Below are 57671 nucleotides of genomic sequence, written 5' to 3'. Positions count from 1 at the left end.
CAGCGTGAACACCACGGTGCCCAACGCGATCACCAGGCTGGTCACCAGATGCGAGCCCTGGGTGCGGAGGGCCTCGGCATAGCCGCTCCAGGTCGGGTCGAACGGGAACCAGGCGGGCGGTGTCCGCAGCAACGCGTCGCTGCTCTGCAGCGAAACGTTGATCATCCAGTAGACCGGTGCCAGGAACACGAGCACCAGCAGGACTCCGACCACGGTGTTGCCGACGCGTCGCGTGGTAGTCATCCTCGCTCCCCCTGTGAGCTGAACGTGTTCCGGATGGAACGCAGGTACAACAACGCGAACACCAGCGCGATCACGATGAGTAAGTTGCCCACCGCCGCTCCCTGCCCGAAGTCGAACTCCTCGAACGACAGGGCGAACGACCAGGTGGTCAGCGTTTCACTGGCGTTCGCGGGGCCACCGCCGGTGAGAATCATGATCATGTCGAACACCTTGAGGGTGTAGATCAGCCCCAGCATCAGCACGATGGCGATCACGGGGCGCAGCAGCGGAAGGGTGATCATCCGGAACCGTTGCCACGGTCCCGCCCCGTCCAGGGCGGCGGCCTCGTAGAGCGAAGCGGGTACGGCCTGCAGTCCGCTGTGCAGGATGACCAGGTTGAACGGCACCCCGACCCAGATGTTGGCGATGATCGCCGAGGTCAGTGCGTACTGGGTGCTGGAGAGCCAGGGGATCGGATCCGAGATCAGGTGCAGCCCCAGCAGCAGCTGGTTGAGCACCCCGAACCCCTCGTCGTAGATCCAGCGGAACACCGCGCCGGAAACAACCAGCGGCAACAACCACGGCAGCAGCATCAGGCCGCGCAACGTCCCGCTGAGCGGGAAACGCCGCTGGAAGAACACCGCGAGCCCCAGCCCGATCACGAACTGGAACAACAACGATCCCGCGGTGAACAGGGCCGTGTTCAGCACCGCTCTGCCGAAGATCGGATCGGTGACCAGCGCGATGTAGTTGTCCAGCCCCACGAACGGGGAACCGCCCTCGTAGAACGAGGCGACGGTCCACTCCTGGAAGCTCATCGTCAGGTTCCGCAGTACCGGATAGCAGAAGAACAGCAGGAGGAACAGCATCATCGGCAGGACGAAGGTCCACTGGACCAGACGCTCGCCGTGGCCGCCCGGTTTCCGGTTGGCGTGTCGCGGCCGACTGGTTCCGCTCGTCGTTCGCGTATTCGTCGTCATGGCAACCATCCACTCGACACCGTCGACGTCAGTCCGCGTTCGCCGCGATGCGTGCCGCCCGTTCCAATGCTTCTCGCGGACTGGTCGATCCCGCGATCGTGGCCTGGATCGCGTCGGCCAACCCCTGTGAGACCTCGCGGTAGCGCGGTCCCAGCTCGGCGGTGCGGGCCCGGCCGGTTGCCACCTCCTCGACGAACGGTTTCATGACCGGACGGTCCGCGGCGTACTGCTCGGCCACCTTCGTGCGCCCCGGTACGTAGGCGTGGTCGCTCGTCCAATCCAGCATGTTGTCCCGCTCGAGCATGCAGCCCAGCACCCGAGCGGCATCGCGCTGCCGCTCCGGGGTCGTCTCCGGGATCGCGCCGACCTCACCACCCAGCGGCACCTTCGGGGCGATGTCCGTACTCGGCGTCGGGAGCGTGACGATGCCGTAGTCCACCCCGGAATCATCCAATGAGGACAACGACCAGGAACCGTTGATCATCATCGCGGCGTTTCCACCGGCGAAGCGGTCGATGACGTCGTTCTGGTTCCAGTTGACCACCGATCTCGATGCCAGGCCGTCCTCGACCAAACCGGACCAGAACTCCAGCGCCTCGACGGACCGCCGCGAGTCCAGGGAATCGAGCGAGCCTCCGTTGCTCCACAGGAAGGGCTCGAACTGCCAGGATCCCTCTTCGGAGGCGAGCGCCGAGAACGCGATTCCGTGGGTCGAGCCCTCGGTCAACTCCCTGGCCGCGCTTCGCATCTCCTGCCAGGTTTCCGGCGGCTCCAGGCCGGCCCGTTCGAACATGGTGCGGTTGTAGAACAGCGCGAGCCCGTTCACCCCGGGTGCCAGGCCGTAGAGCTTTCCCCGGTAGCTGCCGGCCTCGACGATGCCGGGGTAGAACCCCTCGCCGCTGAGCCCGTACTGGCTCAGCTCGGTGAGCGCTCCCGTTTTGGCCACGGTCTTCAGATCGGGGTTGTCCACGAACAGCAGATCGGGAAGGGAATGGGCCGTGGCGTCCCGGAGGACCTTGGGCATGAGCTGATCGACCGGGACGTTCTGCCTGCGGATGCGCAGCCCGAACCGTTTGGCGCACCGGTCCAGCACCGAACGGAACTGGCGACCTGCCTCGGCGCTGGTGTAGTGGTCGAGCTCGACGACCACGTCAGCGGGCCGGGAGCTCACCCCGCCCGTGCAGCCCGCGGTGACCAACAGCAGCGCCAGGCCGAAGGTGACCATCCTGGCTCTCGAACGGGGCCACCGGGGACCGCGTGCCCCGTGCCCGTCCGAGCCCGCCGTGGCCCTTCCGCTTTCCGCCGAACGGTCGATTCCGCTTCCTCCGAAGCGAGGTTGTCGAAGCGGTTCGATTATGCTTGTCGGTAATCGCACCGTTGCCACCTTCTTCCGGTCCCGTGGCGTTCCTGTCGGTCGCGAGGTGCCGTGGTTCCGTCGCCTCGTTCGCTCGGGTGAGTGCGCGAGGCCCGGAGCCCGCGTTCCCGCTCGCTCGGGCGTCACCGGCACGTTCTTCTCGCCGCTGGGGCGGAAGCTCAACGGCGCTCACGTCGGTGGGAGGTTTCGGTGTCCGCGAAACCTGTCGTGGCGGGTGCGTCCAGCGGTGAACACCCCGACCCGCACGGTCGCCCGTGTCCTCCGGGATGAACCGCTCTCCGCCGGCGTCGGAGGACGTGGTGCTCATCGGTGTACCGGCTTGTCGGGCGAGATCGGCGACCGTTGGCATAAGTTGTTCTCATCCGCACCGAACGAACTTCCGCTTTTCGAAGCGCTTCGACAGCACAGTAGACAGTGATCGGTATCACGTCAATGGAGAGTCGTGTCGAATGGCGCTGGGCGTCGACCGATCGCTCGTCCGGAAACGCGTCACGACTCAGGCAGAGCCGTTGGAGCCACCGGACCACCGTGGAGCGGCCGGTGGCTCCGTGAGCCGGAGGAGGCGCCGTTCGTCGAGCAGCTGAGCGCCGGAGGTGGGAGTGCGGTGCGTCAGCTCGGGAAAGGCCGTCGCCGGGTCACACCCGCCCCGCGTCGAGAGGTGTGATCACACCGCGGTCTCCGAGGAACCCGACTTCGACGTGAGCTGGGTGACCACGGCCAGCGTCCCCATGACCGCCACGGTGGCCAGCCCGATGGCGAGCGAGGGAACCGTGTGACCGAGTACCAGGCCGATGACACCGATCACGACCAGCCCCGTCGCCGCCACGTAACGGGCACGGGCCACCGAACCGGTTCGTGAGCGCAGGAACAGGATGTTGCCGGCCAGATAGACCAGTGGACCCCCCACAGTGGTCAGCACCACCGCCGGGTCGGTCTCGGCATGGCTGATGCGCAGTTCGATCGAGACGGCCACGACGATCGCACCCGCCACCATCAGCGCGTGGGCGTAGGCGAACGCCGAACGCAGCGCACTGGTGCTCGCGTCGCCCCGACTGGCCTGCGTGTCCTGCCCGGCCAGCGCGAAGTAGGCCCACCACAGCACGAACAGGCCGACGAAACCGAGCAACGTGGCCACGACCGCGCGGACGGTGATCGGTTCCAGTTCGGAGAGCGTGAACCCCATGATCAGGATGGACTCACCGAGCGCGATGATGAACACACCACGGTTGCGCTCGGCGAGATGCTCCGGGTCGGTGGGCCAGGTGTGCATCGGCGCCGCTCCCAGCCCGGGGAAGCGGAACTCGAATCGTGGCGCCGCCACGTCCACGACCAGCGCGACCAGCCAGACGACCAGTCGTGCGGTGGGGTCGAGAAACGCGCCGACGAGCCAGAGCACGCCTGCCGAAGCGCTCCAGGCGAGCAGGTTCGTGTAGTTCTTCCCGAGTACGTGCCCACGCAGCGCCACGGCCATGAACGCCGCGCGCCCGACCTGGGCGCCCACGTAGCAGGCGGCGAACAACAGGCCGTCCTCGGCGAAGGCGTGCGGCAACCCGAGCGACATGCCCAGCGCGGCGAGCATCAGCAGTCCGTTGAGGACCCGTACGAGCCCACTGCTCGGATCCAGCCAGTTCATCGCCCAGGCCGAGTAGTTCCAGGCCCACCACACGGCCCCGAAGAGCAGGGCCACTTCCAGCACTCCCAGCCAGCTCAGGTGGGACAGCAGTGTGTGCGACACCTGGACGATCGCGAAGACGTATACCAGGTCGAAGAAGAGCTCGATCGGCGCGACCTCGGAGCGCCGCGCACCCTCCTGACGCATCAGACGTGGTTGTGGTCGTGCTGCTGGCGGGGGAGTGGGCTCCTGCTGGCTCACTGGGTCCTTCCCGAAGTCGGTCCGCTCGTGTCAACTGGCATTCTAAATCGCTCCCGGCATCGGCCCGGACACCTGCGGAGCCCGCCGTGTCTCCGTCGTCCTCGCGGTCTCCGACTCCCACGCATCGCTCACCGCCGTGCCGAGTGGCCCGTGGTGGTGTCACCCTGCTGGCCGAGCTCGGTGATGGTCGTTACCGGCTTGCCGGTCTGCGAGCGCGCCACAAGGCGGTGCATGCCGGGTAGCCGGGACAGACCGAGCACGATCCGGCGCAGTGTCAGTTGCGCGGTCGTGTGTGGCAGGAACCAGCGCACGCCGCCACGCGCGGTCCGCTGCTTCTCCTCGACCACCGGTCGCCACACCCGTTCGTAGTCCCCGAGTCCGTCCTCGATCGATGCGGCACGCCGCAGTCGGTCGGCGAGTACGTACGCACCGGCCAGCCCCAGTGAGGCACCCTGGCCAGCCAGCAGCGACACGGCGTGGCAGGCATCACCGACCAATGCCACGCGACCGCTGTGCCAGCGGGGCGTCTCGATCTGCGCGACCTGGTCGTAGTACACATCCTCGGACGGCGGGCAATGCGCCAGCGCCTCGGGAACGAGCCACTCCAACGAACCGTAGTTGTCGAGCAGCGCGGCGTGGCGGTCGGTGGGCAGCGTGGGATCGCCCGTGCGGTGGACGGCGAACACCGCGACCCTGTCGTCGCGCAGACCGTACAGCCCGATCTGGCGGTCGACGGTGTCGGTGAGGCAGTAACGATTCTCCAGACGGGCGCGGATCTCTGGGGCGTGGAAGGTGAACGCGGCGGTGTGGAAACCGAGATACCGCAGGTGGTTTCGTTCGTCGCCGAACACCAGCGTTCGTACCGTGGAATGAACACCGTCCGCGCCGACCAGCAGGTCCGCGTGCAGCACCCGACCGTCGCTCAGCGTCACGCTCACCCCGTCGGAACGGTTGTCGACGTGAACGGGACCGACCGAGAACCGAAGGTCCACTTCGGTGGGAAGGCTTTCCCGCAACGCCAGTTCCAGATCCGGACGCGGGATGTTCACCATGCGACTGTTCACCGCCCGGGAGAACCGCTCGAAGTCGAGCCGAGCGCGGGTCCGGCCGTTCCGGTCGACGAGACACGCCTCCGAGACCTGGTAGCCGAGTTCGTGCAATCTCGGCAGTAATCCCATCGCCTCGGCGGCGTCGTAGCCGGGACCGAAGAAGTCCATCATGTAGCCCTGTGTGCGCGGACCGGGTGCCCGTTCCAACAGCACCACGTGCCAGCCCAGACTGTTCAGTCGTCGCGCCAGGGTGAGTCCGGCGATGCCCGCTCCGCAGATGATCGCTTTCACGAGCGGTCTCCCTTCTCGGTGCTCGCGTCGCCGTCGGCGGTTTCGTCGTGTCGGTCGCCCTCGCCGTCGTGCTCGGTGGTGAGCAGCCTGCGCAGCACGGCTCGTACGGTCCCGGTGGTAAGCGCGGGGTTCAGGGCGCGGTGCATCACCAGGCCGTCGAGGCTCGCGACCACTACCGCGGCGGTGGCTTCGGCGTCGGTGATGCCGTGTTCGGTGAATCGGTCGGTCAGTGCCGTGCGAAGCTCGGTGAGCACGGCGCTGATCCGCTCCCGCAAGCCGGGATCGCGGGTGGCGGCGAGGTACGCCTCCACGAACAGCACCGATTCCGGATCGCTTCCACCGTAGGAATCCAGCGCGGCGAGCAGAGTCGTCAGTGCTTCGTCCGCGCTACTCACCTGTTCGAGGGCTGTCTTGAGCCACGCGGTTGCCGCACGCATCGTCCCGACGGCCGTTTCCGTCAGCAGCGCGTCCACCGAGTCGAAGTGGTAGTGCACTGTTCCGGCGGTCACTCCGGCCCGTTCGGCCACCACGCGAGTGCTCACCCCGTTCCAACCGCGTTCGGTGATCAGCTCCGCCGCCGCGCGCAGCAACCGTTCGCGCGCCTCGCGTCCTCGCTCCTTAGCCGTCGCGGCCATGTCGTCACCACCTGTTTCGCCCGTTTCGGGCAATCGCCTTGGGCAGTTGCCCAATTTCGACCGTACATCTCGGCGTGCCACCCGGTCGAGGGACGTCCGGCGCCCGATGCGCGGCTCCGTCGAAATGCTTTGCTCGACACGTACCGGCCGGTATACGTTGTCCCGCGTGGGAAAACGCCGGAAAGGTGAACACGGAATGCAGAGCAAGGGGAGTAATTCGGGGATGAAATGCACTTCGACGAAAACGACGTGGTGACTTCGGTCCATTTGGATGTCGATGCCGACACGATCACCGAAGCACTGGACAGATCTTGTTCGATCGCCGAGATGTTGGAGTGCTCGACGCTTCGTGTGGAATCTAGAGGACTCGAGGGTGGCTGGCCGGATTACAGCTCCGTAGTTACTTCGGTGACGTCCCGTGATTCTCGGTCCTCGATCGGCGATTCGTTCCTCGCCGCCGCTTATCCGGCTCTCGAGAAGTTCAGTTTCTCGGAAGACCGGTACAGCATCATCGGGGACGAGGAAGAGGACGAGAGCGAGGTCTTCGCCGATCTCGTGGCACCACCTCGGTTCTTTCCGGAAATGGGTGTGACCGTGTCCTCGGTATCGGGTTTAATCGCGAAGCACGCACGTGCGGATTACCCGGAAGCGGATTACCCGTTCCGGAGCCGTGAGACCTACGATTCGGGGCGGGTGCATTCGGTGTTCGCGGATGCCGCCGACCAGCCGGACGAGGTGGTGGTTCGTACACAGCTGTGGCTCGCGGCCGCGGATCTGACCACGGCCGTAGGATTGCTACGCCAGCCGCTGTACGAATGGGGCGGGCAGGCGGTCGAACTACTACCGGCCGGTGCTCGTGCGGAGGACGGTTATCACGCGGCATTGCTCGGCACCGTCGCGAGCGGCGCGAGTACGACTCGGGAAGAGCTGGTGCTGGCCGCGGGACGGGATACGGCCCGCTTCTTCGGGATTCCGGAGGACAGTGCCATCGTCGAACAGTGGCCCCGGGAATCGATCGGAGTGGTGCGGAACCCACGAGCTCGGGGGAATTCGACGGGTGCCCGGTGGTTCGAGGGGATCTACGTGCGGCTCGGTGCCGATCCGCTCGGAATCGTCGACAACAGCACCTCGCGATTCGAGTCGGATGAGGACCCCGAGGAGGACGACCTGCCGGAGGGCGACCTCACCGATGAGCAGCTATCCGAATTCGTCGAAGTGTCCAGTGGCTTGCGGGATGTCCTGGGGCAGGTCTGGCTCGTTGTCAGCGCCGAGGTGCGTTGCTCCCGGGGCGCTGTTGCCGAGAACGCGCTTCGGAACCTGCTGGACGATATCCGGCCACGTGTCTCGACCGAGAAGACATGGCTGATTCCCGAGGAGACATGTACGAGTGATGCCGGTAAGTACCGAGCACAGGCGTCGATGCATACCTTCGAAAGGGATCACCGTCGGGTGCTGGACGGACTGATGAACACACTCGATGACGGGATGTGGCGCAGCTCGACCCGCCCCTGGGGAACGGATACGAACGAGGAAACAGTGATTCGCTGGAGCCCGTTCGAAGCCACGGGCGAAGGGGACATAACCGAGTTGACCGTGCGTGCGGTGTACGGACCACCGAAGTGGCTGTGGGAACAGTGCTTCGAGGAGCTATGAGCTTCGGGAGGCTGTACAACTGACTGAGTTCGCATCCCCACTGGTCAAGCGGCCCTATGATCTTCGGGCACGCCGCCGTGTCCAGCTGGCTGGCCGCCGGAGTGCCACTCACCCAGGTGGCCGAATGAGCCGGACACAGCGTCAGCGTGCTCCTCCAGATCTACGTCGAGGTACTGACCGGGTAGGAAGAAGCGGCACGAAACCGGATTCAGAAGTTCTTGGAGGAACTGGGCGATACATAAGGCGAAAACTTTGCCGTGTATGTGCCGTGAACATCCGCACAGACCCGCACCGAGCCGGGAACAACCGCAGAATTCGTAATCGGCCGCTCACGCACGAGCGGCCGAGTTCGGGGTCGTCAGGGAGCTGTCAGAACAGGCGCAGGATGGTGATGCGCAGGGTTTCGTCGTGGAGTGCGAACACGATCAGTATGGCGCCGTTGTCAGCGGTGGTGCTCCATCGGTCCGTCTTCTTGTCGTATCTGCTGTCGTCCCGAGGGTTTTCCGCGATCTGCTCCATGCGCTTGTCGACGGCTTTGCGCTGCTTGGTTGGCAGAGCCCGATATGCTTCTCGGGGAACATCGCTCCATTGGATGAAGTGACGAGCCATCAGTTCTCCTCCGGAGTCGTGTTTGCCTCGACCTTTTCCCGTTTGCCGTCGGGGGTCTCCCACCACAGGTTGCCGTTGTCGTCGGTGCGCCACAGGTTGCCGTGTGCGTCCTCGCGCCATTCGAGACCGGTTTCGTCGACTCGGATCAGTCCGGAGAAGTCACCGCGGTCGGCGCGGGCTTTGATCGCTTCTTCTTCCTCGGTGGGTGGGTATTCGGCGAGGATGGCCGTGCCCCACCAGTCGTCGAGCACGGTGTCGATGTGGCCGGTGTTGTAGTCCTCGGCGACTTTTCGCAGCGCTTCCTGGAAGTCGCGGTCAAACTCGGCACGTCGTTGCGGGTCGGTGCGGTCCAGGGCCTCGCGGATGCACCGGGCTTCACGTGGGAAGGGGGGAGCCAAGCCTTTCTCCTTTCATGGGGTTTCAGCGAGGGCAGGGGGACAAGCAGAAGTTGTCGAGTTCAGGTGGTCTGTTCGGCCAGCGGGATCCTGGTGTACTCCTGGCAGGTGGGCGACTGCACCCAGTCGAGTTCACTGGATTGGGGCATGGGGCACGGGACGTCGCACACCGACGTCTCGGTGGTGCGCCCGTCCCACTGTTCGCCCCGGAAAGCGTGGCGGGCCCAGCGATAACCGGTTCTGTCCGGAACCGGCAGCCAGTAGTGATGCGTTTGTGTCGTCGTCACAAGGTCGCTCCGTGGGCTTCCATCTGGGGGTGAGCGTGGGCAAGTGCAGATAGGCGTCGAAGCACTAGGGGCAGAACTGCTGGGTGTGGCGCATCCGGGTGCCGGAGTTCGGGGGAGCTGTGCGGGAGCCGTGACCGCTGAGCGTGTCGATCGGCCCGCCCTCTTCCGGAGGCTGCGTCAACGTCGCGTGTTGAAGCCATTCCCCTCGGGGCGTGAACCGGTAGGCCGTATGCCTGTCCTCCGGCGGGTCCATGTCGAGCATGTCGTGCTCCATCTCCTCCAACACCGACCGGGTCAGTCCCGGTCGATGTGCGCCGTTGCCGCTTTCATCACTTCCAGCATCGGCACGGTGAGGGGGTATCCCAATTCCAACTCGGGGTTCTCATGGTGAGAAGATCACGCTCGTGTGGAACTCGCTCAACGTTCCTGAACCGGTGTGGAAACGCGACGACCTGCGGAAAGCGTGCCGCGATCGTGACGTTGGAGAGCTCTTCCGCGTGTTGCAACGTTCGGCTGGAGCTACGCAGTCTCAGCTTTCCAGTGCCACTGACATCCTTCAAGGGCGTATCAGTGAGATCGTGAATGGTTCACGTCGAATTACCGCCTTCGGCGTCTACGAACGCATCGCCGATGGTCTGAATATGCCTGACGAGGTGCGAGTTCTGTTCGGGTTGGCACCAGTACGTCCTTTGGGAGTGGATCACCTGGGAACAGCTGGCCAAGCGGAACTGCTGGCGACGTTTCCATCACAGTCCAATGCCGTCTCGGATGTTCAGCGGGCAGCTGCCACCGCGAGCATGATAGAGATCGTGGCGGTGCGCGGACTGGGCATTGTCGCGATGAATGACTCCCTGCTTCGGTCAGTCGTCAGTCGTGGTTGCCCGACAGTGAGTGCTATGTTGCTTGACCCGAATGGCGAAGCAGCGCAGCGTCGTGCCAGAGAGGTCGGCGAGAGCTGGGGAGTGTTCAAATCAGGTATAGAGTTCAGCGTCGCGCGTCTCGAAGAGCTGAGCACGCACACTGATGTGCGAGTGTATTTCTACGACATGCTCCCGACTTGGCGAGTGCTGACTCTGGACGATGTTCAGTTCGTGTCCGCCTTCGGTGAGAACCACGAGGGACACACTTCACGCATGTACAAGATTGCGGAAAGTTCGCACGGCGCGTTACACCGAGGCTTTCGCAGGTTCACCCATGAACTGCGCAACCAGGCCGTTCGGATCGTGTAGGGAGTCACCGTGGCAGTAGAGGCCGAACTGAAAGCACATGTCCGTCATCCGGATGCGGTACACGAGCGACTGGCCTCGCGCGCTGAGGAACAGGTGCAGACCTACCGGGATCGGTACTTCGACCAGCCGACCGGAGAACTAACCGCCCAAGACTACGAGGTGCGGCTGCGGACCGTGGAGGATGAATGCTCCGCGAAAACCGTGTTGACCTTCAAGGAACCCGCCGTGCACACCAGCGGCTCCAAACCCGAGTACGAGACCGAGGTTGCCGATGGGGCTTCTGTAGCAGCGCTGTTGAGCGGTCTCGGACTTATCGAACGAATCGCGTTCAGCAAGCACTGCCGCAACTACCGGTTCACCGAAAGCGGCTACGAGCTGCTCGCGACTCTGGTGCACGTTCCCGAGCTGGAGGGAACCTTCCTCGAAGTCGAAACCCAGGTCGGGCGGACCGAGGACGTCCCAGCCGGCTTGGCGGTGGTACGCGCGGTCCTGAACTCGTTGGGCATCGTCGAGGACGATCTCACCACCGAGCAGTACACCGATGCGGTGGCGGCACGACGGACCCGGACAGCCAACGTCGAGTGATCTACATCAAGCCCCGGCCTGCCACGGTCGGGGACTTGACGTGTGTATGAGGACGTGGACTCGTCCCTCCTCGTGTCCGGAGAAGAACACTCACAGGGTCATTTCTTCCCCGGCGGAGCGGGGTTGCCGTATTCCGGCCATTTCGCGGTGGTGCGGACGGTGTAGCCGCAGTACGGGCAGCGCAGTCGCATCATTCGGGTGCCCTGCTTGTTCGGGCCCGAATGCGGCTTGCCGAGGGAGGGTTTGCCGTCGGGGCCGACGGGGTTCTTGCCGTGGGCCTTGACGGTGTCGAGTTCGCCGTGCGAATACTCGCCCAAAGTCACGGCCAGAGTCATCATCTCCGTGGCTGCTGTGGCGTGGTCCCGGGGTCCGGGGGCGAGTACTCCTCAGCGGGCCCCGAGGCGGGCCGCGGCTGCTCCTGCGGCAGTGGACCTCGGAAGTGCGGGTTTCGCACCGGGTGCTGCAACTGCTGGTTCTGCCCCATGTCGAGTCCTGCCGTGATGCGCAGCTGCTTGGCGGTGCAGTCCACCGCGACGAAATGCGTGGAGGTGACGCGATCACCGGGCAGGAACGTTGTTGGCAGCGTGGGCGCGTCGACGTCCATGTGAAGCTCCGCGCTGCCCACGTGGATGCGGGACTCGGACACGCCGAGGGCCGAGCGTTCCTCGCCGCTGTTGTTGGTCACGTCCATGTCGAAGGCCACGAACCGCTGACCTTCGGGCGAAGGCGTGGCGTTACCCAGCGAGTTGGTAGAAGCTTCAGAGCGCACGTTGTGGACCTTGAACGTGACCCCGTCGACCGTGCCGCGTTTCATGGCGACCCCGAGCGGGGCGAGCAGCAGTGAGGTGCGCCACTGTACGACTCGTCAGGCACTGAGTGTAAGAGTTTGACAGATGTCGGTCATGGAGAAGGCCAGCTTGGACCGACATCTGGATCTTTGAAGTGCTGAAAGAGGGCGGAAAAAGGGAGTTGGATCTCCTGCGGGGTCTTCCATAGCCCTGTGAACTGCGATGAAAGGTGCCCCCGGTCCGACTCGAACGGACACTACACGGATTTTGAGTCCGCCGCCTCTGCCTATTGGGCTACGGGGGCCGCTACTGCGTACAGCATACGACAGGGGTGATCATCGCTCTGCGGCGGGGTGGGCGGCCCTCTTCGTGCCCCGAGGTCGGGGCTCCGCCATCCGATGAGGCTCGGCCGGACCCGCCGCTCCGTCCGGCGGGATCCTCCTTCGGCTCGCCCACCTGGCGTGCCCGACGCGAGGTTCCGCTTCCGCGCCCCTGCCGCTGTGGTGGGGGTGCGCAGGACGATAAGCTGCAGGCTCCGATGCGACCGCATCGGCAGACCCGAGACTCATCCAGGAGGACCCGGTGACCACGCCGGCTGCCGAGGAGCCGAACGCGGCGAGTGCGACGAACGCTACTCAGCACCGTGTGCTCGTAGCCGAGGACGAGGCGCTGATCAGGCTCGATCTGGTGGAGATGCTTCGCGAGGAGGGATATCAGGTCGTCGGTGAGGCCGGTGACGGCGAGGAGGCGGTGCGGCTCGCCGAGGAACTGCGTCCCGATCTGGTGATCCTGGATGTCAAGATGCCGAAGATGGACGGCATCGAGGCCGCTTCCTCCATCGCGGGTGAGCGCATCGCCCCCGTGGTGATCCTCACCGCCTTCAGTCAGCGCGACCTCGTGGAGCGGGCCAAGGACGCCGGAGCCATGGCCTACCTGGTCAAGCCCTTCGCCAAGCGGGACCTGGTCCCTGCCATCGAGCTGGCGGTCTCCAGGTTCACCGAGGTGCAGGCACTGGAGGCCGAGGCCGCCAGTCTCTCCGAGCGGCTGGAATCGCGGAAGACGATCGAGCGCGCCAAGGGCCTGCTGATGAGCAACCACGACATGTCCGAGCCCGAGTCGTTCCGCTGGTTGCAGCGAACCGCCATGGACCGGCGCACCACCATGAAGGCGGTCGCCCAGGCCGTGCTCGACAGCATGTCCTCGGAGGAGTGAGCCCGCGCACGACCCCGCAGTGGTCCGAGCGAGCGGATCCCCCGCGGGGACGGGACTGCCCAAGGTTTCGCGGCTAGCGCGACCCCGCCAGGTTCCGGAACGGCCCCGCCGTCGCGGAACGCGGCGTTCCGCGGGCCGCCGCTTCAGTTCGCGGGCGGTTTGTCGCGCAGAACGCAGGTCAACCGTGCCGAGCAGGTGCGTTTGCCGTGCTCGTCGGTGATGACGATCTCGAACGTGGCCGTGGCGCCACCCCGGTGCAACGGCGTCGCCACCCCGGTCACCGTTCCCTCGGTCGCTGCCCGGTGGTGCGTGCAGGACAGTTCCAACCCCACCGCGATCCGGTCCGCTCCCGCGTGCAGTGCCGCCGCGATGGAGCCGAGCTGCTCGGCCAGTACCGCGTTGGCGCCGCCGTGCAGCAGTCCGTAGGGCTGCCGATTTCCCGCCACCGGCATGGTTCCGACCACACGATCAGGGGCATACTCGGTCACCGCTATGCCCATCCGACTGCCCAGTTGTTCCTCGGGCGGAACCGTCGCCGCCGCCTCCAGCGCTTCCGCGCCGTTCAGCGACGTGATATCGGTGTTCTCGGTCACTGTTCACACTCCTGCCCTGCGCGCGACCTCTGTCGGGGGGTAAGCCTAGACTCGCATGCCGTGATGGCATCCGAGCACCGACGCCTGCTGCTGATCGACGGCCATTCCATGGCCTACCGAGCGTTCTACGCACTGCCCAAGGAGAACTTCCAGACGGGCACCGGACAGCACACCAACGCGGTCTACGGCTTCACCTCGATGCTGATCAACCTGCTACGGGACGAGCAGCCCACACACCTCGGGGTGGCCTTCGACGTGTCGCGGCAAACCTTCCGGTCCGAGACCTTTCCGGACTACAAGGCCAACCGCGGTTCGACGCCGGAAGAGTTCCGCGGCCAGGTGAGTCTGATCCAAGAAGTGCTCGGTGCGCTGAACATACCGGTCCTGAGCAGGGAGAACTACGAGGCCGACGACGTTATCGCGACCCTGACCGGACAGGCTGTGGAATCCGGCTTCGGGGTCAGTATCTGTACCGGTGACCGGGACGTGCTGCAGCTGGTCAACCGGGACGTTACCGTGCTCTATCCCAGCAAGGGCGTCTCCGAGATGACCCGTTTCACGCCCGAGGCGGTCGAGGAGAAGTACGGGCTCACCCCGGTGCAGTACCCCGATTTCGCCGCGTTGCGCGGCGATCCGTCCGACAACCTTCCCAAGATCGACGGTGTGGGCGAGAAGACGGTCACCAAGTGGATACAGCAGTTCGGCTCGCTGTCCGACCTCGTCGACAGGGCCGACGAGGTCAAGGGCAAGGCCGGGGAGAAGTTGCGGGACAACATCGCTCAGGTGCTGCTCAACCGGCAGCTGACTCAGCTGGTCGACGATGTCGCGCTCGATTCCGGGCCCGAGGACCTGCGAATGGGGCAGTGGGACCGCGACGCGGTGCACCGGGTGTTCGACGATCTGGAGTTCCGGGTACTGCGTGACCGACTGTTCGCCACGCTGTCGACCGAGGAGCCGGAGGTCGTCGAGGGTTTCGAGGTGGCCGGCGGGATCGTCGAGCCCGGTACGCTGCGCACCTGGCTGGAGCGTCACGCGTGGGACGGTTCGCGCGTGGGCCTGGCCTGTTCCGGGAGTTCGTCCCGCAGCGGCGGTGATCTCGTCGGAATCGCCGTGGCCAGCGCTGCCGGGCAGGGAGCCTACGTCGACGTCACCGCGATGACCTCGGACGACGACGCGGCTTTCGCGGAGTGGTTGGCCGATTCGGCCGTGCCCAAGGCCGCGCACGACGTGAAGGGGGCGCTGCACGCGATCCGCGACCGCGGCTGGTCGCTCGGTGGGCTCAACAGTGACACGGCACTGGCCGCCTACCTGGTCCGTCCGGGACAGCGTTCCTTCGACCTTCCCGACCTCGTGGTCCGCTACCTGCAGCGCGATCTCACCGTCGACCAGGGCGACGGCAGTGGTCAGCTCTCGCTGCTGGAGGACGAACAGCAGGTCAGGGAGAACGCGGCAGCAGCGGAACTGACCCGGGCGAAGGCGGTCCTGGAACTGGCCGACGCGCTGGACCAGCAGCTGCGTGCGATCGAGAACCACGGGCTGCTCACCGATCTGGAACTGCCGCTGCTGCTGGTGCTGGCCGATCTGGAGACAGCCGGGATCGCGGTCGATCAGGATCGGCTCACCGAACTGGGGTCCCGGTTCTCCGCGCGGGTCAAGCAGGCGGCCGAGGACGCGTACGCCGTGATCGGCAAGGAGATCAATCTCGGTTCGCCGAAACAGCTCCAGACCGTGCTGTTCGACGAGCTGGGCATGCCCAAGACCAAGCGCACCAAGACCGGTTACACCACCGACGCGGAGGCGTTGCAGGGGCTCTACGAGAAGACCGAACACCCCTTCCTGCGGTACCTGCTGGAGCACCGGGACGCCACCAAGCTCAAGACCACGGTGGAGGGGTTGGACAAGGCGGTGGCTTCCGACGGTCGGATCCACACCACGCTGAACCAGATGATCGCCTCCACCGGAAGGTTGTCCTCGACTGAGCCCAACCTGCAGAACATCCCGGTCCGTACCGAGGAGGGACGCCGCATCCGCGAGGTGTTCGTGGTGGGGCGCGACTACGAGACCCTGCTGACCGCGGACTACAGCCAGATCGAGATGCGGATCATGGCTCACCTCTCCGGTGACGAAGGGCTGATCGAGGCGTTCCGCACCGGCGAGGACCTGCACAACTACGTCGCGGCGCAGGCTTTCGGGGTTCCCATCGACGAGGTCGACCAGGAACTGCGCCGGCGGGTCAAGGCCATGTCCTACGGCCTGGCCTACGGACTGTCCGCCTACGGGCTCGCCCAGCAGCTGCAGATCTCCAACGAGGAGTCCAAGCAGCAGATGGAGGCCTACTTCGCCCGCTTCGGGCGCGTGCGGGAGTACCTGCACGAGATCGTCGAGCGAGCGCGCAAGGAGGGCTACACCGCCACGATCCTGGGGCGGCGCCGGTATCTTCCGGACCTGACCAGCGACAATCGGCAGCGTCGCGAGATGGCCGAGCGCATGGCCCTCAACGCTCCCATCCAGGGCAGCGCTGCCGACATCATCAAGGTGGCGATGCTCGGAGTGCATCGCGCGTTGGCGGCGGAGGGGCTGGCCTCCCGCATGTTGCTGCAGGTGCACGACGAACTGATCATCGAGGTGGCCGAGGGCGAGACCGAGGCGGTTCGACGTGTGGTGCGGGAACAGATGACCTCGGCCGCCGAACTCGACGTTCCACTGGAGGTCTCGGTCGGTACCGGTGTCTCCTGGGACGCGGCCGCCCACTGATCGAAGTTTTTTCGGGTTGTCGGGGTGCTCGCTGGACGGAACCGCCTTCCGCGTCGCGGAGGGCGGCTTCCCCTACCGCTCCGGAGTGCGGTGGGCACACACTGAACCGTGTCGGCCTGCTGCTTCGGCGATCAACGGCTGCCGTTAGGCTGCCCTGGATTCATTGATGCGTCGGCGGTACCGGTTCCGTCGGGGATTCCGTCTGCTCACTCGATCAGGGGAAACGAATCGCCGGGGACCCGACGTAGTTGGACGACACGAGAAACCGCGGTGCCGACGCGTGGTGTTGGGGGAGTGTGCCTGGCGTCGGCGAAGGAGGATCATGATCAACGTCGACAGACTGGACCACCTGGTACTTACCGTGGCCGATGTCGATCGTGCGTTGGACTTCTACGAGAACATTCTCGGTATGGAGCCCGTGAAGTTCCAGGAGGAACGACGCGCGGTGCGTTTCGGACAGCAGACCATCAAACTGCACGCCGCCAGTGAACTGGTGGAGCCCACGGCCACCCACCCGGTTCCCGGGTCGGCGAATCTGTGCCTGGTGACCGGCGACGCGCTCGGTGACGTCCAGGAGCACCTGCGGGCCAACGACGTGCGGATCGAGGCCGGTCCCGTGGTCCGCACCGGCACCAACGGCCCCATAACCTCGTTGTACCTGCGCGATCCGGACGGCAACCTGATCGAGGTCGCCCGTTACGACGATCCCTCGCAGCGCTCCGAGCGGTGACGCCGTTCGGGCGGTGGTCCACTCGGGAGGCCACCGCCCGAACGGTTCGGTCATCGGTCACGCCCTGGTCCGCACCACGTCACAGGGCGAGCTCCGGACGAAGCCGTTTCGCGGTCCACACCCGTTGGCGTGCCGCTGCCGCCGTGCTCAGCAGCAGCCCCCCGACCAGGTAACTGCCCAGTACCAGTGCCGCGTGTGCCGCGTTGTCCGGCGAGCCGCCGTAGAGCAGCTGCCGCAGGCCGTCCACGACGTAGCTCAGCGGCAGTACGTGGTGCAGCGGATGCAGCAGTGCCGGTGTCGTCTGCCACGGGAAGGTTCCACCGGCGCTGACCAGCTGCAGCACCAGGAACACCAGCGCCAGGAACTTGCCGCGTGGTCCGAAGGCCGCGTTGAGCGAGTGCACCACGGCGGTGAACGCCAGCGAGGTCAGCACCAGCAACGCCAGCGTCGCCACCGGCCTGGCCGGCTCTATCCCGACCCCGAACCGCACGACCCCGTACAGCAGTACGGCCTGCACGGTTCCCACGATCGCCGCGGGTAGCCAGCCGCCGAGCGCGACGCGCCACGGGGCGACCCCTCCGGCCAGTGCCCGGTTGGACAGCGGCCGCAGCAGCAGGAACAGCACGAAACCGCCGATCCACAGCGCCAGCCCCATGAAGTACGGCGCGAGCCCGGCGCCGTAGCTGCCCGCACTGGTCTGCGCCCGTTCGCTCACCTTGACCGGGTCCCCGATGGTTTCGGCCGTGGCCTGCCGTGCTCCGCTGTCCGGGTTCGGGATCTCGTCCACCCCGCTCGACAACCTGTCGGCGAGTTCGTTCGACCCCGTCGCCAGTTCCGTCGAACCGTTGGCCAGCCTGCTCGTTCCCGCCGCCAGGTCGTCGGCGCCCCCGGCCAGCTCCTCCGTTCCGGAGACCGCACGCCGCTGGTTGTCCACGAGCTCGCCCAGCCCTCGGTCGAGTTCGCTCGCCCCGTCGGTGACACGCTGTGAGCCCTCGTCGAGCTTCTCGATGCCGTTGGTCAGTTCCGGGGCGGTGTCGGCCAGTCGGCGAGCCCCGCTCGCCACCCGCTCGGCACCGTCGGCGAGTTCGTTCACCCGGGAAACCCGCTGTTGCACCTGACTGTTGGTCTCGTCGAGCGGTTGGTTCAGTTCGTCCAGCGTGGCGGTGATCCGCTCGATCTCCTGTTCGTCGAGACCCAGCGCCCGCAGGCGGTCCGCGATCTTCTTGTTGGCCCCGTCCAGCTCGTCGACGATGTGTTGCGAGACGCCGCCGAGTCGTTCGGCCGTGGCGGCCAGTTCGGAGTTGCCCTCCGCGACCCGCTCGGCACCGTCGGCGAGCTCCTCGCTCTTGGCGGGAAGATCCGCGGTCTTCTCGCGCAGTTCGCCCGCTCCGTCGGCGAGCCGCTGACTGCCCGCGGAGATCCGGCCCGCGCCCTCCTCCAGCGTCGCGGCGCCGTCGGTCAACTTCCGTTGCGAGGTGAGCAGCTCGTGGGTGCCCGTCGACAGTTTCTCGGCGCCCTGCCTGGCGTTCTCCAATCCGGTGTCGAGATCGCCCGCTCCGTCGGCGAGATCTCCCGCCCCGTTGGCCGCCCGTGCTGTTCGGTCGTGCACCGTGCTCAGCCCGAGCAGCAGTTGGTGTGCCGCGTCACTGCCCGCATCTGCGGCCACCGACTCACGGATCCTGGTGGCCACGCGGTCGGCGATGGTGCCCACCAGATAGTTGTTCGCGTCGTTGGTCACCAGCCGCAGCCGGGCCTGCCTGGGGTCGAAATCGCTCGGCGACCGCAGTGCACGCGAGAAGTCCTCCGGAATCACCAGTGCGAACGTGTAGCGCCCCTCCGAGACACCGGTGGTCGCCCGTCGCTCACCGACCCGGTGCCAGTCGAAGTCCCCGGAATCGACGAGGCGGTCGTAGACCTTCTCGCCGGCGTTGAGTTCGCTGCCGTCCTCCGTTTCGGCCCCTTCGTCGTCGATCACGACGGCGGCGGGAACGGCGGACAGGCGTTCGTAGGGGTCGAGATTGGCGTAGATGTACATCGCGCCGTACAGCAGCGGTACGAGCGTGACCGCTACCAGGGCGAGTTTGGGTAATTTGCCGGAGGTCAGTCGACGGAGCTCGGTCCGAGCCAGCCGGAACGTGGTCATGCTGATTTCCTCAAAACGAGCCGGAGTCGGCGGGCGGGGCTGAATCGGCGGACGGTTCGGTTCGCGGCGGTGACGCCGGCTCGTCGTTGTCCGTGCCGATACGCGCGGGGAGGTGGTTGAGCTCGGTGGCGGTGTGCGGTGAGCACAGCGCGACGACGGCGTATCCCTGGGAGGCGGCCTCCTGCGCGGCGCTGTACCAGCGGACCGCCTCGCCGCCGTGCCGGTCCGGGCAGTCGAGCACGAGTGCCTCGACGCCACGAGCCTCGCGAGCCAGGTCCAGCAGCAGCCGCGTGCGGCAGTGCGGGGTGATCCGTTCGAATCTCAGGCCGGCCTGCTGTCGCAGACCGCGTTCCGCGAGCCAGTCGCGTACCGCCCGTCCGCCGAAACGCCGTCCGGCTATCCCGAGACCTTCGGCGACCACATCGCGCAGCTGGACACTGCCTTCCGGCTCGGTGACACCGGGCGCGTCGACGACGGCCACGGTTTCGCGCAGCTCGGCGGGGGCCCGGCGCCCGTTCCGGAGCACGGTTCCCGAGTCGGGGCGGAGTCTGCCCGCGAGCAGCAGGGCCAGTGCGGTGCGCCCGGATCTCGGCGGTCCTGACACCAGCAGCAGTTCTCCCGACGATGCCCGTAGGGAGGTCGGTTCGAGCAGTGTCCCGTGTGGCCCGGTGACTCCGGCGCCCGCTGCGAGGATTTCCACGACTCGGCGTGCCTTTCGCGTCAGCGACCGGCACCCCTCGCCGCGGCTCTCAGCGAAGCGCGGTTGCCGGTCTGATCTCCCAGAGTGTCCACAGCGGGCGATAGCCCCTGCGGTGCCAGAACACCGGGGACAACGGGTTCGCCGGGTTGTAGTAGAGATAGCTGCCCACCGCACCCGCGGCGGCGAAGTCGTCGTGGACCAACGACATCAGTTCTCGCCCGATGCCGGTGCCCCGCTCCTCCTCGCGTACCGAGAGGCAGTTGACGTAACCCCAGAGCCCGTTGCCGAGCCGGTGTCCACTGTGCTGGTTGTCCGCGTCGACCCAGCCGCACTCGGCCAGTCCGACCGGGTTTCCGTCCCGTTCGGCCAACCAGACCGGGTCGCCGGACGGCGCGCCGTCCGCGCGGCGAATCCCGCGTGGTCCGCTCTTCGCGCGCAGTCGGACCGACACGGCGTCGCGCTTGAGTCCGGCCGCGCCGGAGCGCGGAACGGAGGCACCGACGAGGGCGGCGTATTCGAGTTCGGCCATCGCCAGCTCCACCACACTGTCCACGTCGGCAGGCTCCGCCCGGCGCATTTTTACGGTACCAGACAGTTTCGTATCTACTGTAGCCACGGGCGTTCGTATCGCGAGGCACGACAAGGGGACGAAGCCGTGATCCAGCAGGGCGCGAGTCGCCGCCACGTCCCCGCTGGGCCAGGTGACCAGGCAGGAGGAGTCGTGCTCCGGTGCCCCCAGCTCGCCGAGCTGCCGTCGCAGCGCGTGCAGCAGTGCGTCCATGCCCTCGCCCGGGGCATCTCCCAGCAGTGGGAACAGCTCGTAGGTCTCGGTGGTCGACCACAGGCTCGCCAGCGAGCCCGGTGGTTGGGTGGTGTGTGCTGTCAGTCCCGCCACCGGTTCACCACCGCGCAACCGGGCCATCACCGGTTCACCGCCGCGCGGTAGCGGGTAGGCCTCCGGCAGTGCCGGATCCAACCGGCGAAACCTCGCCTGCTGAATTTCCAGTAGTTCCTGAGCGCTGGTCACGACCCTGCTGCGCTTCCTTCGTGAGGTTCCGGTGGTTGTGTGCCGTGGTCCGGTGGGGAAACACCGGTGCGGCGGGCGACGTCGGCTCGGTCGTTATGCCACGAGCTCGCACCTAAAGATCGCGGTTCCGGGCAGGGTTCTGCCGCGCAGCGGACTCCACTGCCCCCAGGTCTCGGTGAGATCGTCGGGCCATTCCGGTTCGACGAGGCCGCGGAGCCGGAACCCCGCGTCGTCGAGCTGGGTGATGTAGTCGCCCAGGGTTCGATGGTGCTCGACATAGGTGGCCCTGCCGGTGCCGTTTATCTCCACGTAGGGGCTGCGGTCGAAGTAGGAGCCGACGGCGGTGAGCCCGTCCGGACCGGGGTCGTCCGGGAACACCCAGCGAATCGGGTGCGTCACCGCGAACACCCACAGTCCCCCGGGGCGCAGCGTGCGCGCCACCTCACGCATGACGGCTCCCGAATCCGCCACGAACGGCACGCCGCCGAACGCGGAGCAGGCGATGTCGAACGAGTCGGACGCGAAGGGCAGCATGTCGGCACTGGCCTGCACCACCGGGACGTGGATCCCGCTGCGCTCGTTGCCCGCGAGGGCGTGCCCGAGCATGCCGCCGGAGATGTCGAGCCCCACCGGTCGTGCTCCCCGGGCGGCCAACCAGCGGGAGCAGGACGCCGCTCCGCAGCCGACCTCCAGTACGTGCGAACCCTCGACGTCGCCGAGGAGGCGCGCCTCGCGTTCCCTGAGTCGTTCCGGGCACCACACGAACTCCGCGTCGCCCAGGAACGGACCGTGTTCGGCCTGGTAGTCGTCCGCGTCGGCGTCCCACCACATTCTGCTCGCCGAACGGGACTCCGTAGCCCCGGCCGCGCGGTTGGCCACCCCGATCGTCCCGAGAATCCTCTCGGCGTTGCTGTGCTGGGACTCCGCCGCCTGCCCCGTCGGATCGGGTGCGGGATTGGTCACCATCGCCTCCCTGGGAATCGTGTGGTGTGCGGTGCGTGCCGGTGCCGACCGCTTTCGGGAACCGCCGGGCGATTTGCCCCACGATCGCCGAGACGGGTACGCTATCGCTCGCACCAGGGGTCTGTCTCCGTCAGGGCTCGTGTTACCGCACGGCGCCGGAACAGTCCGTTTTCGCGTGGTCCGTCCGCCTTCGGGATTCGTTCCGAAAGCGGTCATTCTCGGAAAAACACCGCGCGGGAAGCCACCGCACGTGCTGCTTCCCGCCGGAAGCTGCGGCTTCCGGACGGAAGTGGAACGTCGGTGTGGTCAACGGCGGTTCCCGTCGTTCCGTGGGGGGTGCCTCGGCGGTAGCGGGGGTGGTCCGTGCGGAGCCGATCCGGGTGCATGAGAACCTAGAGACTCGACAACCGACCTACCCGTACCGGAGCAACCCACCTGATGTCCACCGACACCACCACCGTCCCGACTGCAGCCGCCACCAAGCCGCAGGTCGCAGTGAACGACGTCGGGACGGAGGAGGACTTCCTCGCCGCCGTCGACCAGACCATCAAGTACTTCAACGATGGCGACATCGTCGAAGGCACTATCGTCAAGGTCGACAAGGACGAGGTCCTGCTCGACATCGGCTACAAGACCGAGGGGGTCATCCCTTCCCGGGAGCTCTCCATCAAGCACGATGTCGACCCCGCCGAGGTCGTGGCCGTCGGCGACTTTGTCGAGGCTCTTGTCCTGCAGAAGGAGGACAAGGAAGGCCGTCTGATCCTGTCCAAGAAGCGCGCGCAGTACGAACGTGCCTGGGGCACCATCGAGGACCTCAAAGAGAAGGACGAGCCCGTGCGCGGCTCCGTCATCGAGGTCGTCAAGGGTGGTCTCATCCTCGACATCGGCCTGCGTGGTTTCCTTCCCGCCTCGTTGGTGGAGATGCGGCGCGTCCGCGACCTGCAGCCCTATGTGGGCCGGGAGCTCGAAGCCAAGATCATCGAGCTGGACAAGAACCGCAACAACGTCGTGCTCTCCCGCCGTGCCTGGCTGGAGCAGACCCAGTCGGCCGTGCGCAGTGAGTTCCTCAACCAGCTGCAGAACGGCCAGGTCCGCAAGGGCGTCGTTTCCTCCATCGTCAACTTCGGTGCGTTCGTCGATCTGGGTGGGGTCGACGGACTGGTTCACGTCTCGGAGCTCTCCTGGAAGCACATCGATCACCCGAGCGAGGTGGTCGAGGTCGGCCAGGAGGTCACCGTCGAGGTGCTCGACGTGGACATGGACCGGGAGCGGGTCTCGCTGTCGCTGAAGGCGACGCAGGAGGACCCCTGGCGTCAGTTCGCCCGTACGCACGCGATCGGTCAGATCGTGCCGGGCAAGGTCACCAAGCTCGTGCCGTTCGGTGCTTTCGTCCGCGTCGACGAGGGCATCGAGGGACTGGTCCACATCTCCGAGCTGGCCGAGCGCCACGTGGACATTCCCGAGCAGGTCGCGCAGGTCGGTGACGAGGTCATGGTCAAGGTCATCGACATCGATCTGGAGCGCAGGCGCATCTCGCTGTCGCTGAAGCAGGCCAACGAGGGCTTCACGCCGGACTCGGACTTCGACCCGACGCAGTACGGCATGGCCGCCGAGTACGACAACGACGGCAACTACATCTACCCCGAGGGCTTCGACCCGGAGACCCAGGAGTGGCGCGAAGGCTACGAGACCCAGCGCGAGGAGTGGGAGCGGCAGTACGCCGAGGCCCTCGAGCGCTACGAGGCTCACATGCGCCAGGTCGCCAAGGCCGCCGAGGCCGACGCCGCCGCGGCTGCCGCCGGTGGCGAGGAGGAACAGCAGCAGCAGGAGGGCAACTACACCTCCGCCGCTCCCGCCGAGGAGGAAGAGCAGGAGCCGAGTGCGATGGCCAGTGACGCTCAGCTGGCCGCTCTCCGCGAGAAGCTCTCCGGTGGCGCGTGACCGCTAGTTCGGCGGTGAACGGCTGAAACCGTCGACGGCCCCGTCCCTGCCGCGAGCAGGGGCGGGGCCGTTTTTCGTCGTTCGCCCGGTCGGCTCGCTCCACCGCGCGGCGGACCGCTTCGGCACGGCCTGAACCGCCTGGCAGGATGAAGCCGATGTTGCGCCTTGGTCTCACCGGAGGAATCGGTTCGGGCAAGTCGACGGTCGCCGACCGGTTGGCCGAACACGGCGCTCGCGTCATCGACGCGGACCGGATCTCCCGGGAAGTGGTCGCCGTCGGAACCGACGGGTTGGCCGAGATATCCGCCCGTTTCGGCCCCGAGGTACTGGATGCCGACGGCGCGCTGGATCGCGCCGCCATGGCACGCCTCGTCTTCGCCGACGAGTCGGCCAGGAGCGACCTCAACGGCATCGTCCACCCCAGAGTCGCCGCACGAACCGCCGAGCTGATGACCGAAGCCGGTTCCGATGCCATCGTGGTCCACGACGTCCCGCTGCTCGTGGAGAACGGTTACCAGGCCGATTACCACCTCGTGATCGTCGTCGACGCTCCGGTGGAGCAGCGAGTGCGGCGGCTCGTCGACCGCGGACTGCCCGAGGAGGACGCCAGGGCACGTATCGGGGCGCAGGCGAGCGAAGCGCAGCGCAGGGACGCTGCCGACATCTGGCTGGACAACGGTGCCGAGTTGGACCGGATCCGGTCGAGCGTGGACGAGCTCTGGCGGGAGCGGCTCGTGCCCTTCGAGGCCAACATCCGCTCCCGTAACCCCCTACCGCTCAACGGGCCCCGAATCGTCGAGCCGGACCCGGAATGGCCGCGCCGGGCGAGCAGGCTGCTGGCAAGAATCTCCAAGGCCGCCGGTGATTCCGCGCTCCGCGTGGATCACATCGGTTCGACCTCGGTGCCCGGCCTGCCCGCCAATGACGTGATCGATCTACAGCTCACCGTGCGGAGTCTCGCCGAGGCGGAAGCGCTCGTCGAGCCGTTGGCAGAAGCGGGGATGCCCCTACTGCCCGGAGCGGACACGGACGAGGCGCACCACCCTCAGCCGGATCCGGAACAGTGGCCCGATCGCACGCACGTCTCCGCCGACCCGGGACTGCGAGCGAAGCTGTACCTGCGGGTCGCGGGGGCGGCCAACTGGCGGCTCGCGCTGCTGCTTCCCGCCTGGCTCCGCGCCGATGACGGGGCTCGGCGGGAGTACGCCTCGATCAAACGCGACCTCGCGGCCCGGTTCGGTTCCGATCCCGATACGCGTCGCTACATCGAGGCAAAGCGGCCCTGGTTCGAGCGGGCGCTGCCCCGCGCGGAGCGGTGGGCATCCGAGACCGGATGGCAGCCGCCGCCGTGGTGAGTCGTCCGGCCCCTTCCGGGAGCGTGTCGACGGGCAGCCGAGCTCCGCACGGGGTTTTCAACTGGCTCGATCGGTTCCGGGGCGCCCGCCCGAGCGCTGTTCCGGCTACCAAGCGGTGAACACGCCGCGGTAGGCCAACCACTGTTCGACATCCCGGTGTAGCCGGATCTCCTCGTAGATCCGGTGCACCGTGCACACCGCCAGATCGGCTTCCTCCAGGGTGAGCATCCCGTCGCTGACCGCGGCGGCGAATTCCTCGGACTTGACGATTCGTGCGGCCCCGTGCTCGGGCACTTCCAGCCCCAGCAGCAGATCCGTCGTGATCCAGGAACGCGCGTCCCGGTCGATCCGGGCCGCTGTCAGCAGGCTGCCGTCCGGACGGGCGTGTCTGCTGCGGGGGCGATAGCGCGTCAGCCGCAGCCCGAGGTCGGGCAGTAACCAGGTCACCTCTCTGCCGTGCACGGGGTCGTCGGGTGTGCTGCGTTCCAGGCACAACCCCCACCGCTCGAGATGGCAGTCGTCAAGCTGCTGGGTGATCCCGGAGCCCAGGTGCCGCTGCCCACTGGCGACATCGACGACTTCAACGTGTTGAGGAGTGATCACCGAACCCACGAACTCGACCCTAGCCGCGCGGAAACTGTGAAATGATCAACAATATGAATCCGTTACGTAACTTTTGAGTGTTGTAGACGTCACGTTCGGATCTCGTTCGACGGATCGCGAGATTCGGCGGTTGTTCCGAGGGCTGGATACGTGTTGCCGCCCCCGAGCTCGGTCAACCGGTGCGCCGCCAGCTCAGCTCGACACCGAGGGTGTGCAACCACGCGGGCAGGTCGTACTCGTGCCGGGCCAGCCCGTCCACCACCCGGTGGGTGGTGTCCATCGCGCGCCGCGCGGTCTCGTCGTCCAACAGCTCCGCCCGCAGCGCGGTGACGAACTCGTCGCTGTCCAGCACCCGCGCGTCCTGCCGTTGCCTGACGGCGACGTCCAGGTACAGGTCGACGGTGCGCCAGCGGTGCTCGCCCGGCTCGATCCGCGCTATGTCGACGTAGAAGTCCTGTTCCCTGTCGTGCCCCGGCCTCCGCCGGTAGTCACTGATCCGCAGATCCAGGTCGGGCAGCAGCCAGGACTCGAGGTAGTCCAGCTCGGGGTGGTCGATCATGGGACGTGCCATGTAGAGCCCGAACGGTTCCGCCCGGTACTCGTCCACCCGGCGCACCCGCTGTTTGGCGTCGGTGTTCGTCCGATCGGTCAGATCGAAAATCTCCACCTTCGGGGGATGAATCGGCAACCCGAGGTCCGCGGCGATCTCCCGTTGCGTCGTCACGGTGCCACTCTACGAGTTGAGAGGGCTCGCTGTCCGCATCCGAGCGCGATCCGCAGTCGGCGGCGTGATGTCGTACCGGCCCCGTAAGCTGGGAGAGTGGCATTCGCGACTGAGTACCCCGTGCTGGCGCACTCCGAGTTCCGCCCGGTCGGTGAGATCCCGCGCAAGGACGGACGGTTCCGTGTCGTCAGTGATTACGAACCCGCCGGTGACCAACCGGAGGCGATCGATCAGCTCGAACGTCGGATCAACTCGGGCGAGACCGACGTGGTGCTGCTGGGAGCCACCGGTACCGGCAAGTCCGCCACCACCGCGTGGCTGATCGAACGGATCCAGCGCCCCACCCTGGTGATGGAGCCGAACAAGACGCTGGCCGCCCAGATGGCCAACGAACTGCGCGGGTTCTTTCCGGAGAACGCCGTGGAGTACTTCGTCAGCTACTACGACTACTACCAGCCGGAAGCCTACGTACCGCAGACCGACACCTACATCGAGAAGGACTCCTCGGTCAACGAGGACGTCGAACGGTTGCGGCACTCTGCCACCTCCAACCTGCTCAGCAGGAGGGACTGCGTGGTGGTCTCCTCCGTGTCGTGCATCTACGGTCTCGGTACGCCGCAGTCGTACCTGGATCGTTCGATCGCCCTGGAGGTCGGCGGGGAGATCGACCGCGACGTGCTGCTGCGCGCTCTGGTGGACGTGCAGTACCAGCGCAACGACCTGGCTTTTCAGCGCGGCACCTTCCGCGTGCGCGGGGATACCGTCGAGGTCATCCCGGCCTACGAGGAACTCGCGGTACGAGTGGAGTTCTTCGGCGACGAGATCGACAGGCTCTACTACCTGCACCCGCTGACGGGTGACGTGGTGCACGAGGTTCGTGACCTGCGGATATTTCCGGCGACACACTACGTGGCCGGGCCGGAGCGGATGGAACAGGCCATCCGCGGCATCGAGGAGGAGCTGACCGAACAGCTCGGCAAGCTGGAGCGCCAGAACAAGTTGCTTGAGGCGCAGCGACTGCGGATGCGCACCCAGTACGACATCGAGATGATGCGTCAGGTCGGGTTCTGCTCCGGTATCGAGAACTACTCGCGGCACATCGACGGCCGGGAGGCAGGTTCGGCCCCGGCCACGTTGCTCGACTACTTCCCCGAGGACTTTCTGCTGGTCATCGATGAGTCCCACGTGACGGTGCCGCAGATCGGCGGGATGTTCGAGGGCGACGCCTCGCGTAAACGCACCCTGGTCGACCACGGATTCCGGCTGCCCAGCGCATTGGACAACAGGCCGCTCAAGTGGGAGGAGTTCGCCGATCGCATCGGTCAGTCGATGTACCTGTCGGCGACCCCGGGCAGCTACGAGATGCAGCGCGCCGGTGGGGAGTTCACCGAACAGGTCATCCGACCCACCGGGCTGGTCGATCCCGAAGTGGTCGTCAAACCGACCGAGGGGCAGATCGACGATCTGGTCGCCGAGGTGCGGCAACGTGCCGACCGGGACGAACGGGTACTGGTCACCACGCTGACCAAGAAGATGGCCGAGGACCTCACGGACTATCTACTCGAACTCGGGATCCGGGTGAGGTACCTGCACTCGGAGGTGGACACCTTGCGACGCGTGGAGCTGTTGCGCCAACTCCGGCTCGGTGAGTACGACGTGCTGGTCGGTATCAACCTGCTGCGTGAGGGGCTCGACCTGCCCGAGGTCTCACTGGTCTCGATCCTGGACGCGGACAAGGAGGGGTTCCTGCGATCCGAGACCAGCCTGGTGCAGACCATCGGCCGTGCCGCCCGCAACGTCTCCGGACAGGTGCACATGTACGCGGACGAGGTGACCGACTCGATGCGCCGGGCCATCGACGAGACCAACCGCAGGCGGGCCAAGCAGATCGCCTACAACACCGAGCACGGCATCGATCCGCAGCCGTTGCGCAAGCAGGTAGCCGACATTCTCGACCGGGTGTACTCGGAGTCGGAGGACACCGAGGAGACCGTTCCGGAGGGTGGCTCCGGGCGCAACGCCTCGCGTGGCAAGAAACCCGGCGGGGAGACTTCGGCCACCACCAGTTCCGGTGTGCTCAAGGATCGCGACACCAAGTCGATGCCACGTGCGGAGCTGGCCGACCTGGTGCAGCAGCTCAACGACCAGATGATGAACGCGGCCAGGGAGTTGCAGTTCGAGCTCGCCGCGCGGCTGCGGGACGAGATCAATGATCTCAAGAAGGAGCTTCGGGCCATGGACGAAGCCGGCGTGAGCTGAACCTCGCGGGGGCGGGTGGGACGTTCACTCGTCCCCGCCGCGGGACATCGGACTCCGTGGCTCAGGTGAAGGCGCTCTGCCCGGTGATCGACTTGCCCACGATCAGCGTGTTCATCTCCCGGCTGCCCTCGAAGGAGTAGACGGCTTCCGCGTCGGCGAAGAACTTGGCCACCTCGTAGTCCAGCACGATGCCGTTACCGCCGAACAGTTCGCGTGCCCACGCCACGCACTCGCGCATCCTGGTGGTGGTGAAGCTCTTCGCCAGCGCGGCGTGGTCGGGCCCCGCCGTGCCGTCCGCCATCTTCTGGGCGAGTCGGGTGACCATCCCGAACATGGCCGTGATGTTGCCCAGCATCTTGACCAGTAGGTCCTGGATGAGCTGGAACCCTCCGATAGGGGTGCCGAACTGTTCGCGGGTGACCGCGTAGTCCCGCGCCAGTTCGTAGGCGCGTGTTGCCACACCGAGTGCCTGCCAGGCCACGTTTCCCCGCGTCTTGGCCAGGACCTTCGCGGTGTCGCGGAAGTTGTCGATGTTTTGCAGCCGGTTGTCCTCCGGTACGCGCACGTCCTCCAGTGACAGGTCCGCGTTCTGCACCGAGCGCAGCGCGATCTTGCCCTCGATCTTGCTCGCGTGAAAGCCCGGCATGTCCTTCTCGACCACGAAGCCCTTGACACTGTCGTCGGCCTCGTCGCGGGCCCAGATGACGACCAGATCGGCGAACGTGCCGTTGCCGATCCAGCGCTTGGCGCCGTTGAGTACCCACTCGTCGCCCTCGCGGCGGGCGGTGGTGCGCATTCCCCCGGCCACGTCGGAGCCTCCTTCGGGCTCGGTCAGCCCGAAAGCTCCGATCTTGTTCCAGGCGACCATGTCCGGCATCCAGCGGTCCCGCTGGCGCTGGTCACCACCGCCGTAAATGCTGCCCATCGCCAGCCCGGTGTGCACACCGGAGGCAACGGCCAGCGAGGGGTCCACCTTGTTCATCTCGAGGCTGAGGAACCCGTTGAACAGCGGTCGGCGAGCGACCCCGTCGCCGTACTCCGGGAACTGAAAGCCTGCGATGCCGAGTTTCGCGAAGGTCTCGACAGCCTCGAACGGGAACTCCGCACGGTCCCAGGCATCGTTGGCCAGTGGCTTGATCTCCCGACGCAGGACTTCGCGGATCCGGGCCAGCTCGCTTCGCTCCTCGTCGGTCAGCAGTTCCTCGAATCCGAAGAAGTCGGAATCGGTGTTGGCGGTTTTCGCCATGATGATCACCTGCCTCTTGCCGGGATCGTTTCGCGTGGTTGGTGTCGCGAGTTGTTCCGCCCGCCGTAGGTGTCGCGCGGCCGGGGGAGGGGAGCGGGAAGGCGGCATTCGGAGTCGGCGTTCGACCCGAGAAACGGAGACTCGCCACGACAGCGAGGAGACAACTCGGGTGGAATACCTCCATCGCGGCCGAGGCTACTCCGGAAGGATGAGTGTGGCGCTCGGAGAGCACCCCGACGGATGTGCGTGTGTCGGTGCTCCGCGGGAATGCCACGATTGGTTCGAGCGGCGGGCCGACCCAGCATCCGGTCCGGAACGAACCGGTAACCGAGACACAGCGACCGGCTCGACGTGAAATGACCGGACCGGCGCGGAACGGTCGGGCCACAGTACGAGCGTCGTTCGAACAGCGAGGTGTTTGTCCGTGCCGAAGCCACCACTGCCCGAGCGGGTCACCGAGTTGCTGTCCGCGCCGAATCCCTCGGTGATAACCACGGTGCGCGCCGACGGCCAGCCGGTCTCGGTGGCCACCTGGTATCTACTGCGGCACGGCCGGATCCTGGTCAACATGGACGAAGGGCGGAAACGGCTGGAGTACATGCGTGCCGAACCGCGGGTGTCGCTGACCGTGCTCGCCACCGACGACTGGTACACCCACGTGAGTCTGCAGGGACGTGTCACCGAACTGCTGGACGATCCGAGCCTTTCCGACATAGACCGGCTCGCGCGGCACTACACCGGCTCCCCTTACCACGTGCGCGACCGCGACCGTGTCAGTGCCTGGATCGATGTGGACCGCTGGCACGGCTGGGGCGCGGCCGAGAACCGGGACGTGCCGCACCACTGAGTGGTGCCACACGAGTGGTTCGCCCAAGTGGTTCGTTCGGGTGGTCGAACACTGCGGGGCCGATCCGCTCCGGGGAACTCCTCGATCAGTTGGTGATGTCGGCCCGGTGGAACCGCACCAGCGTGGCGGTGATGAACACCGCCGCGTAAGCGGTGGCCGACAGTGTTCCGTTCGCCATATCGGTCCAGTCGATGCCGGTGTCCAGCAGATCGGTCCAGGCTGTCGCATGGTGACTCGGAAGCAGGATACGGAACTGCTCCAGCCGGGGAATCTCGTCCAGAATCTGCGAGATCACCGAGACACCCACCGTCGCGCCCACCGCCGCGAGCGGGTTGTCGGCCATCACGCTGAACAGCAGTGCCAGGCTGGCCACCCAGGTCAGGTGGATCGCCAGATAGCCGCAGATCGCGAGCGGAACCAGCACGTTCCACGGGGAGTGGAACACTCCCTCGTGCGGGGTGCGCAGTACGCCCGCGCCGTACCAGAAGGTGCCCGTGGCCAAGGCCGCGCCGGTCAGCACGAGCAGACTCAGGCAGGACAGCAGTCCCGCCACCAGTGCTTTCTGCCGTAACAGTCGATGCCTGGGGACGGGGATCGCGACCAGGTAACGCAGACTCGCCCAGGACGACTCACCCGCGATGGCGTCCCCGAAGAACAGTGCCACGAGCAGTACCAGCAACAGATGGGTACACAGCAACAGCGTGAAGACGGTGAAGTTCGCCCCGCTGCTCGTGGCCAGATCACCGAAGTCGGCCGGGGGCCGCGGAGTCGTCTCGTCGTTGCCGAGAGCGAAGGTGCCCACCAACAACAGCGGCAGCACCGCCAGACAGCACAGCACCAGCTTGGTCCTGCCACGCGCCAGCTGCCTGCGCAGCTCCACACGCAGTGGCAGAGTGCGATTGGCGCGGTATCCCGGTGCGCTGCCGTCGGATCCTCCCGGAAGGCGAGTGGCCGGTTCCACGGCACGCTCGGCCGAGCGGTCCCGCTCGTGCTGCATCAGTGGTCCTCTCCGACCAGTTCCAGAAACGCGTCCTCGAGTTTGCGGTGGGGCCCCACGCGCGTTATGGAGACATCGGAGGCGACCAACACGTTCACGGCTGTCGCCGTGGAGTGTCCGGCCAGTTCGGCGTATACCACATCGGCGCCGACCCGCACGCTGCCGATTCCCTCCAGACAGCGGAGTGTACGCGCGGCGAGTTCGGGTTGATCGACGTGGAAGGCGATCATCGAGTCCCCAGCGGTGATCTCGTCGACCGTTCCGCCCGCCACTCGGTGCCCGTCGTGCATCACGATGACGTGTGTGCAGGTTTGTTCGACCTCGCTGAGCAGATGACTCGACATCAGGACGGTGCGTCCGGTCCTGGCGTACTCCCGGATGACCTCGCGCATCCGTTGTGTGTGCGCGGGGTCCAGCGCGTTCATCGGTTCGTCGAGCACGAGCAGGTCGGGCAGTCCCAGCATGGCTTGTGCCAGGGCCACTCGTTGCCGCATCCCCGGGCCGTAGGTACGCACCTTGTGATCAGCAGCGGCGCCCAGTCCGGCGATCCGCACGACTTCGTCCAGCCCGGCCTGTTCCGCCGGTCTGCCCGTTGCCTGCCAGTAGCTGCGCAGGTTCTCCAGCCCGGTCAGGTGCGGCAGCAGTCCCGGGGACTCCACGAGCCCACCCACTCGCGACAGTACCGGTGCGCTCGGTGTCACCGAGTGACCGAACAGGTGGATCCGGCCGCCGTCGGTTCGTGTCATACCGAGCACCATGCGGAGCAGGGTCGTCTTGCCCGCACCGTTCGGCCCGAGCAGTCCGACGACCTGTCCTGCCTCGACTCGCAGCGACAGGTCGTTCACCGCGTCGGGATGTCGGGGATAGGACTTGCTCACCCCCTCGATCGAGATCGGCACGCCGGTCAACTCCGGTTTCGGCGGTTTCCGACGCGCACGTTCGAACCTGATCGCCAGTACCCCCGCCACGATCAGCAGCACCACGAACGCCGCGATACCGAGCAGAGCACCCACTGGGATCGAGGTTTCATCGACCCGGGAGGCGGGTACGGCGGGAAGCGAGATATTTCCCGCACCCGCCGGGGAGATCAGGTGCACCGCTGTTTCCCGGGGGCCGCTGTAGGCGGCATCGTTGGTGCTCATTCGCAGCTCCAGCCGGTGACCGGGCTGCAGGGTGTGCATCGTGGCGGGCAGGGTCACATCGACCCGAACCGCCCTCCCGTTGTCGGGTAGCCCCGTTATTCGCAGGGGGGAACTGCCGTCGCCGATCGGCGTCCGAGAGCCGTTCGGTCCGATGTCGAACAGCTTGCCGAACAGCACCGCCTCGCCGTTGCCGGGCTGCTCCGGAACCGAAGCCACCGAGAGTCGCGTCCGTGGTATCCCGGTGATCAGGGTGGATCGGTCCACCCGTGCGGTCTTGAAAACCGCCACCCTGCCCGGTGTGGCGTCGCCGCGGGTGGACGAGTCGCCGTCGTTTCCGGCTGTCGTTCCTGCCCGGCTCCCGGAAGTAGGAGTGGTCGAGAATCCGCTCGTGCCCGCACCGTTACCGGGTGGATCGATCACTCGGGAGGGCTCGCCCTCCAGCGAGAGCTCGGTGCGAGCCACCTCGTTCGAGCCCAGACCGGGGTACTCCGCCGTCCGCCAGGTCGTCGCGGGTTGACGTTCCGAGGCGATGCGGTCGACCAACTGGTACCGGAATCCCGTTTCCGGTTGGGGAGGTCGCGGTTCGTCGGAATCGTGTAGGTAGTACGAGAACCAGTCGCCGACCTTCTCCCAGACGTGCGTGGGCAGCGAAGCGTTGCCGTCGCCGTGCAACCACATCATGCTGACGGTGCCCCCCGCGGCGCTGATCTGACGCGCGTTCGCGTCGGCTTGTGACAACCCGAAGAGTTCGCCGCGCTGACGCTGCACCAGCAGGGTGGGAATGTCGATATCGCCGGTCACGCTGCTCGGCGAGGCCGCGGCCAGCAGTTCGAGCGTGCTCGATCCGGCTCGTCCGGTACGGGCCATCTCGGTGTAGGCACGGCATATCCTCGCGGTGAGGTTGCCGCACGTCAGTGGTGTTCTCGTGTTGTCCGCCTCGCCGTTCTCCTCGGGCGGCGGCGGCGTGGTCGACGAGGATTCCTCGCTCCGCGAGGCCCGTTGCTCCGACTGCGGGCGTGTTGCCATCCCGAACAGTGAGTCCGCCCATGCCCGTCGGAACACACCCGGCCTCGAGTCGCTGCCTTGCGCGGCGGTGGCGGTCGGTATCGACTCGGTCGAGGCGGCATTGGGCAGCATCGCGGTACGCAGGTCGTTGTAGGTGTTCAGCGGTGCGATCGCGTCGACACGGGGATCGTTACCCGCCAGCAGCATGCTCAGCGCTCCACCGTAGGAGACTCCTCCTACCCCGACGAGGGGGTCCTCCTCGTCCTGGGTCGCCACCTCGGGTTGCCGGGCCAGCCAGTCCAGGATCCGACTTGCGTCGGTCACCTCGTAATCCGGTGAGTTCAGCGCGATCCTGCCGGTGCTCCGTCCGAAACCGCGGGCCGAGTAGGTCAGCACGGTGAATCCACGTGCGGCCAGTCGCCGTGCGGGGCCTGCCAGTTCGGTCTTGTCACCGTCGAAGCCGTGTGCCAGTACCACCGATGGTGCCGGGGTGCGTTCGGGGACGAACAGCCTGAGATCGAGCTGTATCCGCTGCTGCTGTTCGGGACCGTCCAGCACGTCGATACTCGCGTCCCGCGTGTCGACGCTGGGAACACGGTCGGCCGAATCCTGTTCGGCCGACCACATCGCTGTTGCTGCCACGATCAGAGCCACCAGCACGATCGGCAGCAACGCGAAGTTCGGGACATACCGGCGGGACTGGAACACGCGGGTGACTCTAGGGCAACGAGTCGTATCACGGGGTCCCATGGATCCGATACGACCGAAGAAGCTATGAATCGGATATCGGGACGAAATCGCATCGCGATGGGAATATTCCACAGCTGCCGCACGGGAGTGGCGTGAACCGTGTGTGTGGCTCGATCACCCTTCGACGAACCGGCCCCGCTGCTCCGGTTCGGACGGACTCCCCGTGATGTCAACCGCGATCCGACGGGCCTTCCACCGGCCGGAACCGGACCTCAGGCGAAGACATCATCGCCGGTGGAGTCCTCATTTAACCACGCGAGAGTGACCTTGGCTACAGTTCGCGCCGCGTGTCCCCGTGTTTTCCGGGGTCATGGCGTTTTCGGTGAACGGCTGTCGGTGCGTACCCCCGATAGCGGTCGACGTCGAACGTGGGTGACAATTCACGAGGTTTGGAGGGGAGTATTCCTGTCGCGGCGGTGTCGTCATCACGGATCGAACTCCGGCATGTCCGGTGGCTCTTTCCCGGTACCGTCGACCGGCTCAGCCGGTGGGAGAGACCTCCGGTCCCCGGCATAAGCCCTGTACCGGAGGTGATTGATGTACGTCGGGACTCATGTGCTCGCGGAGGCGACGCAGCGGAGTCAACAGGAGACGCTGGGTGTTTCCTGGTGGGTCTGGCTGGCCACCTTGGCCGGTCTGGTCGTGCTGCTGCTGTTGGATCTCGTGATCGTGGACCGCAAACCGCACGAGGTCAAGGCGGGTGAGGCCGCTCGTTGGGTGGTTTTCTACGTCGCCTGCGCTCTCCTGTTCGGTCTCGGAGTGTGGTGGTTCGGCGGCCACGACTTCGCGATCCAGTACTTCACGGGTTACGTGGTGGAGTACTCGCTGAGCGTGGACAACCTGTTCATCTTCATGGTGATCATGTCCAGCTTCGCGGTTCCCTCGATCCACCAGCACCGGGTGCTGCTGATCGGTATCGTGCTCGCGCTGGTCTTCCGCGGGTTGTTCATCGCCATCGGCGCCCAGCTGATCTCCCGCTTCGTGTGGGTGTTCTTCGTCTTCGGCGCTTTCTTGCTCTGGACCGCGATCAGCATGCTCCGCAACAACGAGGAGAACGATGATCCGGAGAACGCGGTCGTGCGATGGGTTCGCAAGGCCTATCCCGTAACAGAGCAGTTCCACGGCACCAAGATGTCGGTCAGGATCGACGGTAAGCGGTGGTTGACACCGATGTTCATCGTGATCGTGGCCATCGGCAGCGCCGACGTCATGTTCGCGGTGGATTCGATCCCGGCGATCTTCGGGATCACACAGGAGGCGTTCCTGGTGTTCACCGCCAACGCCTTCGCGTTGATGGGGTTGCGCCAGCTGTACTTCCTGCTCGGGGACCTCGTCGACAGGTTGATCTATCTCTCCACCGGGCTGTCCGTGATTCTGGCCTTCATCGGATTCAAGCTGATCGTGCACGCTCTGCACGATTACGGGCTGGTGCCCGAGTGGTTCGAGATCGGGAACTTCCTGTCGCTCGGTGTGATCGTTCTCGTGCTGTTGGTCACCACGGTGGCCAGTCTGCGCAGGTCACGTCGCCAGCAGTGTGAAGCCGAGAACGCGGAGACAGGCTGAAACAGCGGACAGACTGAAACAGGGACAGGCCGAAACAGCGGCATCCGCGGGGCCGGCTCGGTGGGCCGGACAGGTCGCTCGCGAGCACGCTTCGCGTGCGGGGTGTCCGGCCCGCTGTTGGGCAGGCCGTCGGCCGATGCTTCCGCTCGCCCGCGGCGAGAGTTCGCGGGTGGTTCCGCCGGTCCGCAAGGGGGTGAGTGCCGCGTCGAAACCGGTGGACGAGGTCCCACTAGTTCAGCAGGGTGTAACCGAGCTCCTTGCAGACCCTTCCCAGCGGCAGGTCCAGGCCGGGGTGTTCGAGCGGCAGCAGTAGGTCGGGGTTTTCCGGCAGTACCGTCGCCGCCGGTGGATCCCACAGGCAGACCGAGGGCTCACCGGCGTCCATCGACGATCGGTACCAGAGACCGTCCAGTTCCGGGTAGGCCGCGCGGATGCAACGTGCCCAGGACTGGGTGCGCTCCTTCGTGCCGTTGCTGATCGCCTGGGAGGCGCCGGCTCTGGTCGGCCAGAGCCCGGACAGGTCGAGCAGTCGGACCGTCCGACGTGGTCGGAATATCACCAGTTGTGGCGCACGCGTTTTGCGATCCACTGTGGATGTCGCCTGGAACACCTCGGCGATGCAGGTCTGTACCGCCAGCGAGAAGTACAGCACGCCGTGCTCCCTGGTGACGGTGGGACCGCCTTGCGGCTTCGGGGGGTGCGGGTCGAAGCGGGCGTGCGGCAGCGGTCCCGCGTAGCGGAAACTGTTCCAGTGCTGCGGGTGATTACCGCCCGAGGCGAAGATCCGTACGAGCCGGGTCCCGGCGGGGACCGCGACGACGTCCTCGGTTCGGCGAAGGAGCGCCTGCAACACGGCTGGAGCGGGCGGCTGTGGGAGCCGAGCCATTGGTGGTCCTGTGTCCGTCGTCGACTACGCGGGCGTTCCGATGACCGAAGCGAGTTCGGCGACTCGCTGCGGGTTACCGTATGCCATCAGCCAGTCACGCGGACTCACAGGGCGATCTCCCAGATCCAGGTCCTGCTGTGGAGTGGTCATGAAGTTCGCCAGTACCAGCGCCGGTTGGTCACCGGGCATGGCAGCCAGCACCGTTTCCAGGCCGGGAAGTACGTCGTCCTCGGTGAACTGCCAGGCCGGCAGTCGCCAGCCACCGCGGTCCTTCCAGCCGATCAGCCGGCGGGAGGCCACCCGGTGTCTGATGCGGCTGCTGTCCACTCCCACGATCTCGGCGGCTTGGCCCACCGACAGTGCGGTGTCGCGCAGTACGGTCTGTTCCGCCACCGCGCGCGCACGGGGGTCGGTTTCCTGCTCGGCGAGCGGTGACAGGTCCAGCCCCGTCTCGGTCAGCGCCGCGCGTTCCGATTCGTCGAAGTGCGCGCTGGGATCCGCCTGTGGCGGCGTGAGTCTTTTGGCCGCGTCCTCGACCAGTACGAGGAATTCGTGCGCGGTGACCTTCAGACCGGCTCTGGCGAGCACGGTCTCCAGCGCGACTGTCATGGTTCCAGCTTACCTCCTGGTGAAGAGTTTGTGTGCGCCAACGTGCGGGTTGTCAGCAGAATCACATTAAGTGACAAGAATATTGCTTTGTGTAATCAAACTTCGGGAAAGGGCGCGAAAAGTGGACGACTTTCCACCGCCGGCGGCTTCGAGTCGTCCACTTTCGGCGAAGCGTCACGTCCGGGAATGTGTTAGGGGAGCTTCCGTCCCCTCGGCCGGTCCGGAAAAGCGGGCTCCGGGATGTAGCTCGCCGGATCCGCCGTGACGGCTTCGCGGCCCGCGGGTCACGGGATTTACGGCAGGGTCTCCAAGTGGTTGCCGACGGTCGTGGAGAAGGTGGTGCCGTTGCTGACGTCCCAGTTGATCGACCAGGTCATTACTCCGCTGATCGAGGGGTGCGGTTGACCCGGGACGAACTGTCCGCAGTCGGTCGTCGACGCCAGGCAGTCCAGTGCGTCGGTGACGACGGAGGGCTGCACGTAACCACTGCCCGCGGCGGACGGTGCGGCAGGCAGTCCCAGCGCGATCTGGTCGGCGCTGAGTTTGTCCAGCAGAATGCAGGCCTGGGCGGTGATGAAGTCCACTGAGCCCTGGCTGTACACCTGCTGGTCGCATCCCAGCATCGAGCCCGAGTTGTAGTACTGGGTGTGCACCGTGGTGATGATGTCGCTCAGGTTGTCGATCAGTTGCATGTACGAGCCGCCAGGCTGTACGTACAGTGTCTGCGGCGCCATGGTCAGAATGAAGTCCGAACCGAAGTGGTTTCGGAGCTGGCGCGCGGCACTGGTCATTCCCGCGGTGTCGAAACTGTGTTCCAGATCGATGTCGAGACCGTCCAGGTCGTAGTTCTCGATAATCGTGGTCATCGAGTCGACGAAGTTGGTCACGCGCTGTTCTGTGCTCAGGTCCACCGACCCCTTGGCGCCGCCGATGGACATCACGAAATCCGTGCCCTGGCTCTGCTTTTCGGCGATGTCCGCCTTGAGCTGCGCGTCGGAGTAGCCACCCAGCGCGTCCGAGAGTCGTGAATCGACGCTGAATTTCACGGCGCCGGGGCTGGCGGCGTCCGACTGGGCGAATGCGAGTGCCACCAGATCGTAGTTGTCCGGAATGTCGCTTACGCGTAATGGTTCGGCGTCGTTGACGAAATTCTGCCAATAGCCGGTGAGCTGGTGTTCGGGCAACGCGGCGCTCTCGGCCGCGGCGCTCGGCTGGTTGGCCTTTCCTCCGTTGTCGGGCGCTGCCACGGCCGGGGCCGCCGTCATCGTCAACGGGATGGCCGCGGCGGCGATGGCGGCGGTGATGCGGCGAATATGCATCGGAACCTCCGGGGTCACGGGTTGAATCACCGAAGCTGGACTAGACCAATGGATCTCGTCAAGACGTGGTCGGTTTTTCGCCGTGTTCCGGAGGTGGGTTGACGTGGACCGTCGTAATCAGTCTACTGGACGTACCGACTGGTCGGTCTTGCGGAGGTGTTCATGTCCGGTGTCTATGATCAACGTCCCTGGCTGGAGCGCTATGCCGCGGACGAGCCTGCGGACATCGCCCCACCGTACGAGGACATGCTGTCCGTGCTGACGGACACCCGTTCGCGGTTTCCCGACCGCGTCGCCCTTACGTACTTCGGTACCGAGATCACTTATCGTGAGCTGGACGAGTTCGCCAACGGGGTGGCCGAGTACCTCGCCGAGCAGGGAGTCGGCGGGGGTGACCGCGTCGCGGTGTACCTGCAGAACGTTCCGCAGTTCGCGATCGCCGTGCTCGCCGGGTGGAAGTTGGGCGGCATCGTCGTCCCGCTCAATCCCATGTACCGCTCCCACGAACTGACCACCGTCCTGGCGGACGCCCAACCCGCCGCCGTGATCTCCTCCGAGAACGGTTGGCACGACGTGCTGTGCGAAGTGGCCGCCTCCACCGGAGCGACGGTGACACTGACCACCAGCGAGCTGGATCTGGCCGCCGAGCACGAGGGGACTCCGTTGCGGGGGTTGGAGCGTCGTCGGCCCGCGGATACCGCGGATCTCGTGGCAACGGCGACCGCACGCCGGACGGCCACGCCTCCGAGCGTTCGACTCTATCCGGACGACATCGCACTGCTGACTTACACGTCAGGAACGAGCGGTGCTCCCAAAGGTGCGACCAACACCCATCGCAACCTCAGTTTCAACGCCCAGGCGTTCACGCAGCGCACGGGTAGCCACGACGGCAGCGGCATGATCGCGTTGGCTCCGCTGTTCCACATCACCGGTCTCGTGTGCCAGTTCGGCGCCACGCTGGCCCTGGGAGGACGGCTCGACCTCGTGTACCGGTTCGAACCGTCGGCGGTACTGGCGGCGCTGCGCCGGTGGCGACCGCGGTACATGATCGGTCCTGCCACGGCCTACATCGCTTTGATGAATCATCCCGAAGCCACCGCCGACGATTTTCGCTCGTTCGAACAGGTGTACGCGGGTGGGGCGCCGCTGCCGGCCGCGATGGTCGAACGGTTCCGGTCCGATTTCGGGCTCTACATCCGCAACGGCTACGGGCTAACCGAGACCACGGCCACGGCGACCTCCGTGCCGCCGCACCTGGAGGCTCCGGTCGACGAGGAGACCGGCACGATCAGCGTCGGTATCCCCACGTTCAACTGCGTGCTGCGCGTGGTGGACGACGACGGGGTGGACCTGCCCGTGAGGTCGGTCGGCGAGATCGTCGTGGAGGGGCCGATGGTCGTGCCCTCCTACTGGAACCAGCCGGAACAGACCGAGGAGTCGATCCCGGAGGGCAGGCTGCACACCGGTGACGTCGGCTTCATGGACGAACAGGGCTGGTTCTACGTTGTCGACCGGAAGAAGGACATGATCAACGCTTCCGGTTTCAAGGTCTGGCCCCGCGAGGTGGAGGACGTCCTCTACTCGCACTCCGCCGTTCGGGAAGCGGCGGTGGTGGGAGTTCCGGACGAGTACCGGGGCGAGACGGTCAAGGCCTACGTCAGCCTGGTGCCCGGTACGAGCACCACCGGGGAGGAGCTCGCCGATCACTGCCGACAGCGGTTGGCGGCGTACAAGTATCCACGAGAGGTGGAGCTGGTCGAGGAGTTGCCGAAGACGACCACCGGCAAGATCCTTCGACGGCGGCTTCGGGACGAAGCGCGCGGTTGATCGACAACTACTAGGAGAGGAAACGTATGAGCAAGCGGTTCGACGGTCGGGTGGCGATCGTCACCGGTGCGAGCAGGGGAATAGGTTTCGGCATCGCACAGCGCCTGGTGTCCGAGGGCGCCCGGGTGTGCATCACGGCGCGTAAACCCGATGCTCTGCAGGAGGCCGTCGAGGAACTTGGCGGTGCGGAACACGCGATCGCGGTGGCGGGCAAGGCCGACGACAGCGAGCACCAGTCCGAGGCGGTCGACCGCACCCTGCGCACTTTCGGCCGTGTCGACATGCTGGTCAACAACACCGGTATCAACCCCGCTTACGGCCCGCTGATCGAACTCGATCACGAAGTCGCACGCAAGACCTTCGAGGTCAACGTACTGGCTTCGTTGGCCTGGACCCAGTTGGTCCACCGGGAGTGGATGTCCGCCAACGGCGGTGCGGTACTCAACGTCACCTCGCTGGCCGGATCGAATCCGGCTCCCGGCATCGGCTACTACGGCGCGACCAAGGCGATGCTGAGCCACATCACTCGTGAGCTGGCCGTGGAGCTCGGTCCGGACGTGCGTGTCAACGCGGTCGCCCCCGCCGTGGTCAAGACGCAGTTCGCCACCGCGCTGTATCAGGACAACGAGGCAGAGGTCGCCGAGCAGTACCCGATGCGCAGGCTGGGGGTGCCCTCCGATATCTCCGGGGCCGCCGCCTACCTGCTTTCCGACGAGGCGTCCTGGGTGACGGGCCAGATCCTGACCCTGGACGGCGGGGTATCGCTCACCGGAGGGATGTGAGCACCTTCGGCCGGTAGGAGCGGGTGGGGCTCGCGGTACCCGCGCGGAGCGGTTCGTCACCGCGTCGCGAGCCTCGCCCGGAGCGGGTTCGTCGGATCGACAGTCAGTTTCGCAACGACGGGGACAGGAGGTCGGCATGCGGTTGGCCGGTTCCGTGGCCGTGATCACCGGCGCGGGCAACGGTATAGGTGCCTCGATGAGTCGTGAGTTCGCTTCGCGGGGTGCGAGTGTGGTCGTCAACGACATCGATGGTGCGGCGGCACGGGAAGTAGCCGAGGAGGTCGGCGGTACGGCCGTGGTCGGTGACGCGGCCAGTGAGTCCGGGGCGCGCGAACTCGTCGACACCGCGTTGGAGCGTCACGGCGGCATCGATCTGTTCTGCGCCAACGCCGGTGTCGCCACCGCGGGGGGTCCGGAAACCCCCGAGGAGGACTGGGACAGGGCGTGGCAGATCAATGTCATGTCGCACGTGCGCGCGGCGCGGGCGGTGCTGCCGCACTGGCTGGAGGCGGGCGGCGGTCACTTCCTGGCGACGGTCTCGGCCGCCGGGCTGCTCACCATGCTCGGAGCCGCGCCGTACTCGGTGACCAAGCACGCTTCACTGGGATTCGCCGAATGGCTGTCGGTGACCTACGCCGATCGAGGTATCACGGTGCAGGCACTGTGCCCGCAGGGCGTGCGGACCGGAATGCTCGCCGAGAGCGGTGAGACGGGACGGCGGCTGCTCGACGCCGATGCCGTGGAGCCCACGAAGGTCGCCGAGGTCGTCGCGGATTCGCTGGGTGGCGAGTTCCTGATCCTGCCGCATCCCGAGGTGGCCGGACATTACGTCCAGCGCGCGACGGACCCGGATCGTTGGTTGTCCGGGATGCGCTCGCTGCGCAGGCAGATCGAACGGGCCGACTGAGATCGGCCGCTCCGTTTCGGGAACTACCGGCAGGTTTCGGGAACGGGACCGCCGACCTGGTGGTGGCGCACGGCCGGCCGACGACCAGGGTCGAGTTACGGGAGTCGGCTCGGCGCGCGCCCTCGACGACGGGCCCGTCGACGGACGCGTACGGGGACCGACCGGTCGGTACCCTGTTGTGTACCCAGCGGCAGTAGTCAGGGAGGAAGCGATGGCACCGAGCTCGTTCACCGAGGGAGGCGGAGAGACCGTCGAGCGGACGCGACACAGCGGGCAGGAGCCGGTGCCGCAGCGGCTGCTGAGCGCGGCCACACGACTGTTCGCCGAGCAGGGATTCGAGACGACCTCGGTGCAACAGATCGTGGACGCGGCCGGAGTGACCAAGGGAGCCATGTACCACTACTTCGGCTCCAAGGACGACCTGCTCTACGAGATCTACGCGCGAGTGCTGCGTGTGCAGATGTCGCGGATGGAACAGGCGGCGGACAGTTCGGAGTCCGTCGAGCGGCGACTCCGGGCAGTGGCCGCGGACGTCGTGGTGACCACGGTCGCCTATCTGGAGGACACCGTAATCTTCTTCCGCTCCATGCACCTGCTGCATTCCGACAAACAGGCCGAGGTGCGTGCCCAGCGTCGGCGCTATCACGAACGAGTGAAGCAGTTGATCGAGGAGGGACAACGAGCCGGAGTGTTCCGCGCGGACCGTTCCCCCGAGCTCGTGGTCGACTTCTTCTTCGGCGCCGTCCATCACCTCGGCAGCTGGTACCGCAGGGACGGGCCGATGAGCGGGGAGCAGGTGGGTGATCAGTTCGCGGACCTGCTGTTGGACGCGTTGCGTGCCTGAGAACCGCGAGGAACGCCGTGTCGGTCGCTCCGCAGCGTGAGGTGCTGAGTCGGTGGCGTACCGACCGGTCGGTGCGATGCTTGTCGGTTCGGCACCGTCGTCCACCGGTTCGTTGTTCGGTTACAGAGCGGGTGGGGACAGCGGTGATTCGGCACGGAGAGGCGGCCGGGACGGAACCCGAGCGGCCGAACGAGTCCCGAGCCGGCGAGCAGGTTCTGTCATGAACTCCCGGAGTTCGGATCACTCCCGCGGCCGCGGCGGTCGTGGGAAGAATGTTGGAGGTGACCAGTGCAGACACTCAGAGTTTCGGAACTGGGCGAGCCGAGGGATGTGCTCGAACTCGTCGAGTCCCCGTTACCGCGACCCGGCCCTGATCAGGTTCTGGTTCGAGTGGCGGCCTCTCCGGTCAATTTCCCCGACGCGTTGATGTGTCGGGGTCAGTACCAGGTCAAACCGGAAACGCCCTTCACTCCCGGAGTGGAGCTCTGCGGTGAGATCGTCGAGCTCGGATCCGGAGTCGGCGGTTTCACCACCGGCGAACGGGTCATCGGGGGCGGTGCCGTACCCGTCGGGGGATTCGCGGAGTACGCTCTCATGGACGCCGCCCGTACCTTCCCCGCTCCGGCCGCGCTGTCCGATGCCGAGGCCGCTTCGCTGTTCATCGGGTATCAGACCGGCTGGTTCGGGTTGCACCGGCGGGGCGCCCTGCGGGAGGGCGAGACGCTACTCGTCCACGCGGCCTCCGGTGGAGTGGGCAGTGCGGCGGTGCAGCTCGGCAAGGCGGCCGGTGCCACCGTGATCGGTGTCGTGGGCGGACCGGAAAAGGCCGAGGTGGCCCGCGAACTCGGTGCCGATGTGGTGATCGATCGACACAGCGAGGACTTCGTGGGGGTGGTCAAGGAGAAGACCGGCGGTCGGGGGGCCGACGTGATCTACGACCCGGTCGGCGGGGAAACCTACGAGCGGTCCACCAAGTGCGTCGCCTTCGAAGGACGGATTCTGATCATCGGTTTCGCGAGTGGGAAGATCCCGAGTCCCGGGCTGAACCACGCGTTGATCAAGAACTATTCGATCGTCGGATTGCACTGGGGACTCTACAACGAGCGCGACCCGGCGGCCGTCCGCGAGGCCCACGAGGACCTCTGCCGAATGGCCGACGAGGGCAGGCTGTCCCCACTGGTCAGTCAGCGGGTCGGGCTGTCGGAGCTGGCCGAGGCCACGCAACGCGTCGCCGACGGTCACACCGTCGGGCGGGTGGTTTACGTGAACTCGTAACCGCACCGTCCGGAAGTACGCCGGTTGATCAGGGTCGGAACGGTGCTGCCGAGCCCCGCCGCTCGGTACCGAACCTTTCGGCCGTGATCGGCCTGTCGTGAGCCGTCCACCGCGGCCCGATCACTCGTCCTCATCGGTCGAGTGGTCGGGCCGCGGTGGTATCGGAACCGACGTCAGAACATCACTCGCGAGAGGACCTCGGCGACACAGGCCGGCTTGTCCGTACCGTCGATCTCCACCGTGGTGTGCAGCGTCAGCTGCGATGCCTCGCCCGCCTCGGACACGTCGGCGAGCCGTGAGCTCGCGCGCACGCGGCTGTTCACCGTCACCGGACTCGGGAAGCGGACCTTGTTCAGCCCGTAGTTGATGACCATGCTCGCGCCTCGCACGCCGTAGATCTCGGCGTTGAGTGCGCTGACCATGCTCAGCGTGAGAAATCCGTGCGCGATCGTGGTGCCGAACGGCCCGGCGGCGGCCCGCTCGGGATCGACGTGGATCCACTGGTGATCGCCGGTGGCCTCCGCGAACCGGTCGATCATGTCCTGGGTGACCGTCCACCAACTGCTGCTGCCCAGATCGGTGCCGCTGGCTGCGTGCAGTTCATCGGCGCTACTGAACACGGTCATGGTGCTGCCTCCTGATCGTTCTGCGTTGTCGTTCTCGTCGTGGGGCGCGGTGTGTCTCGGCTTCCAGCGGTCGAACCCCGTAGTGCCGAATCCCGTGGGGCCGAGCCCGCTCCCAGCCGAACCCGTCTGGTTTTGGGCGGGGTTCGAGGGTTTTCCGGCGTCACCGGTACTGCTTGAGTTCCCGGCGCGCCAGCGAACGGCGGTGTACCTCGTCGGGTCCGTCGACCAGGTGCAGCGTTCTGGCGTGCGCGTACAGATTGGCCAGTGGGGTGTCCTGGCTGACTCCCGCACCGCCGTGCGCCTGAATGGCACGATCGATCACGGTGGTGGCCATCTCCGGTACCGCCACCTTTATCGCCTGGATCTCGGTGTGCGCGCCGCGGTTGCCGACCGTGTCCATCAGCCAGGCCGTTTTCAGCACCAGCAGGCGAACCGATTCGATCCGTACCCGTGCCTCGGCGATCCAGTGCTGCACCACGCCCTGATCACCCAGCGGGCGTCCGAACGCCTCCCGGTGCGTGACCCGACGGCACATCAGTTCCAGCGCGCGTTCGGCCATACCGATGGCACGCATGCAGTGGTGGATACGGCCGGGACCCAACCGGGCCTGCGCGATGGCGAATCCCTCGCCCTCGCCGGAGATGATGTTCGTGGCGGGAACCCGGACCTCGTCGAAGTCGATCTCGGCGTGTCCCCCGTGATCACCGTCGGTGTAACCGAACACGTGCATACCCCGCCGGATCGTGACACCGGGTGTGTCCACCGGAACCAGGATCATGCTCTGCTGCCGGTGCCGTTCGGCGGTCGGGTCGGTCTTGCCCATGACGATCAGCACCCGACAGTTCGGGTTCATCGCTCCGGACGACCACCACTTGCGTCCCGTGATGACGTACTCGTCGCCTTCCCGACGAATCCGGGTGGCGATGTTGTTCGCGTCCGAGGAGGCGACGTCCGGCTCGGTCATGCAGAACGCCGAGCGGATCTCGCCACGCAGCAACGGCCCCAACCACCGCTCTTGCTGTCGCTGGTCACCGAACATGTCAAGTACTTCCATGTTGCCCGTGTCGGGGGCCGCGCAGTTCATCGCGGGCGGTGCCAGGTGCGGACTGCGTCCGGTGATCTCGGCGAGCGGCGCGTACTGCAGATTCGTCAGTCCCGCGCCGTGATCGCCGGGCAGGAACAGGTTCCACAGTCCACGCCGACGTGCCTCCTGCTTGAGATCCTCGACCACCTGGGGGACCGACCAGGGATCGGCCGCGTCGCTCACCTGCCGCTCGAATTCCTCCTCCGCGGGATGGACGTGGGTTTCCATGAAGGAATTGATCTCCGAGCGCAGGTTCTCGGTGCGCTCATCAAAAGTGAAATCCATTCATTTCTCCGAAATGTTGGTCAATCCTTGCTCGATCAACGGTTCGACCAGCGCGCCGACGTGCTCGAATCCCTCGCCGACGGTCTGACGCTGCGTGAAGCGGTAGTGGATTCCCTCCAGGATCACCGCGATCTTGAAAAAGCCGAAAGCCACGTACCAGTCCAGTTCGGAAGTATCGACGCTGCTGAGTTCGGCGTAGTGCCGCAGCATCTCGCGCGCGGAGGGAAAACCGAACTCCGGACCCACGCCCTTGGCGATGGGGTTGTCCGCGATGCCGTTGAAACCCTCCCAGTACACGACCAGCAGCCCGAGGTCGGTGAGTGGATCACCGAGCGTGGCCATCTCCCAGTCGAGCACCGCCCGAATGGCGCAGTCCTCGTCGATCAGCACGTTGTCCAGCCGGTAGTCACCGTGCACGATCGCCGTTGGCCCACCCGTGGGTACGCGTGCGGCCAGCCGGTCCCGAAGCTCGGTGACCCCGCGCAGCTCCCGCTGTTGCGAGGCATCCAGCTGTTTGCTCCAGCGGCGAACCTGACGCCGCAGGAACCCCTCGGGTTTGCCGAAGTCGCCGAGTCCGACCGACTCCGGGGCCACGGCGTGTAGCCGCGCCAGTACCTCGACCAGGTGCATCGCCAGGTCACGGCGCTGCCCGGAACTCAGTGCCCGGGTCTGCTCCTCGCTGCGACACGCCTGGCCCGACACCAGGTCCATGATGAAGAACGGCGCACCGATGACCTGTTCGTCCTCGCAGAGCAGATACGTGCCGGGGACCGGCACGTCGGTTCCGGCCAGTGCGCTCATCACCCGGTATTCGCGGCTCATGTCGTGCGCGGTGGCCAGTACGTGACCGAGCGGGGGGCGCCGTAGTACCCAGCTGTTCTTCCCGTCGCCGATCGCGTAGGTGAGGTTGGATCTTCCGCCCTGGATCAACTCGCCGTGCAGCTCGCCGTCGATCAAGCCGGGGTGATCGCGCTCCAGGTAGGAACGGAGCGCGCCGAGGTCCAGTCCCGGAGGCTGGGACGTCGCGGTCTCGTCGGACATGGTTACTCCTGCGGGTCGGGTGCGTCGAGGTCTGGGATGAGTTCGGTGAGACGGGTCCGGGTGCGCTTCGCGTCCTGGTGCAGGATCGTGTGCATGCCGATTTCCTCGGCGGCGGCGATGTTGGCTCGCACGTCGTCGACGAACAGCGTGCGTTCCGGTGGCGTGTCCAGTCGCCGTAGCGCCAGGTGATAGATCCGGGGGTCCGGTTTGCGCAGGCCGACCTCGCCGGAGACGATCGCTTGGTCGAACAGCGGTCCCAACCGTTGCCACGGATAGCTGTTGCCCCAGCTGTTGGACAGCAACCCCGTCCGGGTTCCCGAATCACGAAGTGCCGTGACCAGTCGCATCATCTCCTCGTCCGGTTCCATGAACGAGAACAGCCTGGCGAGCAGTCCTTCGGCCACGACCCGTCGCCCGTCCACGCGAAGCAGTCGTTCGGCGAGCATCCCGTCGAACTCCGCGAGGGAGAGCTCGCCGGTCTCGAGGAGATGGATCGGGGTGTCGTCCGGTGCGTTACGGCCGACCCATTCCCGAAGGACTGCGGAGAAACTCTCGGATCGGATACCCTCGGCACGTGCCCAGGACTCGACGGCCGTTCGGCCCGGTGTGGTGAGTACGCCCCCGTAGTCGAACACCACGGTGGTTATGGCGGGTTCGGTCCGCATGGTGCGGAGCATACCGACTAGCCGGTATGCTGACCAGGGTCCGAGTTCCGCTCGTTTCGCGCGGTGGCCTGGCGCTGACTGCGGAGCGTTACATTGCCAGTCTTTTCAGTAACCTGGCTCACACGCGAACGGGCGAAAAACGAAGATCCCTCGTTTGGCGGATCACGTGAACTGCGCGTAGCGATACTGCGCCAAAGGTGTGACTCCGCTCGGCCGGTTACTGCTGTGTTTCAGTGAAATTATCCAGTCAATTGAATTACGACTCGTATCTATTTTTTCGTCTCGTTTTCCCGGGGGTTGTTCGCCGTTATTGACGGAAAGCCCTACTGGTCGGTAGATATTTTGGTTGCCGCGCGGCATTCCATGTGGAATCCACGTTTCGGACAATCGTTTCAGAGGTGAGACCAATGGCATCTTCCATTCGTTCGGGCGGGACGCGCTTATTGGCGGCGGCCGCTTTCGCCGTCGCCCCCGTGATCGCTCTTGCCCAGCCCGCAGCCGCGGAGAGTTTCTCGCACAACTTCGAGTGCTCGGGGGATTCTCCGCTCGGGGAGCAGCAGTTCAGCTACCAGCAGGACTCGGAGGTGACCGCCCCGGCGAGCGTCGCACCCGGTGAGCAGTTCGACATCGTCATCGACCCGGCCGTCAACACCGTGCCCTCCGAGGTGAACGGTTTCGGCGTGGAGCAGATCGACGGCTTGGATCTCAAGCTGCCGGTGCCCGAGAACACCACCCACGTCTCGACCTCGCAGACCGGTGGCTCCAACCTCGGCACTCCGGCGCCCACGATCGACGTGAGCAACGGAATCGCCACGCTGCACGTGTCCGGTCCGATCGCCGGCGGGGCCGAGTTCGAGCTGCCCACCGTGACCGCCACGCTGCAGGCGGGTAGCTCCGGTCCGATCGAGACCCACCTCTACGGCACCGCCTACGACGATCCGGGTCTGACGTTCAACGCGCAGGTTTCCTCAATTCTCGGAAGTATCGATGTTCCGACGAGTTGCTATCCCTCGCCCAATCCCGTGCTGACCACCACCAGCGTCAGCTGAACCAAAAAAACTGGAGGGCTTTCCGCGGAAAGCCCTCCAGTTTTTGTTCCGTCGGTGTCACGCCGATGTCAGGCGGCGTCCTCCTTCAGCATGTCGGAACATTTTTCACCGATCGCCATCGTGGTGATATTCGGATTCACCGCCACGAGGAACGGCATCGCCGAGGCGTCGGCCACCCGTAAACCGTGCACTCCCTTCACACGCAGCCTGGCGTCCAGCGGCGCGTTCTCGCCGTTGCCCATCGGAACCGAGGCAGCCGGGTGGTACACCGTGTTGTGCGTGGCACGCAGATAATCGGCGATCTCGTCGTCGGAGACCACATCCGGTCCGGGATGCAGTTCGGCTCCGGCCCACTCGCGCATCGCGGGCCGGCTCACGATCTCACGTGCCAGTTTGATGCCGTGGGTCATCACCCTGATGTCGTGCGGGTCGGTGAAGTAGCGCGGATCCACGGCGGGTTTGTCCCGGAAATCCCTGCTGCGCAGGCGCACCGTTCCCACCGAACGGCTCCGCGTGACGTTCGGGGTCAGGCAGAACCCGTTCTCCGTGCTCGGGTACCCCTGCCGCACGGTGTGCATGTCGAACGGCACCGAACCGAAGTGGAACATCAGATCGGGGCGATCGAGACCGGCCTCGGTGGTCGTGAAGATGCCGATCTCCCACCACTGGGTGGAGTCCTGCACCATCGGTTTGGCCGCGTCCCAGCCGATCACCCCTTCCGGGTGGTCCTGCAGGTTCGACCCCACGCCGGGGGAATCGACCAGCACGTCCACCCCGACCGAACGGAGGTGCTCGGCGGGACCGATACCGGACAGCATCAGCAGCTTCGGGGTGTCGATGGCGCCCGAGCTGAGCACCACCTCCCGCCGCGCCGTCACCCGTTCGGTCCGGATGCCGTCGGCCGCCAGGCACTCCACTCCCGTGGCCCGGTTCCCGTCGAAGACCACCCGCTTGACCCTGGCGTCGGTGCGTACGTGCAGGTTCGGACGGTTGCCCATGATCGGGTGCAGGTACGACACCGAGGAGGAAGCCCTGGTGCCGTCCTCGTGGGCGTTGATCTGGAACCAGTTGGCACCGTGGGTGACCGTCCGGCCGGAATTGAACTCCGTGATCGGGATACCGGTCTCTTCACAGGCACGCAGCAGCGCACTGCCGCAGGGGTCGTTCGGTGGAACGTTGCGCAAGCGGACCGGGCCCTGGTGACCGTGGTGTTCCGAGGGCGACTCGTTGTTCTCCAGCCTGCGGTAGAGCGGGAAGACGTCCGAGGCGCCCCAGCCCGTGGCTCCCATCGACTCCCACTCGTCGAGGTCCTCCGCCGGAGCCCAGAAGGCGATGCAGGAATTGTGCGAGGAGCAGCCGCCGAGCACCTTCGCACGCGCGTGCCGCATGAAGGAGTTTCCGCTTTCCTGCGGCTCGATCGGGTAGTCCCAGTCGAAGCCCGACTCCAACAGCGACATCCACTGCTTCAGTTCCAGGACCTCGCGTTTGTCCTGGTCGGTGGGGCCGGCCTCCAGCAGGCACACCGTGATGTCCGGGTCCTCCGACAGTCGTGCGGCGAGCGCGGCTCCTCCGCTGCCGCCACCCACGACGACGTAGTCGAAAGCGGTCGCCTCATCACTCATCGTTGCTCTCCTGTTCTGTGCGCGACACCGCGATACGTCCTGGGCCCGTCGAAGCCGGGGACGATCGGGAGCTCACCGGTTCGCCCCGCGGCCGTCGAACGGGTCGCCGCGGGCGGAGTCCGGCGTGGTTGGTTCCGGGACGTCGGTGGTTCGGGGGGATTCGGAGTCCACTCGGCGGAACGGATCGATCACCTCGGTGGTCGCGTCGACCACCGACGCCCCGAGGTCGGGGAAGCTCACGCGTTCGGCTGCTGTCCCGCGAACCAGTACTGCGGTCCTGGACGGAGGTTCTGGTAGACGTGCTTGACCTCCTGGTATTCCCGGAGGCCGCCGCCGCCCAGCTCACGTCCGATACCGGACTGCTTGAAGCCGCCCCACTCGGCCTGGGGCAGGTAGGGGTGGAAGTCGTTGATCCACACGGTGCCGTGCCGCAGCCGCCCGGCCACCCGCTGCGCCTTGCTCACATCGGAGGTGAACACCGCACCGGCCAGGCCGTAGTGCGTGTCGTTGGCGATGCGCACGGCCTCGTCCTCGTCGTGGAAGCGTTCCACGGTCAACACCGGTCCGAAGGACTCCTCGGACACGGCGACAGAGCCCTGCCGTACCTCGTCGAGCACGGTGGGCAGGTAGAAGTAGCCAGCCCGCAGCTCGGCGTCCTCCGGGCGGCTCCCGCCGGTACGCAGCACCGCTCCCTCCTCGACCGAGCGAGCCACGTAATCCTCGACCTTGGCACGGTGTTCGGCCGAGATCAGCGGTCCGGACTCGGCGGTCTCGTCGAAGGGGCCGCCGAGTCCGATGCGCTCGGCACGCCGCACGATCTCGTCGACCAGTGCGTCGTGGATCTCGTCCTGCACGATCAGACGGGCGCCCGCCGAGCAGACCTGGCCGGAGTGCAGGAAGATCGCGGTCAACGCGTAGTCCACGGCGGTTTCGAAGTCCGCGTCGGCGAACACGACGTTCGGGTTCTTCCCGCCCAGCTCGAGGGCGACCCGTTTCACGGTCGCGGCGGCCGAGGCGGCGATGTTCCGACCGGTGTGCAGTCCACCCGTGAACGAGACCAGGTCGACGTCGGGGTGTTCCGCGAGCGGGGCTCCGGTCTCGGCGCCGTTGCCGAGAACCAGGTTTCCCACGCCCGCGGGCATGCCCGCCTCACGGAGTGCGCGCATCAGCAGCATCGCGGTGCTCGGAGTCAGCTCACTCGGCTTGAGCACGAAGGTGTTGCCCGCGGCGAGAGCGGGAGCGACCTTCCAGGCCACCTGCAGCAGCGGGAAGTTCCACGGTGTGATCAGGCCGCACACGCCGACCGGTTCGTAGTCGACCCTGCTGATGGCATCGGTGGAACCGGTGTTGACGACGTGGCCCGCGTCGGTTCCGGCGATCTTGCCGTAGTAGCGGAAGCACGCGGCGATGTCGTCCATGTCGTAGCCGCTCTCGACCAGCCGCTTACCGGTGTCCAGCGACTCCGCGCGTGCGAATTCCGCACGGTCGCGGACCAGGATCTCACTCACCCGTAGCAGCAGGTCGCCGCGTTCCCAGGGCGAGGTGGCCGGCCACGTTCCCTCGTCGAACGCGGCCCGGGCCGCCGCTATGGCGTTTTCGGCGTCCGTGCGGTCGCCCTCGGAGACCGTGATCACCGGAGAACCGTCGGCGGGGCAGCGGATCTCCCGGGTTTTCCCGGCCGAGGCCGCCTGCCACACACCATCGATGAACAGGGTGCCGGAAGCGGTCGGATCCCCGGTTCGCGTGGCGATCGACTCGTTCGGCGGGGCGTGGGTCTGCGACATAGTGAGTTTCCCGTCGAGGCTGCTTGCTTGCTTTCCGAGTGGCACGCCACCCGGCCGTTCGGCCGTGCCCGGCAACACTCGGTGGATCACCGCGGCGCGGGTGAGCGCTCCCCGGGGGCGTCCGGTCCGGGCGGCGAGGTCCCGTCACCGGGTGGTTGTCCGGCGCGGCCACTGGTTCCGTCGTCGTGTACCGGGACGGTGTGTACCTGGGGCGAGCCCGTATGACACGCACCAGCGACTGCCGGGGGCGAACTCTAGCAGTTTTTATGTACAGATGTACACATAGTTGCTCGTGAGGGGTTCGGTTCGATCATTGTCGAGGCTTTGACCGGCCAAGAAGCGGTTGTCGTGAGGTGGGTCGCATCGCCGTCCGGTGGTTTCGTGGCAGGGTGTTGTTCGTTCTGCGGGTCGGAATCACCGAAGGTGTTCCGGCGAGTACGAGGTGTAGGTGAACCGGCGGAGGGCGCACGACAGACGATGACCACGACGGACTCCGAGTCGCTGCACGCGACGGTCGATGAGCGACGAGGTCGGAACGGCGGTTCGCGCAAGGATCCCGGGCGGCGGGAACGAATCGCTCGGGCCGCGATCAGCGTCGTCGCCGAGCGTGGCATCGAGAAGATCACCCACCGTGCGGTGGCCGCGGCGGCCGGTGTTCCGCTCGGTTCCACGACCTATCACTTCGCCACGCTGGACGACCTGCTCGCCGTCGCGCTGCGACAGGCGGCCCAGGACAACGTCGCCGAACTGCGGGAGTGGGCGGACGGAATGGACTCCGGTGTCGATCTGCCCGCCGTGTTGACCGATCTGGTGCTGCGCTACCTCGGCCCCGAGCGGGAACGTACCGTGGTGGAGCACGAACTCTACGTGGCCGCGCTGCACCGTCCCGCCCTGCGGGCCGCCAGCACCGAGTGGGACGGGGCGTTGCGGGACCTTTTCACCGCTTACACCGACGAGGTCTCGGGCAAAATGCTCGCGGCGGTGTTCTGCGGCCTGCTGTGGCAGGGGATCGTTCGTGAACCGTTGCCCGACCGCGACGAGATCGAGACGATCTTTCGGCGTGCGGTCGGCGATACCGCCCACGGCTGAGCCGGTTTTCTCGTATTGTCCGGTCCGACACCGGACGGTTACCCGCTTTTTCGTCCCTGCCGTTGATCGCCGCACCGGTTGGTGTGGACAATGTGTGGCAGCGATCCGTTTCCAGCCCGTGTGCACAGTGCGATGTGAACCGTACGTAGTTCAGTCGAGTGGCGGACATCGCCGGACGCATTTCGGGTGTAAAACGGAAATTGCCGCGTCGGGGGCGTGGCTCGCTCCAACCACATGCAACCACTGAGTGATCAGGGATGGGGTGAGACCGTGGGGCACAATGACAGCCGTGAGCTAGTGCCGCTCGAGTCGGATTTCGACGTCGTGTGGCGCGGATTCCGGCGTTCGCAGGTGCAGTTCTACATTCAGCAGACCGAGGCCGAGGTCCGGATGCTGACCGAGGATCGTGATTCCGCTCTAAGCCAGGTATCCGACCTCAATACCCAGCTCGAACAGGCACGTGCCGAGATCGATTCGTTACGCAGGCAACTGGACGATGTCTGCCGCACTCCCGTCGAGGAGAAGGCGCTGTCGGATCGGTTGCGTCGTATGGTCCAGCTGGCCAACGACGAGGCCGCCGAGATCATTTCCTCGGCCCGGGCGACGGCCGAGCACGAGTGGTCGCGTTCGGAGCAGGCCGCCTCCGAACTGCGTGCCAGGTACGAGCGGTTGGTCGCCGAGGCGGACGAATGGCGGCAGCAGGCGCAGGATCAGCGGCAGCAGGCGCTGGAGCAGACCAGTCGTGAGATCGAGCGAATGGCCGAGGAGGCCGAGCAACACCGCCGCAGGTTGGACCGCGACGCCGAGCAGCGGCGCAACGAGATCGAGCGTGACTTCGAGATATCGATGGCGGCACGCCGTCAGGAGGCCATGCGCGAACTGGCCGAACGCGACCTCGCCAGCAGGCAGGAGGCCGAGCGGCGGATCAGCGAGGCGGCGGCCGAGGCGGAACGACGCACCAAGCGCGCCGACGAGCAGGTCGAGGCGATGCGGGCACTGCGTCGCAACATGGCCGAGCAGGTCAGGGCGGGCCAGCATCTGCTCAGCGAGGCGGAGCCGTTCCTGGCCGCCTCGGTGACCGGGACCGAGTCCGAGCAGGCCGATGACTACGTGCGGGAAACGACCCGTGGTGAGGACTCGGACGAGATGCGGGACGAACCGGTCGAACTGCCCAGGCAACGGGCGGTCGAGCAGGCAGACGCGTCCGAGGACGAGGACACGACCGTGTTGTCGGGTGCCTCCGGCGGGCAGGCCGAGAAGAGCTGAGCGTTCCGCTCGCCACGGGCGAAGAGGCCTCTGGGCGTGGAGCAGCGTCCGCGAGAGCCGTACCGTGGTGGCTCGGAGCGCACGGTGCGCGGTGTCCGCTTTCGGTGTTCGCCGGGAACGGGCACCGGGCACGCGTAACCCGCCGAGGTATCCGCACGGCGCTTCCGCTGGTCCCGGGAGTCCCTCCGGAAGTCCGGTCGAATGCCACCAACCGGTGGTCGGGTCGGCGTCTCGGCAGTGTGGCGGGAAACATCCGGCAGCGTCCTGCGCCACGTGTCCCGTCGCCCCGCCGTGCGTCCGACTCGGCTCGCGAGAAGCGGCTGAGCCCGTCCCGTCCCGTCCCCTCACCCGACTCAGCGACAGGGGGCCGGAAGGTCTGCTCCGAGCAGGGCTTGTCGGCTCGTTTCCCCGGCGGTCCGCTCGGCGGAATCTCGCGCGGGTCCTCGCCGCGGCCGGGCCCGACATCGGGCGGGTGCCGCGCCACGCCTCCGAGAGGACACGTGGGAGCTCCGGCGGGCCACCGATCCGCGGGAGCGGTCGTTTCGGCGCGGGCAGCGCCGAAAAATGCCGGCGTGGCAACACGTCCGGCGGAAACGTCCGAACCGGCTAAGTACTACGTACTACGAGGATCCGTTCTCCGGAGGAGACGATGGTGTCGACGCTCCGCGGCGCCGTTTCACCCGCCGAGCTGGGCACGGTCCTGATGCACGAACACGTGTTCGTGCTCGGTACCGAGTTCCTCGCGAACGCGCCGCACTACTGGGACGAAGGTGCACGAGTCGAGGACGCCGTCAACAAGTTGCGCGGACTGCGCTCCGCCGGGATCGACACCATCGTTGATCCGACCGTTCTCGGCCTCGGCCGGGACCTGCCCCGCCTGCTCCGCGTCAACGAGCACGTCGACATCAACATCGTTCCCGCGACGGGTGTCTACACCTACAACGAGGTGCCTCCGCAGTTCTGGTTCCGCGGCCCCGGACTCATGTTCGACGGGCCCGACCCGATGACCGAGCTCTTCGTTCGCGAGCTGACCGAGGGAATAGCCGACACGGGAGTCAGGGCGGCGTTTCTCAAGTGCGCCATCGACAGTCCGGGCCTCACGCCGGGAGTGGAACGCGTGATGCGCGCGGTGGGGGCGGCACATCGTCGCACCGGGGCACCGATAACCGTGCACACCAACCCGCACAACGGTTCGGGCCGAACCGCCCTGCGGGTGCTGTCCGAGGAGCGGGTCGACCTGGGCAAGGTCGTGATCGGGCACAGCGGCGACACCACAGACCTGGACTACCTGACCGAGATCGCCGACGCGGGCTGCCTGCTCGGGATGGACCGCTTCGGGCTGGACGCCCTGCTGGACTTTGGGAGCCGTGTCGCCACGGTGGCGGAGCTGGTGCGGCGCGGTTACGCGGAAAGCGTCGTGCTCTCGCACGACGCCTCCTGCTTCATCGACTGGTTCGACGAAGACGAGCTGGCCCGTGCCGCGCCCAACTGGCACTACCGGCACATCGATCAGGAGGTGCTGCCCGCGCTGCGGGAGAGAGGCGTTACGCGGGAACAGCTCGACACCATGCTGGTGGACAATCCGCGTCGCTACTTCTCGTAGCGCCTCGTTCGGGAACCCGCCGCGGGGATTCGGGGCCACCGCGCTCCACGAGCGGCACGAGCCCTCCGTCTAAGGCGTGTCTCCGAATTTTGGGCTGGTAGCGGGTGATGATCCGCCGGTGGCCGGCTACCGGCGTTCGACGCCGAGATCTACAAACGGCGCAACACCATGGAGCGCGCATTCGGCCGTGCGAAGCAGTGGCGCGGGTTAGCCACCCGCTACGACAAGTACGCCCCGACTTTCCTCGACGGTGTCCTCCTGGCAGCAGCGATCATGATCTCCCGCACCGCCGTACGGAATCAGGAGACGCACCCTGGAAGCACCAAGAACAGATCCACCGTTCATCTGACAGTCCCCCGATCGGGCAGGGGCGTAGATGACGATTCCGGAGGTCAGCGCTCCCTGTCAGCAGACGGTCGGTGCCACGGCGCGGCGATTCCGAGCCGGGAGCGGCTTTGAGCCGACAGACCCTGACAAGGTGGGAGAGTTGCTGCTGAAGCTCGCCTCGTTGGACGAGCCGCCAGTGCGGCTGCTGCTCGGGTCCGACGCGGTTCGGTACTCCGCCGTCGAAGACGCCCGCTGA

General features: G+C 66.3%; 52 protein-coding genes, 1 tRNA gene and 1 pseudogene (1 of these 54 only partly in view). 21 read left to right on the top strand and 33 right to left on the bottom strand.

Features of this window, described 5'->3' with window-relative positions:
• From BM394_RS10940 to BM394_RS10915, 6 genes are all read right to left on the bottom strand, one after another.
• Positions 1-243 carry the 5' portion of a carbohydrate ABC transporter permease gene (locus BM394_RS10940; RefSeq protein WP_092977413.1) on the bottom strand. It extends 576 nt beyond the left edge of the window, so 243 of the gene's 819 nt are visible here — the first part of the coding sequence; it begins with the start codon at positions 241-243; its stop codon lies beyond the left edge, outside the window.
• Positions 240-1202 (bottom strand): carbohydrate ABC transporter permease, encoded by a 963-nt coding sequence (locus BM394_RS10935; RefSeq protein ID WP_092977411.1) that lies wholly within the window; start codon positions 1200-1202, stop codon positions 240-242. The genes BM394_RS10940 and BM394_RS10935 overlap by 4 nt, the downstream gene beginning before the upstream one ends.
• A gap of 28 nt (positions 1203-1230) precedes the next feature.
• Positions 1231-2427 (bottom strand): sugar ABC transporter substrate-binding protein, encoded by a 1197-nt coding sequence (locus tag BM394_RS10930; RefSeq protein ID WP_092977409.1) that lies wholly within the window; start codon positions 2425-2427, stop codon positions 1231-1233.
• An 814-nt stretch (positions 2428-3241) separates the two neighbouring features.
• Positions 3242-4396, bottom strand: a complete 1155-nt coding sequence (locus BM394_RS10925; RefSeq protein ID WP_092977407.1) for a low temperature requirement protein A — start codon at positions 4394-4396, stop codon at positions 3242-3244.
• A gap of 182 nt (positions 4397-4578) precedes the next feature.
• Entirely contained in the window at positions 4579-5790 is a 1212-nt protein-coding gene (locus tag BM394_RS10920) for an FAD-dependent oxidoreductase (protein WP_092977405.1), read from the bottom strand.
• A complete protein-coding gene (locus BM394_RS10915) occupies positions 5787-6425 on the bottom strand; it encodes a TetR/AcrR family transcriptional regulator (protein WP_092977403.1) in 639 nt (212 codons plus the stop codon). Before BM394_RS10915 ends, BM394_RS10920 begins: the two co-directional genes overlap by 4 nt.
• 228 nt (positions 6426-6653) lie before the next feature.
• Between BM394_RS10915 and BM394_RS10910 the strand changes: the two genes are divergently transcribed.
• On the top strand, positions 6654-8078 hold the full coding sequence (locus BM394_RS10910; RefSeq protein WP_092977401.1) for a hypothetical protein: 1425 nt from the start codon (positions 6654-6656) through the stop codon (positions 8076-8078).
• 369 nt (positions 8079-8447) lie between these two features.
• On the opposite strand, the gene BM394_RS22400 is transcribed toward BM394_RS10910, so the two are convergent.
• From BM394_RS22400 to BM394_RS10895, 4 genes are all read right to left on the bottom strand, one after another.
• The gene (locus BM394_RS22400; protein ID WP_130466958.1) at positions 8448-8687 is read right to left on the bottom strand and encodes a hypothetical protein; all 240 of its coding nucleotides are present in this window, start codon (positions 8685-8687) and stop codon (positions 8448-8450) included.
• Positions 8687-9085 carry a DUF6247 family protein gene (locus tag BM394_RS10905; protein WP_092977399.1) on the bottom strand — a complete coding sequence of 133 codons (399 nt, stop codon included), beginning with the start codon at positions 9083-9085 and terminating at the stop codon, positions 8687-8689. Before BM394_RS10905 ends, BM394_RS22400 begins: the two co-directional genes overlap by 1 nt.
• A 59-nt stretch (positions 9086-9144) precedes the next feature.
• Positions 9145-9369, bottom strand: a complete 225-nt coding sequence (locus tag BM394_RS10900; protein ID WP_092977397.1) for a hypothetical protein — start codon at positions 9367-9369, stop codon at positions 9145-9147.
• A 64-nt stretch (positions 9370-9433) separates the two neighbouring features.
• Positions 9434-9655: a hypothetical protein gene (locus tag BM394_RS10895; RefSeq protein ID WP_245780107.1), complete on the bottom strand. Its 222-nt coding sequence runs from the start codon at positions 9653-9655 to the stop codon at positions 9434-9436.
• Between the two features lie 118 nt (positions 9656-9773).
• Here BM394_RS10895 and BM394_RS10890 point away from each other — a divergent pair, with 118 nt between their 5' ends.
• Positions 9774-10598 (top strand): helix-turn-helix domain-containing protein, encoded by an 825-nt coding sequence (locus BM394_RS10890; protein WP_245780106.1) that lies wholly within the window; start codon positions 9774-9776, stop codon positions 10596-10598.
• A 9-nt stretch (positions 10599-10607) separates the two neighbouring features.
• On the top strand, positions 10608-11183 hold the full coding sequence (locus BM394_RS10885) for a class IV adenylate cyclase (RefSeq protein ID WP_092977395.1): 576 nt from the start codon (positions 10608-10610) through the stop codon (positions 11181-11183).
• A gap of 98 nt (positions 11184-11281) precedes the next feature.
• Here BM394_RS10885 and BM394_RS10880 read toward each other — a convergent pair whose 3' ends face one another.
• The 3 genes from BM394_RS10880 to BM394_RS10870 all read right to left on the bottom strand — a co-directional run bounded on the left by BM394_RS10880 (position 11282) and on the right by BM394_RS10870 (position 12275).
• Entirely contained in the window at positions 11282-11518 is a 237-nt protein-coding gene (locus BM394_RS10880; RefSeq protein ID WP_092977394.1) for a hypothetical protein, read from the bottom strand.
• Positions 11518-11952 carry a hypothetical protein gene (locus BM394_RS10875; protein WP_139235198.1) on the bottom strand — a complete coding sequence of 145 codons (435 nt, stop codon included), beginning with the start codon at positions 11950-11952 and terminating at the stop codon, positions 11518-11520. The genes BM394_RS10880 and BM394_RS10875 overlap by 1 nt, the downstream gene beginning before the upstream one ends.
• A 249-nt stretch (positions 11953-12201) precedes the next feature.
• Positions 12202-12275: transfer RNA gene (locus BM394_RS10870), tRNA-Leu, on the bottom strand.
• Between the two features lie 278 nt (positions 12276-12553).
• Between BM394_RS10870 and BM394_RS10865 the strand changes: the two genes are divergently transcribed.
• Positions 12554-13183, top strand: a complete 630-nt coding sequence (locus BM394_RS10865) for an ANTAR domain-containing response regulator (protein WP_092977390.1) — start codon at positions 12554-12556, stop codon at positions 13181-13183.
• 143 nt (positions 13184-13326) lie between these two features.
• Here BM394_RS10865 and BM394_RS10860 read toward each other — a convergent pair whose 3' ends face one another.
• A complete protein-coding gene (locus tag BM394_RS10860) occupies positions 13327-13695 on the bottom strand; it encodes a PaaI family thioesterase (RefSeq protein ID WP_425427656.1) in 369 nt (122 codons plus the stop codon).
• 144 nt (positions 13696-13839) lie between these two features.
• On the opposite strand from BM394_RS10860, the gene polA reads away from it, so the two are divergent.
• Positions 13840-16530 (top strand): DNA polymerase I, encoded by a 2691-nt coding sequence (gene polA / locus BM394_RS10855; protein WP_092977386.1) that lies wholly within the window; start codon positions 13840-13842, stop codon positions 16528-16530.
• Positions 16531-16852: 322 nt separating this feature from the next.
• Complete coding sequence (locus BM394_RS10850; RefSeq protein ID WP_092977384.1) at positions 16853-17260, top strand: VOC family protein; 408 nt, start codon at positions 16853-16855, stop codon at positions 17258-17260.
• Positions 17261-17339: 79 nt separating this feature from the next.
• Here BM394_RS10850 and BM394_RS10845 read toward each other — a convergent pair whose 3' ends face one another.
• The 4 genes from BM394_RS10845 to BM394_RS10830 form a co-directional block, all read right to left on the bottom strand.
• On the bottom strand, positions 17340-19403 hold the full coding sequence (locus tag BM394_RS10845; protein WP_092977382.1) for a YhgE/Pip domain-containing protein: 2064 nt from the start codon (positions 19401-19403) through the stop codon (positions 17340-17342).
• A gap of 10 nt (positions 19404-19413) precedes the next feature.
• Positions 19414-20007: a hypothetical protein gene (locus BM394_RS10840; RefSeq protein WP_217643450.1), complete on the bottom strand. Its 594-nt coding sequence runs from the start codon at positions 20005-20007 to the stop codon at positions 19414-19416.
• A 145-nt stretch (positions 20008-20152) separates the two neighbouring features.
• Entirely contained in the window at positions 20153-21130 is a 978-nt protein-coding gene (locus BM394_RS10835) for a GNAT family N-acetyltransferase (protein ID WP_092977380.1), read from the bottom strand.
• Between the two features lie 93 nt (positions 21131-21223).
• Positions 21224-22093 carry a class I SAM-dependent methyltransferase gene (locus tag BM394_RS10830; protein ID WP_245780105.1) on the bottom strand — a complete coding sequence of 290 codons (870 nt, stop codon included), beginning with the start codon at positions 22091-22093 and terminating at the stop codon, positions 21224-21226.
• 438 nt (positions 22094-22531) lie between these two features.
• Between BM394_RS10830 and rpsA the strand changes: the two genes are divergently transcribed.
• Both rpsA and coaE read left to right on the top strand, forming a co-directional pair.
• Positions 22532-24034 carry a 30S ribosomal protein S1 gene (gene rpsA / locus BM394_RS10825; protein WP_092924855.1) on the top strand — a complete coding sequence of 501 codons (1503 nt, stop codon included), beginning with the start codon at positions 22532-22534 and terminating at the stop codon, positions 24032-24034.
• 155 nt (positions 24035-24189) lie between these two features.
• The gene (coaE, locus tag BM394_RS10820; RefSeq protein ID WP_092977376.1) at positions 24190-25389 is read left to right on the top strand and encodes a dephospho-CoA kinase; all 1200 of its coding nucleotides are present in this window, start codon (positions 24190-24192) and stop codon (positions 25387-25389) included.
• Positions 25390-25494: 105 nt separating this feature from the next.
• On the opposite strand, the gene BM394_RS10815 is transcribed toward coaE, so the two are convergent.
• Both BM394_RS10815 and BM394_RS10810 read right to left on the bottom strand, forming a co-directional pair.
• The gene (locus BM394_RS10815; RefSeq protein ID WP_092977374.1) at positions 25495-26001 is read right to left on the bottom strand and encodes a ribonuclease FAU-1 family protein; all 507 of its coding nucleotides are present in this window, start codon (positions 25999-26001) and stop codon (positions 25495-25497) included.
• A 163-nt stretch (positions 26002-26164) separates the two neighbouring features.
• Positions 26165-26716, bottom strand: a complete 552-nt coding sequence (locus BM394_RS10810) for a ribonuclease FAU-1 family protein (protein WP_092977372.1) — start codon at positions 26714-26716, stop codon at positions 26165-26167.
• A 96-nt stretch (positions 26717-26812) separates the two neighbouring features.
• Here BM394_RS10810 and uvrB point away from each other — a divergent pair, with 96 nt between their 5' ends.
• Positions 26813-28975, top strand: coding sequence for an excinuclease ABC subunit UvrB (gene uvrB / locus BM394_RS10805; protein ID WP_092977370.1), 2163 nt, complete (start codon positions 26813-26815; stop codon positions 28973-28975).
• Positions 28976-29036: 61 nt separating this feature from the next.
• On the opposite strand, the gene BM394_RS10800 is transcribed toward uvrB, so the two are convergent.
• On the bottom strand, positions 29037-30221 hold the full coding sequence (locus BM394_RS10800; RefSeq protein WP_092977793.1) for an acyl-CoA dehydrogenase family protein: 1185 nt from the start codon (positions 30219-30221) through the stop codon (positions 29037-29039).
• 424 nt (positions 30222-30645) lie between these two features.
• Here BM394_RS10800 and BM394_RS10795 point away from each other — a divergent pair, with 424 nt between their 5' ends.
• Positions 30646-31068 carry a PPOX class F420-dependent oxidoreductase gene (locus tag BM394_RS10795; RefSeq protein ID WP_092977791.1) on the top strand — a complete coding sequence of 141 codons (423 nt, stop codon included), beginning with the start codon at positions 30646-30648 and terminating at the stop codon, positions 31066-31068.
• A gap of 85 nt (positions 31069-31153) precedes the next feature.
• On the opposite strand, the gene BM394_RS10790 is transcribed toward BM394_RS10795, so the two are convergent.
• Together BM394_RS10790 and BM394_RS10785 are read right to left on the bottom strand one after the other, a co-directional pair.
• Complete coding sequence (locus tag BM394_RS10790) at positions 31154-32065, bottom strand: ABC transporter permease (protein ID WP_092977368.1); 912 nt, start codon at positions 32063-32065, stop codon at positions 31154-31156.
• Positions 32065-34920 (bottom strand): alpha/beta fold hydrolase, encoded by a 2856-nt coding sequence (locus BM394_RS10785; RefSeq protein WP_245780104.1) that lies wholly within the window; start codon positions 34918-34920, stop codon positions 32065-32067. Before BM394_RS10785 ends, BM394_RS10790 begins: the two co-directional genes overlap by 1 nt.
• A 579-nt stretch (positions 34921-35499) precedes the next feature.
• Here BM394_RS10785 and BM394_RS10780 point away from each other — a divergent pair.
• Complete coding sequence (locus tag BM394_RS10780; RefSeq protein WP_092977366.1) at positions 35500-36525, top strand: TerC family protein; 1026 nt, start codon at positions 35500-35502, stop codon at positions 36523-36525.
• A 229-nt stretch (positions 36526-36754) separates the two neighbouring features.
• On the opposite strand, the gene BM394_RS10775 is transcribed toward BM394_RS10780, so the two are convergent.
• The 3 genes from BM394_RS10775 to BM394_RS10765 form a co-directional block, all read right to left on the bottom strand.
• The gene (locus BM394_RS10775; RefSeq protein WP_092977364.1) at positions 36755-37411 is read right to left on the bottom strand and encodes an RES family NAD+ phosphorylase; all 657 of its coding nucleotides are present in this window, start codon (positions 37409-37411) and stop codon (positions 36755-36757) included.
• 24 nt (positions 37412-37435) lie between these two features.
• Complete coding sequence (locus BM394_RS10770; protein ID WP_092977362.1) at positions 37436-38020, bottom strand: DNA-binding protein; 585 nt, start codon at positions 38018-38020, stop codon at positions 37436-37438.
• 293 nt (positions 38021-38313) lie between these two features.
• Positions 38314-39369 carry a chitinase gene (locus tag BM394_RS10765; protein ID WP_245780103.1) on the bottom strand — a complete coding sequence of 352 codons (1056 nt, stop codon included), beginning with the start codon at positions 39367-39369 and terminating at the stop codon, positions 38314-38316.
• A gap of 132 nt (positions 39370-39501) precedes the next feature.
• Here BM394_RS10765 and BM394_RS10760 point away from each other — a divergent pair, with 132 nt between their 5' ends.
• From BM394_RS10760 to BM394_RS10740, 5 genes are all read left to right on the top strand, one after another.
• Positions 39502-41166 carry a class I adenylate-forming enzyme family protein gene (locus tag BM394_RS10760; protein ID WP_092977360.1) on the top strand — a complete coding sequence of 555 codons (1665 nt, stop codon included), beginning with the start codon at positions 39502-39504 and terminating at the stop codon, positions 41164-41166.
• Positions 41167-41192: 26 nt separating this feature from the next.
• Positions 41193-41948: an SDR family oxidoreductase gene (locus BM394_RS10755; protein ID WP_092977358.1), complete on the top strand. Its 756-nt coding sequence runs from the start codon at positions 41193-41195 to the stop codon at positions 41946-41948.
• A gap of 136 nt (positions 41949-42084) precedes the next feature.
• Entirely contained in the window at positions 42085-42855 is a 771-nt protein-coding gene (locus BM394_RS10750) for an SDR family oxidoreductase (protein WP_092977356.1), read from the top strand.
• Positions 42856-43066: 211 nt separating this feature from the next.
• Positions 43067-43699 carry a TetR/AcrR family transcriptional regulator gene (locus tag BM394_RS10745; RefSeq protein WP_092924875.1) on the top strand — a complete coding sequence of 211 codons (633 nt, stop codon included), beginning with the start codon at positions 43067-43069 and terminating at the stop codon, positions 43697-43699.
• Between the two features lie 288 nt (positions 43700-43987).
• Positions 43988-44974 (top strand): NADPH:quinone oxidoreductase family protein, encoded by a 987-nt coding sequence (locus BM394_RS10740; RefSeq protein WP_092977354.1) that lies wholly within the window; start codon positions 43988-43990, stop codon positions 44972-44974.
• 173 nt (positions 44975-45147) lie between these two features.
• Here the strand turns inward: BM394_RS10740 and BM394_RS10735 are convergent, their stop codons facing one another.
• The 4 genes from BM394_RS10735 to BM394_RS10720 all read right to left on the bottom strand — a co-directional run bounded on the left by BM394_RS10735 (position 45148) and on the right by BM394_RS10720 (position 48675).
• Complete coding sequence (locus tag BM394_RS10735; RefSeq protein ID WP_092924881.1) at positions 45148-45600, bottom strand: MaoC family dehydratase; 453 nt, start codon at positions 45598-45600, stop codon at positions 45148-45150.
• Between the two features lie 160 nt (positions 45601-45760).
• On the bottom strand, positions 45761-46969 hold the full coding sequence (locus BM394_RS10730) for an acyl-CoA dehydrogenase family protein (protein ID WP_092977352.1): 1209 nt from the start codon (positions 46967-46969) through the stop codon (positions 45761-45763).
• The gene (locus BM394_RS10725; protein WP_092977350.1) at positions 46970-48010 is read right to left on the bottom strand and encodes a phosphotransferase family protein; all 1041 of its coding nucleotides are present in this window, start codon (positions 48008-48010) and stop codon (positions 46970-46972) included.
• Positions 48011-48012: 2 nt separating this feature from the next.
• The gene (locus BM394_RS10720; protein ID WP_092977785.1) at positions 48013-48675 is read right to left on the bottom strand and encodes an HAD family hydrolase; all 663 of its coding nucleotides are present in this window, start codon (positions 48673-48675) and stop codon (positions 48013-48015) included.
• A gap of 407 nt (positions 48676-49082) precedes the next feature.
• On the opposite strand from BM394_RS10720, the gene BM394_RS10715 reads away from it, so the two are divergent.
• Positions 49083-49724: a cyclase gene (locus BM394_RS10715; protein WP_092977348.1), complete on the top strand. Its 642-nt coding sequence runs from the start codon at positions 49083-49085 to the stop codon at positions 49722-49724.
• Between the two features lie 68 nt (positions 49725-49792).
• Here the strand turns inward: BM394_RS10715 and BM394_RS10710 are convergent, their stop codons facing one another.
• The 3 genes from BM394_RS10710 to BM394_RS10705 form a co-directional block, all read right to left on the bottom strand.
• A complete protein-coding gene (locus BM394_RS10710; RefSeq protein ID WP_092977346.1) occupies positions 49793-51346 on the bottom strand; it encodes a GMC family oxidoreductase in 1554 nt (517 codons plus the stop codon).
• Between the two features lie 72 nt (positions 51347-51418).
• The gene (locus BM394_RS22790) at positions 51419-51586 is read right to left on the bottom strand and encodes a hypothetical protein (RefSeq protein WP_175530055.1); all 168 of its coding nucleotides are present in this window, start codon (positions 51584-51586) and stop codon (positions 51419-51421) included.
• Positions 51583-53130, bottom strand: a complete 1548-nt coding sequence (locus BM394_RS10705) for an aldehyde dehydrogenase family protein (RefSeq protein WP_092977344.1) — start codon at positions 53128-53130, stop codon at positions 51583-51585. Before BM394_RS10705 ends, BM394_RS22790 begins: the two co-directional genes overlap by 4 nt.
• A 477-nt stretch (positions 53131-53607) precedes the next feature.
• Here BM394_RS10705 and BM394_RS10700 point away from each other — a divergent pair, with 477 nt between their 5' ends.
• The 4 genes and pseudogenes from BM394_RS10700 to BM394_RS23320 form a co-directional block, all read left to right on the top strand.
• A complete protein-coding gene (locus tag BM394_RS10700) occupies positions 53608-54219 on the top strand; it encodes a TetR/AcrR family transcriptional regulator (protein ID WP_092977342.1) in 612 nt (203 codons plus the stop codon).
• Between the two features lie 234 nt (positions 54220-54453).
• Positions 54454-55485 (top strand): coiled-coil domain-containing protein, encoded by a 1032-nt coding sequence (locus BM394_RS10695; RefSeq protein WP_092977783.1) that lies wholly within the window; start codon positions 54454-54456, stop codon positions 55483-55485.
• A gap of 649 nt (positions 55486-56134) precedes the next feature.
• Positions 56135-57088: a phosphotriesterase family protein gene (locus BM394_RS10690; protein WP_092977340.1), complete on the top strand. Its 954-nt coding sequence runs from the start codon at positions 56135-56137 to the stop codon at positions 57086-57088.
• A 111-nt stretch (positions 57089-57199) separates the two neighbouring features.
• Positions 57200-57373, top strand: a pseudogene (locus BM394_RS23320) (transposase); the annotation flags it as partial.
• Positions 57374-57671 lie beyond the last annotated feature (298 nt).

The organism is Actinopolyspora lacussalsi subsp. righensis, assembly GCF_900116555.1.
In the GTDB taxonomy this organism is placed as follows: Bacteria; Actinomycetota; Actinomycetes; order Mycobacteriales; family Pseudonocardiaceae; genus Actinopolyspora; species Actinopolyspora lacussalsi.
This window is presented reverse-complemented; position numbering and strand designations above follow the sequence as displayed.

What these genes read in the sequence shown, in the direction of transcription:
- BM394_RS10935 (WP_092977411.1), bottom strand. Translation starts at nt 1,202, where the DNA reads ATGACGACGAATACGCGAACGACGAGCGGAACCAGTCGGCCGCGACAC.
- BM394_RS10930 (WP_092977409.1), bottom strand. Translation starts at nt 2,427, where the DNA reads ATGGTCACCTTCGGCCTGGCGCTGCTGTTGGTCACCGCGGGCTGCACG.
- BM394_RS10925 (WP_092977407.1), bottom strand. Translation starts at nt 4,396, where the DNA reads ATGCGTCAGGAGGGTGCGCGGCGCTCCGAGGTCGCGCCGATCGAGCTC.
- BM394_RS10915 (WP_092977403.1), bottom strand. Translation starts at nt 6,425, where the DNA reads ATGGCCGCGACGGCTAAGGAGCGAGGACGCGAGGCGCGCGAACGGTTG.
- BM394_RS10910 (WP_092977401.1), top strand. Translation starts at nt 6,654, where the DNA reads ATGCACTTCGACGAAAACGACGTGGTGACTTCGGTCCATTTGGATGTC.
- BM394_RS22400 (WP_130466958.1), bottom strand. Translation starts at nt 8,687, where the DNA reads ATGGCTCGTCACTTCATCCAATGGAGCGATGTTCCCCGAGAAGCATAT.
- BM394_RS10880 (WP_092977394.1), bottom strand. Translation starts at nt 11,518, where the DNA reads ATGACTCTGGCCGTGACTTTGGGCGAGTATTCGCACGGCGAACTCGAC.
- polA (WP_092977386.1), top strand. Translation starts at nt 13,840, where the DNA reads ATGGCATCCGAGCACCGACGCCTGCTGCTGATCGACGGCCATTCCATG.
- BM394_RS10850 (WP_092977384.1), top strand. Translation starts at nt 16,853, where the DNA reads ATGATCAACGTCGACAGACTGGACCACCTGGTACTTACCGTGGCCGAT.
- BM394_RS10845 (WP_092977382.1), bottom strand. Translation starts at nt 19,403, where the DNA reads ATGACCACGTTCCGGCTGGCTCGGACCGAGCTCCGTCGACTGACCTCC.
- rpsA (WP_092924855.1), top strand. Translation starts at nt 22,532, where the DNA reads ATGTCCACCGACACCACCACCGTCCCGACTGCAGCCGCCACCAAGCCG.
- coaE (WP_092977376.1), top strand. Translation starts at nt 24,190, where the DNA reads ATGTTGCGCCTTGGTCTCACCGGAGGAATCGGTTCGGGCAAGTCGACG.
- BM394_RS10800 (WP_092977793.1), bottom strand. Translation starts at nt 30,221, where the DNA reads ATGGCGAAAACCGCCAACACCGATTCCGACTTCTTCGGATTCGAGGAA.
- BM394_RS10790 (WP_092977368.1), bottom strand. Translation starts at nt 32,065, where the DNA reads ATGCAGCACGAGCGGGACCGCTCGGCCGAGCGTGCCGTGGAACCGGCC.
- BM394_RS10780 (WP_092977366.1), top strand. Translation starts at nt 35,500, where the DNA reads ATGTACGTCGGGACTCATGTGCTCGCGGAGGCGACGCAGCGGAGTCAA.
- BM394_RS10775 (WP_092977364.1), bottom strand. Translation starts at nt 37,411, where the DNA reads ATGGCTCGGCTCCCACAGCCGCCCGCTCCAGCCGTGTTGCAGGCGCTC.
- BM394_RS10770 (WP_092977362.1), bottom strand. Translation starts at nt 38,020, where the DNA reads ATGACAGTCGCGCTGGAGACCGTGCTCGCCAGAGCCGGTCTGAAGGTC.
- BM394_RS10760 (WP_092977360.1), top strand. Translation starts at nt 39,502, where the DNA reads ATGTCCGGTGTCTATGATCAACGTCCCTGGCTGGAGCGCTATGCCGCG.
- BM394_RS10755 (WP_092977358.1), top strand. Translation starts at nt 41,193, where the DNA reads ATGAGCAAGCGGTTCGACGGTCGGGTGGCGATCGTCACCGGTGCGAGC.
- BM394_RS10750 (WP_092977356.1), top strand. Translation starts at nt 42,085, where the DNA reads ATGCGGTTGGCCGGTTCCGTGGCCGTGATCACCGGCGCGGGCAACGGT.
- BM394_RS10745 (WP_092924875.1), top strand. Translation starts at nt 43,067, where the DNA reads ATGGCACCGAGCTCGTTCACCGAGGGAGGCGGAGAGACCGTCGAGCGG.
- BM394_RS10735 (WP_092924881.1), bottom strand. Translation starts at nt 45,600, where the DNA reads ATGACCGTGTTCAGTAGCGCCGATGAACTGCACGCAGCCAGCGGCACC.
- BM394_RS10730 (WP_092977352.1), bottom strand. Translation starts at nt 46,969, where the DNA reads ATGGATTTCACTTTTGATGAGCGCACCGAGAACCTGCGCTCGGAGATC.
- BM394_RS10725 (WP_092977350.1), bottom strand. Translation starts at nt 48,010, where the DNA reads ATGTCCGACGAGACCGCGACGTCCCAGCCTCCGGGACTGGACCTCGGC.
- BM394_RS10720 (WP_092977785.1), bottom strand. Translation starts at nt 48,675, where the DNA reads ATGCGGACCGAACCCGCCATAACCACCGTGGTGTTCGACTACGGGGGC.
- BM394_RS10715 (WP_092977348.1), top strand. Translation starts at nt 49,083, where the DNA reads ATGGCATCTTCCATTCGTTCGGGCGGGACGCGCTTATTGGCGGCGGCC.
- BM394_RS10710 (WP_092977346.1), bottom strand. Translation starts at nt 51,346, where the DNA reads ATGAGTGATGAGGCGACCGCTTTCGACTACGTCGTCGTGGGTGGCGGC.
- BM394_RS10705 (WP_092977344.1), bottom strand. Translation starts at nt 53,130, where the DNA reads ATGTCGCAGACCCACGCCCCGCCGAACGAGTCGATCGCCACGCGAACC.
- BM394_RS10700 (WP_092977342.1), top strand. Translation starts at nt 53,608, where the DNA reads ATGACCACGACGGACTCCGAGTCGCTGCACGCGACGGTCGATGAGCGA.
- BM394_RS10695 (WP_092977783.1), top strand. Translation starts at nt 54,454, where the DNA reads ATGCAACCACTGAGTGATCAGGGATGGGGTGAGACCGTGGGGCACAAT.
- BM394_RS10690 (WP_092977340.1), top strand. Translation starts at nt 56,135, where the DNA reads ATGGTGTCGACGCTCCGCGGCGCCGTTTCACCCGCCGAGCTGGGCACG.